The sequence below is a fragment of the Marinigracilibium pacificum genome, assembly GCF_012926615.1.
Taxonomy (GTDB): domain Bacteria; phylum Bacteroidota; class Bacteroidia; order Cytophagales; family Cyclobacteriaceae; genus Mangrovivirga; species Mangrovivirga pacifica.
In genome coordinates this window covers 1-57,671 of sequence record NZ_JABBNU010000001.1, presented here as the reverse complement: position 1 = coordinate 57,671, position 57,671 = coordinate 1, and the positions used below count along the sequence as shown (strand labels likewise).

Annotated in this window: 58 protein-coding genes (1 of these 58 running past the window's edge); 31 read left to right on the top strand and 27 right to left on the bottom strand. The window is 35.4% G+C overall.

Features of this window, described 5'->3' with window-relative positions; all coding sequences use genetic code 11:
- The 5 genes from HH304_RS00290 to HH304_RS00270 all read left to right on the top strand — a co-directional run.
- A protein-coding gene (locus tag HH304_RS00290; RefSeq protein ID WP_169677447.1) for an ATP-binding protein crosses the window boundary here: on the top strand, positions 1–223 show its 3' portion. It extends 197 nt beyond the left edge of the window; the window shows 223 of its 420 coding nt (coding positions 198–420); its start codon lies beyond the left edge, outside the window; its stop codon occupies positions 221–223.
- Between the two features lie 86 nt (positions 224–309).
- Entirely contained in the window at positions 310–2,211 is a 1,902-nt protein-coding gene (locus HH304_RS00285) for a peptidylprolyl isomerase (RefSeq protein ID WP_169677446.1), read from the top strand.
- Positions 2,186–3,070, top strand: coding sequence for a peptidyl-prolyl cis-trans isomerase (locus HH304_RS00280; RefSeq protein WP_169677445.1), 885 nt, complete (start codon positions 2,186–2,188; stop codon positions 3,068–3,070). The genes HH304_RS00285 and HH304_RS00280 overlap by 26 nt, the downstream gene beginning before the upstream one ends.
- Positions 3,024–4,418 (top strand): peptidylprolyl isomerase, encoded by a 1,395-nt coding sequence (locus HH304_RS00275; protein ID WP_271711447.1) that lies wholly within the window; start codon positions 3,024–3,026, stop codon positions 4,416–4,418. Before HH304_RS00280 ends, HH304_RS00275 begins: the two co-directional genes overlap by 47 nt.
- 2 nt (positions 4,419–4,420) lie before the next feature.
- Positions 4,421–5,386 (top strand): AAA family ATPase, encoded by a 966-nt coding sequence (locus HH304_RS00270; RefSeq protein WP_169677443.1) that lies wholly within the window; start codon positions 4,421–4,423, stop codon positions 5,384–5,386.
- Positions 5,387–5,419: 33 nt separating this feature from the next.
- On the opposite strand, the gene pheS is transcribed toward HH304_RS00270, so the two are convergent.
- Genes pheS through cysC form a run of 4 tightly spaced genes read right to left on the bottom strand, consistent with a single transcriptional unit; the run spans position 5,420 to position 9,321 of the window.
- Positions 5,420–6,445 carry a phenylalanine--tRNA ligase subunit alpha gene (gene pheS / locus HH304_RS00265; RefSeq protein ID WP_169677442.1) on the bottom strand — a complete coding sequence of 342 codons (1,026 nt, stop codon included), beginning with the start codon at positions 6,443–6,445 and terminating at the stop codon, positions 5,420–5,422.
- 13 nt (positions 6,446–6,458) lie between these two features.
- Positions 6,459–7,739 carry a sulfate adenylyltransferase subunit CysN gene (gene cysN / locus HH304_RS00260; RefSeq protein WP_169677441.1) on the bottom strand — a complete coding sequence of 427 codons (1,281 nt, stop codon included), beginning with the start codon at positions 7,737–7,739 and terminating at the stop codon, positions 6,459–6,461.
- 20 nt (positions 7,740–7,759) lie between these two features.
- Positions 7,760–8,665, bottom strand: a complete 906-nt coding sequence (gene cysD, locus HH304_RS00255) for a sulfate adenylyltransferase subunit CysD (RefSeq protein ID WP_169677440.1) — start codon at positions 8,663–8,665, stop codon at positions 7,760–7,762.
- Between the two features lie 53 nt (positions 8,666–8,718).
- Positions 8,719–9,321 carry an adenylyl-sulfate kinase gene (gene cysC, locus HH304_RS00250; protein WP_169677439.1) on the bottom strand — a complete coding sequence of 201 codons (603 nt, stop codon included), beginning with the start codon at positions 9,319–9,321 and terminating at the stop codon, positions 8,719–8,721.
- A 95-nt stretch (positions 9,322–9,416) separates the two neighbouring features.
- Between cysC and cysQ the strand changes: the two genes are divergently transcribed.
- Positions 9,417–10,187, top strand: coding sequence for a 3'(2'),5'-bisphosphate nucleotidase CysQ (gene cysQ, locus HH304_RS00245; RefSeq protein ID WP_271711446.1), 771 nt, complete (start codon positions 9,417–9,419; stop codon positions 10,185–10,187).
- A gap of 38 nt (positions 10,188–10,225) precedes the next feature.
- Here the strand turns inward: cysQ and HH304_RS00240 are convergent, their stop codons facing one another.
- The 7 genes from HH304_RS00240 to rfbA are packed head-to-tail and all read right to left on the bottom strand — an operon-like array spanning position 10,226 to position 16,596.
- Complete coding sequence (locus tag HH304_RS00240) at positions 10,226–11,188, bottom strand: Gfo/Idh/MocA family protein (protein ID WP_169677438.1); 963 nt, start codon at positions 11,186–11,188, stop codon at positions 10,226–10,228.
- Between the two features lie 8 nt (positions 11,189–11,196).
- Positions 11,197–11,781 carry an acyltransferase gene (locus HH304_RS00235; RefSeq protein ID WP_169677437.1) on the bottom strand — a complete coding sequence of 195 codons (585 nt, stop codon included), beginning with the start codon at positions 11,779–11,781 and terminating at the stop codon, positions 11,197–11,199.
- Positions 11,774–12,913 carry a DegT/DnrJ/EryC1/StrS family aminotransferase gene (locus HH304_RS00230; RefSeq protein WP_169677436.1) on the bottom strand — a complete coding sequence of 380 codons (1,140 nt, stop codon included), beginning with the start codon at positions 12,911–12,913 and terminating at the stop codon, positions 11,774–11,776. The genes HH304_RS00235 and HH304_RS00230 overlap by 8 nt, the downstream gene beginning before the upstream one ends.
- Positions 12,914–12,916: 3 nt before the next feature.
- A complete protein-coding gene (gene tviB, locus HH304_RS00225) occupies positions 12,917–14,167 on the bottom strand; it encodes a Vi polysaccharide biosynthesis UDP-N-acetylglucosamine C-6 dehydrogenase TviB (RefSeq protein ID WP_169677435.1) in 1,251 nt (416 codons plus the stop codon).
- Complete coding sequence (rfbB, locus tag HH304_RS00220; protein ID WP_169677434.1) at positions 14,167–15,177, bottom strand: dTDP-glucose 4,6-dehydratase; 1,011 nt, start codon at positions 15,175–15,177, stop codon at positions 14,167–14,169. Before rfbB ends, tviB begins: the two co-directional genes overlap by 1 nt.
- Position 15,178: 1 nt before the next feature.
- Complete coding sequence (rfbC, locus tag HH304_RS00215; RefSeq protein ID WP_169677433.1) at positions 15,179–15,736, bottom strand: dTDP-4-dehydrorhamnose 3,5-epimerase; 558 nt, start codon at positions 15,734–15,736, stop codon at positions 15,179–15,181.
- Positions 15,733–16,596 carry a glucose-1-phosphate thymidylyltransferase RfbA gene (gene rfbA, locus HH304_RS00210; RefSeq protein ID WP_169677432.1) on the bottom strand — a complete coding sequence of 288 codons (864 nt, stop codon included), beginning with the start codon at positions 16,594–16,596 and terminating at the stop codon, positions 15,733–15,735. Before rfbA ends, rfbC begins: the two co-directional genes overlap by 4 nt.
- Before the next feature lie 272 nt (positions 16,597–16,868).
- On the opposite strand from rfbA, the gene HH304_RS00205 reads away from it, so the two are divergent.
- The 9 genes from HH304_RS00205 (at position 16,869) to HH304_RS00165 (ending at position 26,546) form a co-directional block, all read left to right on the top strand.
- Positions 16,869–17,525 (top strand): heme exporter protein CcmB, encoded by a 657-nt coding sequence (locus HH304_RS00205; protein WP_169677431.1) that lies wholly within the window; start codon positions 16,869–16,871, stop codon positions 17,523–17,525.
- A 1-nt stretch (position 17,526) separates the two neighbouring features.
- Positions 17,527–18,198, top strand: a complete 672-nt coding sequence (gene ccsA / locus HH304_RS00200) for a cytochrome c biogenesis protein CcsA (RefSeq protein ID WP_169677430.1) — start codon at positions 17,527–17,529, stop codon at positions 18,196–18,198.
- Entirely contained in the window at positions 18,198–18,440 is a 243-nt protein-coding gene (locus HH304_RS00195) for a CcmD family protein (RefSeq protein WP_271711445.1), read from the top strand. The genes ccsA (HH304_RS00200) and HH304_RS00195 overlap by 1 nt, the downstream gene beginning before the upstream one ends.
- Positions 18,441–18,447: 7 nt before the next feature.
- A complete protein-coding gene (locus HH304_RS00190) occupies positions 18,448–18,864 on the top strand; it encodes a cytochrome c maturation protein CcmE domain-containing protein (RefSeq protein ID WP_169677429.1) in 417 nt (138 codons plus the stop codon).
- Positions 18,865–18,869: 5 nt separating this feature from the next.
- On the top strand, positions 18,870–21,407 hold the full coding sequence (ccsA, locus tag HH304_RS00185; RefSeq protein ID WP_271711444.1) for a cytochrome c biogenesis protein CcsA: 2,538 nt from the start codon (positions 18,870–18,872) through the stop codon (positions 21,405–21,407).
- Between the two features lie 41 nt (positions 21,408–21,448).
- A complete protein-coding gene (locus HH304_RS00180) occupies positions 21,449–22,669 on the top strand; it encodes an arginine deiminase (RefSeq protein ID WP_271711443.1) in 1,221 nt (406 codons plus the stop codon).
- 1 nt (position 22,670) lies between these two features.
- Positions 22,671–23,954, top strand: a complete 1,284-nt coding sequence (locus HH304_RS00175) for a hemolysin family protein (RefSeq protein ID WP_169677428.1) — start codon at positions 22,671–22,673, stop codon at positions 23,952–23,954.
- A gap of 97 nt (positions 23,955–24,051) precedes the next feature.
- Entirely contained in the window at positions 24,052–26,190 is a 2,139-nt protein-coding gene (locus HH304_RS00170) for a peptidylprolyl isomerase (RefSeq protein WP_169677427.1), read from the top strand.
- An 83-nt stretch (positions 26,191–26,273) separates the two neighbouring features.
- Positions 26,274–26,546, top strand: a complete 273-nt coding sequence (locus tag HH304_RS00165; RefSeq protein WP_169677426.1) for a DUF493 family protein — start codon at positions 26,274–26,276, stop codon at positions 26,544–26,546.
- Between the two features lie 3 nt (positions 26,547–26,549).
- Here HH304_RS00165 and HH304_RS00160 read toward each other — a convergent pair whose 3' ends face one another.
- A complete protein-coding gene (locus tag HH304_RS00160) occupies positions 26,550–26,984 on the bottom strand; it encodes a hypothetical protein (RefSeq protein ID WP_169677425.1) in 435 nt (144 codons plus the stop codon).
- A 117-nt stretch (positions 26,985–27,101) separates the two neighbouring features.
- Between HH304_RS00160 and HH304_RS00155 the strand changes: the two genes are divergently transcribed.
- From HH304_RS00155 to HH304_RS00140, 4 genes are read left to right on the top strand one after another with little or no spacing between them, the layout of a single operon-like run.
- Complete coding sequence (locus HH304_RS00155; RefSeq protein WP_169677424.1) at positions 27,102–27,332, top strand: 4a-hydroxytetrahydrobiopterin dehydratase; 231 nt, start codon at positions 27,102–27,104, stop codon at positions 27,330–27,332.
- A complete protein-coding gene (gene rsmI, locus HH304_RS00150) occupies positions 27,332–28,024 on the top strand; it encodes a 16S rRNA (cytidine(1402)-2'-O)-methyltransferase (protein WP_169677423.1) in 693 nt (230 codons plus the stop codon). Before HH304_RS00155 ends, rsmI begins: the two co-directional genes overlap by 1 nt.
- Positions 28,024–28,812: an inositol monophosphatase family protein gene (locus HH304_RS00145; RefSeq protein WP_169677422.1), complete on the top strand. Its 789-nt coding sequence runs from the start codon at positions 28,024–28,026 to the stop codon at positions 28,810–28,812. The genes rsmI and HH304_RS00145 overlap by 1 nt, the downstream gene beginning before the upstream one ends.
- 1 nt (position 28,813) lies before the next feature.
- A complete protein-coding gene (locus tag HH304_RS00140; RefSeq protein WP_169677421.1) occupies positions 28,814–30,022 on the top strand; it encodes a lipoprotein N-acyltransferase Lnb domain-containing protein in 1,209 nt (402 codons plus the stop codon).
- 2 nt (positions 30,023–30,024) lie between these two features.
- Here HH304_RS00140 and HH304_RS00135 read toward each other — a convergent pair whose 3' ends face one another.
- From HH304_RS00135 to HH304_RS00105, 7 genes are all read right to left on the bottom strand, one after another.
- Positions 30,025–31,053, bottom strand: coding sequence for a radical SAM/SPASM domain-containing protein (locus tag HH304_RS00135; RefSeq protein ID WP_169677420.1), 1,029 nt, complete (start codon positions 31,051–31,053; stop codon positions 30,025–30,027).
- Positions 31,054–31,095: 42 nt separating this feature from the next.
- Positions 31,096–31,809 (bottom strand): NRDE family protein, encoded by a 714-nt coding sequence (locus HH304_RS00130; protein ID WP_169677419.1) that lies wholly within the window; start codon positions 31,807–31,809, stop codon positions 31,096–31,098.
- Positions 31,810–31,814: 5 nt separating this feature from the next.
- Entirely contained in the window at positions 31,815–32,285 is a 471-nt protein-coding gene (locus HH304_RS00125) for a regulatory protein RecX (protein WP_169677418.1), read from the bottom strand.
- A 5-nt stretch (positions 32,286–32,290) separates the two neighbouring features.
- Positions 32,291–32,479 carry a hypothetical protein gene (locus tag HH304_RS00120; RefSeq protein ID WP_169677417.1) on the bottom strand — a complete coding sequence of 63 codons (189 nt, stop codon included), beginning with the start codon at positions 32,477–32,479 and terminating at the stop codon, positions 32,291–32,293.
- A gap of 27 nt (positions 32,480–32,506) precedes the next feature.
- The gene (locus tag HH304_RS00115; protein WP_169677416.1) at positions 32,507–32,980 is read right to left on the bottom strand and encodes a YcxB family protein; all 474 of its coding nucleotides are present in this window, start codon (positions 32,978–32,980) and stop codon (positions 32,507–32,509) included.
- 193 nt (positions 32,981–33,173) lie between these two features.
- Positions 33,174–34,034 carry a carboxylating nicotinate-nucleotide diphosphorylase gene (gene nadC / locus HH304_RS00110; RefSeq protein ID WP_169677415.1) on the bottom strand — a complete coding sequence of 287 codons (861 nt, stop codon included), beginning with the start codon at positions 34,032–34,034 and terminating at the stop codon, positions 33,174–33,176.
- Positions 34,031–34,432, bottom strand: coding sequence for a DUF4783 domain-containing protein (locus HH304_RS00105; RefSeq protein WP_169677414.1), 402 nt, complete (start codon positions 34,430–34,432; stop codon positions 34,031–34,033). Before HH304_RS00105 ends, nadC begins: the two co-directional genes overlap by 4 nt.
- Before the next feature lie 155 nt (positions 34,433–34,587).
- On the opposite strand from HH304_RS00105, the gene gpmI reads away from it, so the two are divergent.
- The 4 genes from gpmI to HH304_RS00085 all read left to right on the top strand — a co-directional run bounded on the left by gpmI (position 34,588) and on the right by HH304_RS00085 (position 39,719).
- Positions 34,588–36,120, top strand: coding sequence for a 2,3-bisphosphoglycerate-independent phosphoglycerate mutase (gpmI, locus tag HH304_RS00100; protein ID WP_169677413.1), 1,533 nt, complete (start codon positions 34,588–34,590; stop codon positions 36,118–36,120).
- Between the two features lie 116 nt (positions 36,121–36,236).
- Positions 36,237–36,797 (top strand): hypothetical protein, encoded by a 561-nt coding sequence (locus tag HH304_RS00095; RefSeq protein WP_169677412.1) that lies wholly within the window; start codon positions 36,237–36,239, stop codon positions 36,795–36,797.
- 4 nt (positions 36,798–36,801) lie between these two features.
- The gene (locus HH304_RS00090; protein WP_169677411.1) at positions 36,802–38,610 is read left to right on the top strand and encodes an ABC transporter ATP-binding protein; all 1,809 of its coding nucleotides are present in this window, start codon (positions 36,802–36,804) and stop codon (positions 38,608–38,610) included.
- Positions 38,611–38,753: 143 nt separating this feature from the next.
- Positions 38,754–39,719 (top strand): TerC/Alx family metal homeostasis membrane protein, encoded by a 966-nt coding sequence (locus tag HH304_RS00085; RefSeq protein ID WP_169677410.1) that lies wholly within the window; start codon positions 38,754–38,756, stop codon positions 39,717–39,719.
- Here the strand turns inward: HH304_RS00085 and HH304_RS00080 are convergent.
- The 4 genes from HH304_RS00080 to HH304_RS00065 are packed head-to-tail and all read right to left on the bottom strand — an operon-like array spanning position 39,712 to position 45,059.
- Positions 39,712–41,589 (bottom strand): OmpA family protein, encoded by a 1,878-nt coding sequence (locus tag HH304_RS00080; protein ID WP_169677409.1) that lies wholly within the window; start codon positions 41,587–41,589, stop codon positions 39,712–39,714. The two genes, HH304_RS00085 and HH304_RS00080, sit on opposite strands and share 8 nt — an antisense overlap.
- 6 nt (positions 41,590–41,595) lie before the next feature.
- Entirely contained in the window at positions 41,596–42,099 is a 504-nt protein-coding gene (gene purE, locus HH304_RS00075; RefSeq protein ID WP_169677408.1) for a 5-(carboxyamino)imidazole ribonucleotide mutase, read from the bottom strand.
- Positions 42,096–43,238 (bottom strand): 5-(carboxyamino)imidazole ribonucleotide synthase, encoded by a 1,143-nt coding sequence (locus HH304_RS00070; RefSeq protein ID WP_169677407.1) that lies wholly within the window; start codon positions 43,236–43,238, stop codon positions 42,096–42,098. The genes purE and HH304_RS00070 overlap by 4 nt, the downstream gene beginning before the upstream one ends.
- 30 nt (positions 43,239–43,268) lie before the next feature.
- The gene (locus tag HH304_RS00065) at positions 43,269–45,059 is read right to left on the bottom strand and encodes a MutS-related protein (RefSeq protein ID WP_169677406.1); all 1,791 of its coding nucleotides are present in this window, start codon (positions 45,057–45,059) and stop codon (positions 43,269–43,271) included.
- 34 nt (positions 45,060–45,093) lie between these two features.
- Between HH304_RS00065 and HH304_RS00060 the strand changes: the two genes are divergently transcribed.
- On the top strand, positions 45,094–45,249 hold the full coding sequence (locus HH304_RS00060; RefSeq protein ID WP_169677405.1) for a hypothetical protein: 156 nt from the start codon (positions 45,094–45,096) through the stop codon (positions 45,247–45,249).
- Here the strand turns inward: HH304_RS00060 and HH304_RS00055 are convergent, their stop codons facing one another.
- Positions 45,250–47,742 carry a bifunctional UDP-N-acetylmuramoyl-tripeptide:D-alanyl-D-alanine ligase/alanine racemase gene (locus HH304_RS00055; protein WP_169677404.1) on the bottom strand — a complete coding sequence of 831 codons (2,493 nt, stop codon included), beginning with the start codon at positions 47,740–47,742 and terminating at the stop codon, positions 45,250–45,252.
- An 81-nt stretch (positions 47,743–47,823) separates the two neighbouring features.
- Between HH304_RS00055 and HH304_RS00050 the strand changes: the two genes are divergently transcribed.
- A complete protein-coding gene (locus tag HH304_RS00050; protein WP_169677403.1) occupies positions 47,824–48,162 on the top strand; it encodes a hypothetical protein in 339 nt (112 codons plus the stop codon).
- Here HH304_RS00050 and lysA read toward each other — a convergent pair.
- The gene (lysA, locus tag HH304_RS00045) at positions 48,159–49,394 is read right to left on the bottom strand and encodes a diaminopimelate decarboxylase (RefSeq protein WP_169677402.1); all 1,236 of its coding nucleotides are present in this window, start codon (positions 49,392–49,394) and stop codon (positions 48,159–48,161) included. The two genes, HH304_RS00050 and lysA, sit on opposite strands and share 4 nt — an antisense overlap.
- Before the next feature lie 250 nt (positions 49,395–49,644).
- Between lysA and HH304_RS00040 the strand changes: the two genes are divergently transcribed.
- The 3 genes from HH304_RS00040 (at position 49,645) to HH304_RS00030 (ending at position 52,751) form a co-directional block, all read left to right on the top strand.
- The gene (locus HH304_RS00040) at positions 49,645–51,261 is read left to right on the top strand and encodes a sensor histidine kinase (RefSeq protein ID WP_169677401.1); all 1,617 of its coding nucleotides are present in this window, start codon (positions 49,645–49,647) and stop codon (positions 51,259–51,261) included.
- A complete protein-coding gene (locus HH304_RS00035; RefSeq protein ID WP_169677400.1) occupies positions 51,248–51,946 on the top strand; it encodes a response regulator transcription factor in 699 nt (232 codons plus the stop codon). The genes HH304_RS00040 and HH304_RS00035 overlap by 14 nt, the downstream gene beginning before the upstream one ends.
- A 73-nt stretch (positions 51,947–52,019) precedes the next feature.
- Positions 52,020–52,751, top strand: a complete 732-nt coding sequence (locus HH304_RS00030) for a 1-(5-phosphoribosyl)-5-[(5-phosphoribosylamino)methylideneamino]imidazole-4-carboxamide isomerase (RefSeq protein WP_169677399.1) — start codon at positions 52,020–52,022, stop codon at positions 52,749–52,751.
- 51 nt (positions 52,752–52,802) lie between these two features.
- Here the strand turns inward: HH304_RS00030 and HH304_RS00025 are convergent, their stop codons facing one another.
- Entirely contained in the window at positions 52,803–53,963 is a 1,161-nt protein-coding gene (locus HH304_RS00025; protein WP_169677398.1) for a homogentisate 1,2-dioxygenase, read from the bottom strand.
- Positions 53,964–54,005: 42 nt separating this feature from the next.
- Positions 54,006–55,643 (bottom strand): S41 family peptidase, encoded by a 1,638-nt coding sequence (locus HH304_RS00020; RefSeq protein WP_169677397.1) that lies wholly within the window; start codon positions 55,641–55,643, stop codon positions 54,006–54,008.
- 130 nt (positions 55,644–55,773) lie between these two features.
- Here HH304_RS00020 and HH304_RS00015 point away from each other — a divergent pair, with 130 nt between their 5' ends.
- The 3 genes from HH304_RS00015 to def are packed head-to-tail and all read left to right on the top strand — an operon-like array spanning position 55,774 to position 57,557.
- A complete protein-coding gene (locus HH304_RS00015; RefSeq protein WP_169677396.1) occupies positions 55,774–56,535 on the top strand; it encodes an iron-sulfur cluster repair di-iron protein in 762 nt (253 codons plus the stop codon).
- A gap of 4 nt (positions 56,536–56,539) precedes the next feature.
- Positions 56,540–56,953: a Holliday junction resolvase RuvX gene (gene ruvX / locus HH304_RS00010; protein ID WP_169677395.1), complete on the top strand. Its 414-nt coding sequence runs from the start codon at positions 56,540–56,542 to the stop codon at positions 56,951–56,953.
- Between the two features lie 52 nt (positions 56,954–57,005).
- Entirely contained in the window at positions 57,006–57,557 is a 552-nt protein-coding gene (gene def / locus HH304_RS00005; protein ID WP_169677394.1) for a peptide deformylase, read from the top strand.
- The last annotated feature ends 114 nt before the right edge of the window (positions 57,558–57,671 follow it).

Below are 57,671 nucleotides of genomic sequence, written 5' to 3'. Positions count from 1 at the left end.
AAGTAAGCAGGAAGAAGATACGATACGAGTGGATATTGTTGACTCCAAATGTATTTTTGATATTAATAAATATAAAATGCCTGATCTCAATGAGCTGATCAAAAAGAGAAGTAAAGGAGGGATGGGTTTGATGCTCGTAAAACGCCTGATTGACAAGATAGAGCTTGAAAGTGATGACTATGGAAGTCGTTGTGTTTTATATAAAAAGCTATCATTAAGTTAAACTTTGCAAAAAAACACCTTTCTTTTCCATTAAGCTTCTACTTTTTCTTAACATTGCAGGTTACGAATAACCAATTGGAATTTTTAATGTACCGTAGCTTATCAGCAATTCTTCTTTTAATAATTTTTACTTCTGCCTGTAAAGTCAATTCTTTCAAGTCAGAAGCACCAGAGCCACTTCTTATTGTCGCTGGAGATAGTGTCAGCGCAGCCGAATTTTTATATGCTTATAATAAGAATAACAGAGATACAAGCTCTAATGTAGAATCAAGCATAAGAAATTATTTAGACCTTTATACATCGTTTAAACTGAAGGTGGCAGAAGGTCATTATCTGAAGGTAGACTCTTCATTACAGTTCCAAAAGGAATATGATCAATATAAAAGTCAGCTTGTAAAACCATATTTACTATCTTCTCAGGTTTCAGATTCATTAGTAAATAAAATGTATGAGCGTACCACAAAAGAAGTAAAAGCAGCACATATATTATTTACTGTAGCAGAGAACGCAGGCCCTGAAGACACTCTTAAAGCTTATAATAAAGCTATTGAGGTCAAATCCTTTATTGAAAACGGAGCTGATTTCGGGGAGATGGCGGTTAAATATTCAAAAGACCCATCAGTGGTGTCTAATAAGGGACAGTTAGGATATTTTACTGCTTTTCAAATGGTAGAGCCATTCGAAGATCAGGCTTTTGCCACTTCTCCAGGTCAAACTTCTGGTCCGGTACGAACTCGCTTTGGATATCATCTGATACATGTTGATGATATTAGAAATGCTCGAGGAAAAGTTCTTATAGCTCACATCTATAAAAAAGTTGATAATAATAATCCTGATGCTGCGGAAAAGGAGATTTTCAAAGTTTATGATGAACTGCAAAATGGAAAATCCTGGAATGAAATGGCTTCGATTTATTCAGATGATATCAGGTCTAAGGATAATGGAGGTGAATTACAGTGGTTTGGGACTGGTCAATTAGATGAAGAAATATTAAATCCTGCGTTTGATTTAGAAAAGCCGGGAGATTATACAAAACCTGTAAAAAGCAGATACGGCTGGCACATTATTAAACTAATTCAAAAGCAGCCAATACCAAGTTTCAAGGAGTCAAAAAGAGATTTAAAAATTAGGTTGGCAGGATCTTCGAGAATGAAGGCAGTTGAGGAATCTCTAACTGATTCACTAAAAAATAAGTTTGGTTATAAGGAAACTGAGGCATATAAGGATTTTGCACGAGGCAATAATCTGGCAGACACAGCAGTTTTATTCTACATAGGAAATTCTTCTTTCAATAATAAATACGTTAAAGAACAGAAATTGTCAGGCACTAATGCTCAAAAGCTTGAGGCTGCTGTTAAAGAAGCATTAGAAGAAAAAGAAGTTGAATGGTTATATGAAACTAATTCGGATTTCAAGTTTCTTCTTGATGAATATTCTGATGGTATGGTTTTGTTTGAGATAATGGAAACTCAAGTGTGGGATAAAGCCAATTCAGATACATTAGGGTTAAATAAATTCTATGATTCTATAAAGGATGAATACTTAGCAAATGAATCAGCGAAATTATGGTTTACGGTAATTAAAAACCCAGTAGTAGCGGATAGCATTGCTATGTTAATTGATAATGATGAGACATGGGTTACTGATTTATCAAAAAGAGAAATTCTTACAAAGGATCTTAAAAAAATGAATGCTGTTGTTGAAAGCGGAGTTTTTGATAAGTCCGATTATCAATATTTTAGATCTTCACCATGGCAAAAAGGTTTGCAGTATGTTAATGAAAATGGGTATTTTGCAATAATATACATTGACCAAATGCTTACAGCAACTACAAAACCATTGTCTTCAGTTCGAGGTGAAGTAGTCTCAAGATATCAAAAGTATCTTGAAGCAAAATGGGTTGAGGAATTAAGAAATAAGTACGAGGTAATCGTAAATGAAGAATTATTAGAGTCAATTATAAATGAACTTGAAGAACAAAGGATATAGTGGGGTTACCATTTTGATAATGGTTGTAATGCTTTCTTCCTGTGATTGGTTGAAACTCAAAAATGAAGGTCAGGTTATTGATGAAGATCCTATAGCAAGGGTTGGAGATCAATATCTCTATAAATCAGACCTCAAGGGATTAACAGGAAGTGATATGAGTGCTGCTGATAGTGCAAATAGAGTTTATCAGTATATCAATAAGTGGGTTCGTCAGCAGTTGATTATTGCTAAGGCTGAGGATAATATGGTGATGGATGAAGCTGAACTTGAAAGAAGGCTTTTGGAATATAAGTATTCATTGTTGATTTATGAATACAAGAAAAAGCACATCAATGAGCAACTTGATCAGGAAGTGTCAGACGAGGAGATTGATAAGTATTATTCAGAGCATTCGGATAATTTCAAACTTATGCAAAACATTATAAAAGGCAGGTTTGTCAAATTATCAAAAGATGCACCAAATGTTTCTCAATTTAGAACTAAATTCAGGGCAAAAGAAATTAATGAGGAGGAGTTACAGGAGTATTGCTATAACAATGCTCAGGTATATATGTTGGATGACTCCACATGGCAAAATTTTGATGAGTTAATCATAGGTACACCAATTGCTGATATTCCCAATAAAATACAGTTTTTAAAGGGAAATAATTTTTATGAGACAACCGATGATAATTACAGATATTTTTTAAGAGTTAAGGATTATAAAATTACTGATGAAATTTCACCAGTTGATGTGGTGAAAGATCAGATTAGAACCATATTAATTAATAAAAGAAAAGTAGAGCTATCCAATAAACTGGAAGAAGACATATATGAAAGTGCTAAAGAAAATGAAGAGTTTGAATTATTTGGTCAGTAAAACATTAGTTGTAGCGTTTCTGGGTATAATATCTATAAACCTTTCTGCTCAGGATGATAATAGTGATATGATTACTGCTGATGGGATTATTGCCAAGGTAGATGATTATATTGTTTTAAAATCTGAGCTTGAGCGTGCATACCTTGATTTTTTAAGTCGTGGCAACTATGCTAGTGATGAAACTAAATGCCGTATTTTACAGCAGCAGGTGATTGGAAAATTAATGCTTGCAAAAGCAGAAATTGACTCAGTAATAGTATCTGATGAAGATGTGTCTTCTAACCTTGATCGTCGTGTTCAATCGATAATTCAGTCTGTTGGTGGTAATGAAGCTCAATTAGAGCAATTATATGGTCGTTCTTTAGAATCTATCAAAAGTGAGTTACGCGATCAGATCAGAGAGCAGATGACCATTCAAAGAATGCAATCTGAAATTACCAGTGATGTAACTGTGACTCCTCGTGAAGTAAAGAATTTTTATGAAAGTATATCAGATAGTTTACCATTTATCTCAACCCAGGTAACTGTCGGGCAGATTGTAAAATATCCGGAAATAAATAAGGAAGAAAAGCAACGAGTTGTTGATTTTTTAAACGATCTTAAAAGTAAGATTGAATCCGGACAGATGACGTTTGCTGATGCGGCAATGAAATATTCTCAAGATCCGGGTTCTGCAGCTAAAGGGGGTGAGTACGGATGGACAACAAGAGGATCTTTTGTGCCTGAGTATGAAGGAACAGTATATAGCATTGAAAAAGAAGAGATTAGTGAGCCTGTAGAGTCAGATTTTGGTTTTCACCTTATTCAGCTACTTGACAGACGAGGAAATGAATATCGCAGTCGCCATATATTGATAGCTCCGAAAATCACATCTGCTGATGTTGCAGAGTCAAAAAACTTTTTAGATAGCTTAAGAACGCTTATATTGAATGATAGTCTATCATTTGAAGAAGCAGCTAAGGAGTATAGTGATGATAAATATACAGCTGATGCTGGCGGTTATTTTACGGATCAATCAGGTGTGCCAAGAGTTTTAGCTGAAGAAATGGACGCTAACATTTATTTCACTATTGATTCAATGAAAGTTGGTGATGTTTCTACTCCGGTAACATTTGTTGTTTCAAGTCCGGGAACGGTAATGCACCAACAAGAAGCTGCCAGAATTATTTATTATAAAGATCGTTTTCAGCCACATGAGGCTAATTTGACAGACGATTTTGAACGGATCAAAAGAGCTGCCCTGATTAAAAAGCAGGGAGAGAAGGAAGAAGCGTGGTTTTTAGAGGCGAGAGATGAGGTATATATTGCGATTGATCCGGAGTACAAGAACTGTAAGATCATGCAATAAATATGGAGAAATTTAACTCAGACAAGGAAGCAGCTGAAGCCTTACAAAAAGCATTCAGCGATTTAAAATCAGAGATCGGAAAAGTAATAATAGGACAGGAAAAGGTAGTTGACTTACTACTTATTTCTATCTTTTCACAAGGTCATAGTTTACTTGTCGGAGTACCCGGGCTTGCAAAAACACTTCTGATACATACCATAGCAGATGCATTACACCTGAGCTTTAACAGAATTCAGTTTACGCCCGATTTAATGCCTTCAGATATTCTTGGAGCTGAAACCCTTGATAAAGACAGGAACTTCAGGTTTATAAAAGGACCTGTGTTTGCCAATATTGTTTTGGCTGATGAAATCAACCGTACTCCTCCGAAGACTCAGGCTGCATTATTAGAATCAATGCAGGAACACCAAGTAACAGTGGGTGGTCAAAAGTATTCACTTCCTGAACCATTCTTTGTGTTGGCAACTCAAAACCCTATCGAACAGGAAGGGACCTATCCTCTTCCGGAAGCTCAGCTAGATAGGTTTATGTTCAATATAATTTTGGAGTACCCTGATTATGATTCCGAAGTTCAGATTGTAAAATCGACAACTGATGGAAGCGTAAAGAAAGTTAACCCTATTTTGTCTGCCGAAGATATAGCATTATATCAAAGCCTGGTAAAGCGAGTGCCGGTAACTGATCATGTGATAGAGTATGCAGTTAACCTTGTACATAAGACTCGTCCTACTAGTGAAAGAGCAGATGCAGTAACTAAAGAATATATTGAATGGGGTGCTGGACCACGAGCTGGACAGTATTTGATTCTGGGAGCTAAATGTCATGCGTTATTACATGGAAAATTTGCGCCGGATATTGAAGACGTTAAAGCAGTAGCAACTGCAGTTTTAAGACACAGAATAGTCTCTAACTTCAAAGCTGATGCTGAGGAGTTAACCAATGATGCAATTATTGAAAAATTATTATAATTAAAAAGCCGGATCAATTTGATCCGGCTTTTTTTATTCAGCTCCTTTAAACTGCCGTAGAAAACGAATATCATTCTCTGTAAACAGCCTCAAGTCTTTTACATTATATTTTAACATTGCAAGTCGTTCGATTCCCATACCAAATGCAAACCCGGTATATTTTTCTGAATCGATTCCGCAATTTTCAAGTACATTAGGGTCTACCATTCCAGATCCAAGTATTTCAAGCCAACCAGTATATTTACACACGTTACAGCCTTTGCCTTTACAAATGTTACATGATACATCCATTTCAGCACTAGGCTCTGTAAACGGGAAGTATGATGGTCTGAAGCGTACTTTAGTTTCAGGGCCGAAAAGTTCCTTAGCAAAATGGTAAAGAGTCTGCTTTAAGTCAGTTAGGCCAACATTTTCATCAATGTATAATCCTTCAATCTGATGAAAGACACAATGAGCACGAGCAGATATAGCTTCATTTCTAAATACTCTTCCTGGCATTAAGGCTCTGATTGGTGGCTTTTCGCTCTCCATTAACCTAACCTGTACAGAAGATGTATGTGTTCTTAAAGCAATATCAGGATCTCTTTCAATGAAGAAGGTGTCCTGCATTTCCCTTGCCGGATGGTTGGGAGGGAAATTTAATGCTGTAAAGTTATGCCAGTCATCTTCAATTTCGGGTCCGTCAGCAACCTTGAAGCCTATTCTTTCAAAGATTTCAATAATTCTGTTTCGGACTATAGTAAGGGGGTGTAAACCACCGGTTTGATTTGGAGCTACCGGAAGCGTTGGGTCGAAATCAAATGCTTGTTCACCACCTGTTTTATTACCATTTAAATTATCTATGTGTCCCTGGAAAGTATCTTTCGCAAGGTTTTTAAGTTCGTTAACTGCTAGACCAAAAGCTTTCTTTTGATCATTAGGTATGTCTTTAAGCTGAGTAAATAAATCGTTTATTATATTCTTTCTACCAATAAACTTCAACCTGTATTCTTCAAGCTGATTTTCATTCTCAACTTTGAACGACTTTATTTCCTCTTTTAATGCTTCAATATTCTCCATGACACAAAAATAATCAAACAATCATTCCCGCTCCAACTGTTTCGTTGGTTGCTTCATCAATTAAGATTAAACTTCCTGTAATTCTGTTGCGATCGTAACGGTCAAATAGTAATGGTTTGGTAGTTCTGATCTTGATTCTTGCAATATCATTCATACCGACTTCCTTATCATCTTCAACTCTGTGCAAAGTGGTAATATCAACCTTATAAACGATTTCTTTAACCATTGCACGGGCATCATTTGTAGTATGCTTAATTGCATATTTTCCGTTAGGCATTAACTTTTTCTCGTTCATCCAGCAAACCATCATATTGATATCTTGACCAACATTAGGTTGATTGTTTTCACGGACTATCATGTCGCCACGACTAATATCTATTTCATCCTCAAGAGTAATAGTCACTGATTGAGGTGCAAATGCTTCATCTAAAGGACCGTCAAAAGTATCAATGCTTTTGATTTTTGAAGTAAATCCTGAAGGCAACACAGTTACATCATCGCCAGGTTTAAATACGCCACCAGCAATTCGTCCTGCATATCCTCTGTAATCATGCCACTTGTCAGACTGAGGTCTAATTACATTCTGAACCGGGAATCTGCAGTCAATATGGTTATGATCGCTTCCAATATGGATAGTTTCCAAAAGGTATAATAATGTGCTACCCTGGTACCAAGGCATATTTTCCGATTTATTCACAACATTATCACCTTTTAAGGCTGATATCGGAATAAAACGTACGTCTTTAACGTCTAGCTTACTTGAAAATCCTTCAAGTTCCTTTTTGATTTCTTCGAAAGACCCTTCTTCATAATCAACAAGGTCCATTTTATTGATACAATACACTATGTGAGGTATGCCAAGTAATGCAGCAATAAAAGTATGTCGTCTTGTTTGTTCAACAACTCCTTTTCTAGCATCAATAAGAATGATAGCAAGATTTGCTGTTGATGCTCCTGTAACCATGTTTCTTGTATACTGAATGTGGCCTGGAGTATCTGCAATGATGAACTTTCGTTTTGGTGTTGCAAAATATCTGTAAGCAACATCAATAGTTATACCTTGTTCCCTTTCGTCTCTAAGACCATCAGTAAGAAGAGCAAGGTTGACATTTTCATCTCCTTTGCGCCTAGATGATTCTTCTATTGCCTGATATTGATCTTCGAATATTGATTTACTGTCGTATAGAAGTCGTCCGATTAATGTACTTTTTCCATCATCAACACTTCCTGCTGTTGTGAAGCGTAAAAGCTCCATATCTAAATATCCTTCTGTAGAATTATTTGAAGTACTCATAATTTCGCTTTTGGTATTGGTTAAAAGTATCCTTGTTTTTTTCGGTCTTCCATTGCTGCTTCAGATCGTTTGTCATCTGCTCGAGTTCCTCTTTCGGTAACTCGTGTAGCCGCAACTTCTTCAATAATACCTTCAAGAGAATCAGCTTCAGATTCAACTGCTCCGGTACAAGTCATATCACCAATGGTTCTGAATCGAACTACCTTTTTGAAAGGCTCTTCGATATCCCTTCTGTTCATGAACTCACCTGTTGACATAATAACACCGTCTCTAATGAATACTTCTCTTTCGTGAGCAAAATATAGTGAAGGAAGCTCAATGTTTTCCTTTAAAATATACTGCCAAATATCCATTTCAGTCCAGTTACTAATTGGGAATACCCTGAAATGCTCACCAAAATTTTTCTTTCCATTAAATATGTTCCAAAGTTCAGGACGCTGATTTTTAGGTTCCCATTGACCGAAATCATCTCTGTGAGAGAAGAATCTTTCTTTTGCTCTTGCTTTTTCTTCGTCTCTTCGTGCTCCACCCATACATGCATCAAATTTATGTTCTTCAATAGTGTCTAATAAAGTGACAGTCTGAAGACCATTACGTGATGCATTGTAACCTTTTTCTTCAGCTACTTTTCCTTCATCGATACTTTGCTGAACTGATCCAATAACAAGGTCAGCGCCAATTTCTTTTACAAATTTATCCCTGAATTCTATTGTTTCCGGGAAGTTGTGTCCTGTATCAATATGGACTAATGGAAAAGGAAGCTTCGCAGGATAAAAAGCCTTTCTGGCTAAATGAGCCATAACAATTGAGTCTTTTCCTCCTGAAAACAATAATGCTCCTCGTTCAAACTGGGCGGCTACTTCACGAATAACGTATATAGCTTCTGATTCCAGTTCTTCCAGATGTGTTAGGTTGTACGCTTTCATCTGATAGATTTTTGATTTACTTAGCTCTGTGCTAAAAAATTATTTAAAGGTTTTTAATTACCGGATTTGATCTTTGGGTAAACACTATTAGTAAGTTTGTCTAATGACTCTTCTATAGTACTTCCCTCAGTTATAATTTCTAAAAATGGAGATGACGGAGCTTCAAATGGCGAGTCAATACCTGTAAAGGATTTGATCTCTCCTGCTCTTGCTTTAGCATATAGCCCTTTTACATCTCTTTTTTCACATTCTTCAATACTTGCATTTACAAAAACTTCAAGGTAGCTGTCTTCACCAATTATCTCTTTAGCCATTTTGCGTATGGAGTTTGTCGGACTAATTAGAGAACAGATAGTAACGATTCCACATTGGCTAAAAAGTTTTGACACTTCTGCTGCTCGCCTGATATTTTCAGTTCGATCTTCATCAGAAAAACCAAGGTTTTTATTAATTCCTGTTCGAAGGTTATCACCATCAAGCAACATTGTTAAAATACCTTCATTGTGAAGTCTTTTTTCAAGGCCTCGTGCAAGTGTACTTTTACCACTTCCACTAAGTCCTACCATCCAAATTACAACTCCACGTTGTTCAAGAAGATTTTCCTTGTCAACTTTTGATAGTATTGTTTCAAAAATAGGATGTATGTTTTCCGCCATAACAATTTATTAAAGACACAAAACTAATTGATAAATTCATAATGGTTAAGTAAAATCTCTACTAATTTTATAGATTTAGGGTTGAAATAGAAAAAATGATGCAAAATAAAGTGAAAGAGCAACTTACAGAGATTGCCAGACTGGCAGGAGACGCCATTATGGAGGTTTATAAGCTTGACGATTTTTCAAATGTCGTCGATTTTAAATCTGATGATTCTCCGCTTACTCTTGCAGATAAAGCTGCAAACGAAGTCATAACTGAAAAGCTTAAAGAGTACTTTCCTGATATTCCAGTTTTATCTGAAGAAGGAAGAAGTATACCTTTTGAGGAAAGGAAAGACTGGAGTGAATTTTGGCTGGTTGATCCGCTTGATGGAACTAAGGAGTTTATTAAAAGAAACGGGCAGTTTACTGTTAATATCGCTCTGATCCGTGATGGATTTCCTGTAAAAGGTATTGTTTATACTCCAGTTACAGAAGTTACTTATTATGGAGATGAAAACGGTGCTGTAAAAATAGAAGGAGGAAATGAATCTGTTTTAAAAGTTAACAACAAATCAGATGACCGTATAGCTGTAAGAAGTGCTTCGCATGCTAGTGACGAAGAGGAAGGTGTTTTGAATTCATATAAATGTACGGATAGTATATCGGTAGGAAGTTCTTTAAAATTTTGTATGGTAGCCGAAGGTAAGGCGGATTTGTATTATCGCCATGGACCAACAATGGAATGGGATACCGGAGCTGGACAAGCTGTTGTTGAAGCTGCCGGAGGTAAAGTTTTGAGGTTTGAAGAGAAAGTTCGATTTTATTATAATAGGGAAAACTTGTTAAACCCTTCCTTTTTGGTGTTGGGATTTGAAAACTAAAAAAGTAAAAGCCTCAAAATTTTGAGGCTTTTACTTTTTTATTTGAATGGGTGATCAGCCAAAGGTAATTTTGCCATTGGGTGATAATCCCCTTTTAGTCCTATTGGCGATGCATGCCTTATGTCATGAACAAGCTGAATGGCAGTTTTGGTGTCTTCAAGTCCGAAACCTTTTCCTGATAATATGTCATTATACGTTTCAGTATGCAGGTCGGTAAATCCAGTACTAAACTCTATTTCTTTACCATCAACTGTTATTGATCGAAATGTCCTTTTGCCCTCTGCTTTGATGTTTTCAGGAATAACATCGTAGTTTATACTAAGGAACCATCTTACTCGAGCTTTTTCAAGTTCAAGGTATCCTGAAGCACGATCATGAGTGTGAATATGTACAGTATTATTTTTTGGTCCTCCGAAAATCCATGTTAACATATCATAAAAGTGAACACCAATATTTGTCGCAATCCCTCCTGATTTTTCTATGTCTCCTTTCCAACTAGTATAATACCAATTACCACGACTTGTTAGGTAAGTCAGATCTATATCATACATCATGTCTTTTGGTCCATTATCGATTTTTTCTTTTAAAGCGATTATCGATGGGTGGAGTCTTAATTGAAGGACATTGTAAATTTTTCTGCCGGTTTCTTTTTCGATTTCCTGCAGTGCATCAATGTTCCAGGGATTTAGAACAATTGGTTTTTCACAGATTACATCTGCATTGTGTCTTAACCCAAAACGCATATGGCTATCATGTAAATAGTTTGGAGAGCAAATGCTTACATAATCAACCTTGTCTCCAGATCTCTTAAGCTTATCAAGATGCCTGTCAAATCTTTCAAACTCAACAAAAAAATCTGCATTGGGAAAGTAACTATCAATAATTCCTACGCTATCAAATTTATCAAGGGCAGCAACTAAATTATTATTAGTGTCTTTTATGGCCTTCATATGCCTTGGAGCAATGTATCCACTGGCACCTATTAATGCGAAATTTTTCATAGTTAAAATTAGCCAAGTTTAGTTACCTGACCATTTTTTAATAAATATTTATCATTACTTTCCGGACATATTGCGATTCCTTCTTTGTTGAATTCAAGCTTGTGTCCGTACTCACTCATCCACCCAGTTTGCCTAGCTGGGTTACCAATTACCAAAGCGTAAGAAGGAATGTTTTTTGTAACTACAGCTCCTGCTCCAATAAAGGCATATTCACCTATGTCATGTCCACACACAACTGTTGCATTTGCCCCAATTGTAGCTCCTTTACCAACATGGGTTTTGGCATATTGACCTCTTCGGTTTATTGCACTTCTGGGATTAGTAACATTAGTAAAAACCATTGAAGGGCCTAAAAAAACATCATCGTCACAAGTTACACCTGTGTAAATAGATACATTATTCTGAACCTTTACATTTTTGCCTAAAATAACCTCAGGTGAAATCACCACGTTCTGCCCAATATTACAGTTTTCTCCAATTTTTGAATTTGACATGATATGAGAGAAGTGCCAGATTTTTGTTCCTTTTCCGATGGTACTTCCTTTATCAATGACAGCCGTTTCATGGGCGAAGTATTCTCTTTCTTCAGACATTTTTACTTATTTCATTTAGAAATGTATCTATAATAAATTGTTGGTCACCTTCATTCATTTCCGTGTGGATTGGAAGAGATATTACATGATGACAAAGGCTTTCAGAAATAGGGAAGTCACCCTTTTTATAACCGTATTTGAGATATGCTTTTTGAAGGTGAACAGGGATTGGGTAGTACACCATTGTTGGAACACCTTTTTTAGCCAATGAGCTTTTTAGTTTGTCACGATCGATTTCTTTTGAAAGGGTAATCGTGTATTGGTGATATACATGTGTTGAGGATGGAGAAATATTTGGTGTTTTTATGAAACTATTATTTTCAAATGCTGAGTTGTATTTATTTGCAACTTCATTTCTTCTTTTGGCAAAATCGTCTAACTCTTTTAATTTAACATTTAAAATTGCAGCCTGAAGAGTATCAAGTCTGGAATTAACACCAATGGTATCATGATGATATTTTATTTTTTGGCCATGGTTTGCAATCATATTGCAATATTCAGCTAAATCATCATTATTGGTCATCAATGCACCACCATCTCCAAAGCAACCTAGATTTTTTGAAGGGAAAAATGAGGTTGTCCCTACATCACCTATAGTTCCAGCTTTTTTTACTGAAGAGTCCGAGAATTTGTATTCTGCACCTAATGCCTGAGCGGTATCTTCAATAATTTTAAGATTGTTTTCTGAACCAATTTTTAATAGTTCTTCCATGTTGGCACACTGTCCATATAAATGAACCGGAACTATACCTACAGTGCGACTGGTAATCTTATCTTTTAGGTCATTAGTGTCAATATTGAAAGTGTCTTTATTTACTTCAACAAAAACAGGCTTTAGCCCTAACAGCGATATTACTTCAACAGTTGCAACGTATGTAAATGATGGTACGATAATTTCATCTCCTGGCTTAAAGCCCAAAGCCATCATCGCAATTTGAAGAGCATCAGTGCCGTTTCCACATGGAATTACATGCTTACATCCAAGATATTTACTTAAGTTATTAGCAAAATCTTTTACAGCTTGTCCATTAATGAACGCAGATGATAACAATACTTCCTGAATAGCATCGTCAATATCTTTTTTCAGCCGAAGATATTGGCTGGTTAGATCTACCATCTGAATTTGTCTCATAGATTATAATCTGTCAGTTACCTCTTCTTTATCAAGCTTAGCTTTAACGTCGTAAACAACAGTATTGCCATTTTTAATATCAGACCAGTTTAGTCCATCAAATTCATTGTGTGAAACAGCCATCACAATTGCATTATATTTTTTTGATGGTTTAGAAATCAACTCAATGCCATATTCTTCTTTTACTTCTTCCGGATCTGCCAATGGGTCATAAACATCTATGTTAGCGCCAAAGCTTTTTAGTTCACTGATAACATCAATTACCTTACTGTTTCTTATGTCAGGGCAGTTTTCTTTAAATGTGATTCCCAGTATAAGAATGTTTGCATTTTTAACAGGATTGTCCATTTGAGTCATCAGTTTGATAACTTTATTGGCAATGAACATTCCCATATGATCATTAATTCTTCGTCCAGATAAAATAACCTCAGGATGATGTCCTAAGCTTTCTGCTTTATGAGTTAGATAATAAGGGTCAACACCAATACAATGGCCACCTACAAGACCTGGTCTGAAAGGAAGGAAATTCCATTTTGTGCCCGCAGCTTCAAGTACTTCTGTTGTATCTATATTCATTTTGTCAAATACTACCGCTAGTTCATTAACAAAAGCAATATTTATGTCTCTTTGAGCATTTTCTATCACTTTTGCTGCTTCAGCAACTCTAATGGATGATGCTTTATGTGTGCCAGCAATGATAATTGACTTATATAGGTTATCAACTTTTTCAGCAATTTCGGGAGTTGATCCGCTTGTTACTTTTTTGATAGTAGGTAGTCTATGTTGCTTATCACCTGGATTAATTCTCTCAGGAGAATAGCCACAGAAAAAGTCTTCATTAAACTTAAGTCCACTAACTTTTTCTAAAACAGGAACACAATCCTCTTCTGTACACCCTGGGTAAACAGTTGATTCATAGATCACAATGTCGCCTTTTTTAAGCACCTTACCTATAGTAGTACTTGCGCCAATTAATGGGCTTAGGTCTGGTTTTTTGTAGTTGTCAATAGGAGTAGGAACAGTAACTATATATATATTACAGCTTGCCAAATCTTCCAAATTACTTGAATATGCTAATTGCCCGGCTTCTTTTAGCTCTTCTTTGTCAACTTCCAATGTACGGTCAATACCATCTTGTAATTCCTGAATTCGTTTATGGTTAATATCAAATCCAAGAGTAGGTCTTATTTTTCCGAATTCAACTGCAAGTGGTAGCCCAACGTACCCCAATCCTATAATTCCTATTTTTTCCATTAATTATATTTCTTCAAATACCAGTCAATTGTTTTTTCTATGCCGCTTTCGAAGTTTTCGTCAGCTTTCCATCCAAGATCACCTTCTAATTTGGTGGCGTCGATTGCATAACGACGGTCGTGACCCGGTCTGTCTTTTACATAGGTAATTAGCTCTTTATAACTTTTGTTTTCTAAGGGCTTTTTCTGATCCAGGATTTCACAGATTTTGGTTGCAATATAGATGTTTTCACGCTCATTTCGTCCACCAATATTGTAGGTTTCTCCTGATTTTCCATCATGGAATACAAGGTCAATACCTTTACAATGATCCAAAACATACAACCAGTCTCTTACATTTTTCCCATCACCATAAATCGGAATAGCATCTCCCTTTATTGCTTTTCTGATAATGGTAGGTATTAATTTTTCATCATGCTGTTTGGGTCCGTAGTTATTAGAACAATTTGTTGTAACTACATTGAGTCCATAAGTATGAAAATAGCTTCGAACTAAAAAATCACTACTAGCCTTTGAAGCACTGTATGGGCTGTTAGGTGCATATGGAGTCATTTCGGTAAAAAGACCTTCCTTGCCAAGAGTGCCATAAACTTCGTCGGTACTGATGTGATGGAATCTATTATTTTCCATTCCGCTTTTAACTTCAAATGGTGCGTTCATCCAGTATCTTCGAGCAGCATCCAATAAAGTAAAGGTTCCATTAACGTTTGTCTTTACAAATGCCTCAGGACCAGTGATGCTATTGTCAACATGTGATTCAGCAGCAAAATGAATTACGTCAGTGACATTATGAGTTTTAAAAAGCTGGTCAACAATGTTGTAATCACAAATATCCCCTTGAACGAAATGGTAATTAGGGTGATTTTCTATTTCTTTCAGATTCGTTAGATCTCCTGCGTATGTTAATTTGTCCAGGTTGATGATCTTATAATCTTTGTATTTTTCGATGAAATATGGCACAAAATTGGATCCGATAAAACCGGCTCCACCAGTAATAAGTATTGTTTTCATTTTAATCCTTTAGAGAGTCTACATAAGACCTAAATGTAGGTAAAGCTAAGTCTTTTTCTGAAATTATTGGAGTTGTTTCACCAAGTTGCCAATCAATATTTAGCTCTTCATCGGCGAAATGTATGCCTCCTTCTGATTCTTTATTATAATAGTTGTCACATTTGTAAAAAAAGTCAACTGAGTCACTTAAAGTAGCAAACCCATGGGCAAGTCCTCGGGGTACAAATAATTGAACTTGATTTTCACCAGTTAGAATATGAGAGTCCCATTGACCAAAAGTAGGCGACTCAGGTCTAAGGTCGACATAAACATCTAAAACTTTTCCCTGCAATACTCTTACTAATTTAGCCTGGGCATGAGCTCCTGACTGATAGTGTAAACCCCTTAATGTGCCTTTTTTTGATCGAGATTGATTATCCTGTACAAAATCAACATCTAACCCTGTGAGATTTTTAAATGTACTTTTATTATAAGATTCTAAAAAAAATCCTCGGTCATCACCATGAACTGTAGGCTCAAATATGAAAACGCCTTCAATCTTTCCTTTTGTTACTTTCATTCTTTGATTAGGTTCAAAAGATATTTACCATAACCACTTTTTACTAATGGTTCTGCAAGTTTACGCAATTGATCGTCATTTATGAACCCCATTTCATAAGCAATTTCTTCAATACAGCCAATTTTAAGACCTTGTCTGTTCTCGATTACTTCTACAAACTGAGATGCTTCCATTAATGAAGGAAATGTACCCGTATCAAGCCATGCAGTTCCTCTATCAATAATTCCAACATGTAATTTGCCTCGTTGCAAATATTCTTTGTTCACGTCTGTTATTTCATACTCACCTCTTGCACTAGGCTTTAGATTTTTGGCAATATTGATAACTTCATTATCATAGAAATAGAGTCCTGGTACAGCAAAGTTTGATTTTGGATTTGCTGGCTTTTCTTCTATTGAAATAGCTTTTTGATTTTTGTCAAACTCAACAACTCCATATCTTTCAGGGTCTTGTACATGGTAAGCATATACCACGCCTCCTTCCGGATCATTATTAGCCTGCAACAAGTCTTTTAAGCCAGAGCCATAAAAAATATTGTCTCCAAGAATTAAAGCAACCTTTTCCTTTCCAATAAATTCTTCTCCGATTACAAATGCCTGAGCTAGTCCATTTGGCTCTTCCTGAATTGCATATTCGAATCTACAACCTAAAGAAGACCCATCTCCCAATAATTTTTGAAATAAGGAACTGTCATGCGGTGTTGTGATGATTAATATTTCTTTTATTCCAGCTTGCATCAATATTGAAAGCGGGTAGTAAATCATTGGTTTGTCGTAGATTGGCATTAATTGCTTACTAACTGCAATAGTTAATGGGTGTAGCCTTGTGCCTGATCCTCCGGCAAGAATAATTCCTTTCATAGAATTGTTAAATTTTTACGTAGTAAAGTTCAAAATGCTAATCTATGAAATTTTTTGAATACCATTAAAAAAAAATCATTCAATGGATGATGGGTAAAAAAATTTCATTAATAATTGTTAATGACCTAATTTTGCATCGATAATTAATATCAGCGTATTTAAGGGATAAAGTTATAAAAGAATGTTTATATAAAAACATGAGGTTATAATTTTGTTCCCCAGTATGTTAAGGTTGATTTTTTGTTCCTGCTTAACAGGAAAATTTTAAGGTCGTGTTTAAAAAACTAATTACTAAAGAGATTGTAATCGAGTGGAGGCAAAAATATGCCATAAATGGCATTTTGCTTTATTTAGCTACAACGATCTTTATTACTTATTTATCATTAGGAGTTCGCCGGGGGCTGATTCACCCATTAACATGGAACTCTATTTTCTGGATTATCTTTTCGTTTATTGCGATAAATGCAATTGCTAAAAGTTTTGCCGGAGATGAAAAAAGGCAACAATTATATTTATACTCTTTAGTAAATCCTCAAGTGTTATTTGCGGCTAAATCTGCTTATAATATTCTTTTACTTACAGTATTTGGAGTGCTCTCATTTGTATTTTATTCATTTGTGATGGGTAACCCAGTTGCTAATACCGGGTTATTTCTATTAAACCTTGTCTTGACATCAGTCGGATTTGCCGCGATTCTTACAATGGTATCGGGGATTGCATCAAATGCAGAAAATTCAGCAACCTTAATGGCGGTATTATCGTTGCCCATCATGGTACCTTTATTATTATTGTCTATAAAGATTTCAAAATCAGCAATTGACAATTTTGAAATAATGTTGGTATGGAAGCCATTATTAAGCATTTTTGCACTCGATTTAATTATAGTGGTAGTAGGATTAGTGTTATTTCCTTATTTATGGAGAAGTTAGTATGAAAAATAACTGGTGGAAATATCTCACAATTGTACTTTTAGTATATACTGTTGTAGCTGGTTTTTTAGTTGAAGCACCAAGACTTAATATACTTAATGAGTCTATAAGGAATTTATTTTTCCATGTACCGATGTGGTTTGGTATGGTGATAATTTTGACAGGATCTGTGGTTCAGTCTGTCAGATATTTAAATACCAATGATATGGATAAGGATATTAGTGCTGATTCATATGCAAAGGTTGGTATTTGGTATGGAATCCTCGGATTAATAACTGGTGCAGTCTGGGCTACTTATACTTGGGGGAAAATGGGCGGTTGGTTAGCTGACCCAAAAATCACATCTGTATTTATTACTTTGTTAATATATTTTGCCTATTTACTATTAAGGTCAAGTCTCCATGATGAACAAAAAAGAGCAAGGGTAAGTGCCGTTTATAATATTTTTGCTTATCCGTTAATGATCTCTTTATTATTTGTCCTTCCTAGATTGGCAGAGAATTCACTCCATCCAGGAAATGGTGGTAATCCGGGTTTTAATACTTATGATCTGGATAGTAGATTAAGGATGGTTTTTTACCCGGCTGTATTAGGCTGGACCCTTCTGGGCTTCTGGATTGCAACGTTACATTTCAGAATACGTAAAATTGAACACAAACTTGAAGAAAAATAATGCAAAAGCTTTTCTCAATTTTTATACATTTTTTGTCAAAGATCTCATTCACTACCTTAGCGCAAGTAGCTGAAAGTGAAGTTCCTGCAAATAGTGATGTCGCTATGGCAGATGCATTGAGGGCTGATGGTAAGATTTATGTTGTTGTAGCAGTAGTCTTAATTATTCTGGCTGGACTATTTATATATCTGTTCAGAGTTGAAAGAAAGATTAAGAAGTTGGAAAACGAGAAGTTGAATTAATAGAGTTATGAAAAAGCAGTATATTTTTATTTTAGTCATTGTTGCAGCGGTTATTGCCTTTATCGTTTCAACATCTTTTGATGCCGGATCTTATGTGTCTTTTAAAGAGGCTAAAGAATTGGCAGAAAATGGTAGTGAAAAACAATATCATGTTGTAGGAGAGCTAAAAAAGAACAACTCTGGTGAAGTGATTGGCATTCATCCTTCTCCCGATAAGTTAAGCTTTTCATTTACCCTGGTAGATGACAACAAAGAAGAAAAACAGGTTTTTTATAACGAGCCAATGCCTCAGGATTTTATGAAATCTGAGAAGGTGGTAGTTGTTGGTAGCTTTAAACAAGATGTGTTTATCGCTGACCAAATCCTGATGAAGTGTCCTTCAAAATATCAGGAAGAAAATCTAAATCCTAACACTCAACTTTAAGTCATATGATCCTTTCTGTGGTTCATAATTGGATAGGTGACATGGGTCACCTTTTTGTTATTGTATCATTTGTAACCTCAATAGCAGCAGCATGGGGTTATTTCAATGCTTATAAAAAGGCAAATACAGTTGAAGCTAAACCAGCTTTACAATATGCCCGAACCTTATTTGCTATTCATGGTTTGGCTGTATTAGGGATAGTATTAACCCTATTTGCTATTATTTATAATAACTACTTTGAATATCATTATGCCTGGAGCCATTCCAGCAGACATTTGCCTGTTCATTATATGGTTTCTTCATTTTGGGAGGGGCAAGAAGGAAGTTTTCTTCTTTGGATATTCTGGCATGCAGTAACTGCGGTTTTCATTATTGGAAAAGGTGGTGAATGGGAAGCTCCCGTTATGACTGTTTTCTCTGTGGTTCAGGCCTTTCTTACTTCAATGGTCCTTGGTGTAGTATTGCCAGGAATTGAACTTAAGTTGGGAAGTAGTCCGTTTATGTTACTACGCGATGTTCTTGATGACCCTACTTTTATATCTAACCCTGACTTTGTGCCAGAGGATGGTCGCGGGCTTAATCCGCTACTTCAAAATATATGGATGGTAATTCACCCTCCAACTTTGTTCTTTGGATTTGCTTTAACTCTTGTTCCTTTTAGCTTTTTTATATCTGGATTGTGGACAAGAAATTACAGAGAATGGATAAGACCAGCATTACCATGGACATTGCTAGCTGCAGGAGTTTTAGGTGTTGGGATTATTATGGGTGCCTACTGGGCTTATGAAACTTTAAATTTTGGAGGATATTGGAACTGGGACCCTGTTGAAAATGCTGTATATGTACCATGGCTATTTTTAGTAGCATCATATCATGTAATGATAGTCTTTCAACGAAGTAAGTCAGGTTTAATGGGAGCAATGGTACTTGTTCTAACCATGTATACACTTATTTTGTATAGTACCTTCCTTACCCGGTCAGGTGTATTAGGTGAGTCTTCAGTTCATAGTTTTACAGATTTAGGTTTAAGTGGTCAGCTACTTATTTACCTTCTGTTTTTCTTTATTGGAGGTGTAGGAATGCTTATTTATCATAACCGTAGTATTCCTAAATCTCAAAAAGACCTTGAAACATATTCTGGTGAATTCTGGGTGTTTATCGGAGCTCTGGTATTGATATTAATGGGAACCCAGGTATTATTGCCTACTTCTATCCCTGTTTATAATAAAATTGTTGAGTTTTTTGGAGGGATATCAACTGCCGCTGCGCCTTCAGATCCTGCAGAATATTCAAAATATCAGATTTGGTTTGCAATATTGTTAACAATTGTATCTGGAATTGCTCAATATTTTTGGTGGAGAAATGTTAAAAAAGGAACTGTCCTGGCTTCCTTTGCTCCGGCAATCGTACTGACAATGGTGATTGTTCTAATAATCTTAAACATTGGCTTTACTTATTCTGATTTCAGGTTAATTGTAATGCTCGTTGCCGGTGTGTTTTCTCTTATCGTAAATGGTCAGATACTTATAGATCTGGTGAAGAAAAAACCATCACTTAGTGGAGGAGCAATAACCCATATTGGTGTGGCATTTATGGTCCTCGGGATTCTATATTCTACAGGATTTTCTAATGTAGTTTCTGAGAATAAATCAGGGCTAGTCATTAATAAGAATATGACAACCGAAGAAAACAGGGAAAACCTTGTGCTTTGGTTTGATGAAAATGCTGAGATGGCTGAATATGATCTCAATTATTTAGGTAGACATGTAAAACTTGATGATATAAATGAGTACGTCAGACTTTCAGAAATCCTGCCTACTGATGATCCTTATAAAGTTGTAATTGCTCGTGATTTATTAGATGGAGAAGAGTTAGTCGCTGCGAAAGGAGATACTTTTTCTCTTAATCCGGAAAACACATATTATAAAATCAGACATATCAAAGATGACGAAGTTATTGATATGTATCCTAGAGTTCAGGATAATCCTGATATGGGTAAAGTAGTTTCTCCTGATTTATTACATACATTTACACGAGACTTCTATACTTATGCAACTGTAATTCCACCAAGTGATGATGAATTAAAATGGGTGGCAGCTGATACTCTTGTTATTTCTAAAGGTGAGGAATTCTTTATTAATGATTATGTAAGTACACTCAAAGATGTAGTTAAACTCGATGCTGAGGAATTAAGTTTCCGAGGTTTGAACGAGAATGACCTGGCATTAAAAGCAGTGATTGAGATTAAGAGCCAGACAATGAGTCATATTGTTGAGCCTCTAATAGTAATCAGAGAAGATATGGGGGCTTCATTAGAAGATGAACTAATTGAAATTGGAACTAAGGTGAGATTCTTAGGCATTGATCCTGCAACTGAAAAGTTTAAGTTTGTTCCATATACTACTCAAAAGGATTTTGTGGTAATTAAATCTATTGAAAAGCCATGGATCAATTTACTTTGGTTAGGTACAATAATTCTTGCAATAGGATTTGCTATCAGTACTGTCAGAAGGTTCAAAGATTATGAAAAAAAGAATGCTTAATTGATTCTTGTTTCATTAAATTAGCGCAAAATCGTATCACTATGCCTAAAGATAGAATTGCGCTTGATTCCGAATTTGGAACATTAAAGTCGGTAATTATGCACAGGCCGGGAAAAGAAATTGACCGGCTGACTCCTTATAACAAATCAGAACTTCTATTTGAGGATGTTCCTTTTTTGCAGCAGATGCAAAAGGAGCATGACGAATTTACAATTCTGATAAAACAAGCGGCAGGTGCTAAAGTTTATCGACTTCATGAATTATTAATTGATGTACTCATTGACGATAATCTTTTATTAGGCACTATAAAAGATGCGTTGGAGGGAAGTGGAATTGAAGAGCATGCTGAGGAATTTATTGCAAGATACAGTACTTCAGAGTGTGCTGGGATTTTATTACATGGTATAAAGGTAAATGAGTTGAAGAGGAAATATAAATCTTCAGCTCTTAATGAGTTTGATGATTATGAGTATTTAATTAAGCCAAATCCAAACCTTTATTTTATGCGTGATCCTGCTGCAGTTGTTCAGACAGGTATTATCAATAGTAGAATGAAGTTTCCTGGTCGTCAAAGGGAGTCAAAGTTATTGAGAACTATTTTTGAAAATCATGAGGACTTCAAAAGCAAGGCAAAATTCATAGAAACCGGAACAGGAATTAATACTTGTATTGAAGGTGGAGATGTGATAGTCCTTTCTGATAAAGCACTTGCAATTGGTCATTCTGAGCGAACAGATACTAAAGCCATTGAGGCAGTGGCTAAACAAGTATTAGCAGAAGGAGGTGTAGAGCGTGTTTATGAGGTTCATTTACCAAAGGTTCGTAACTGTATGCACTTGGATACAGTATTTACTATTATCGATGAAAACCTGGTAGTTACCTACCCGGATGCAATGCAATCTGTTCTTCAAACAAATGTATACAGATTGGAAAAGATCGATTCTGATGGTGATGTGGTTTTGAGTAAAGAGGAAATTAATGAATCAATATTAAAAGTCTTACAGGATGAAATCGACCATCTTGAGGTGGTTGAAACAGGTAATGGTAATCCTGATTATGCTCGAAGAGAGCAATGGTTTGATGGAGCAAATGTTTTTGCTATTGGACCTCGAAGAGTAATTTCGTATAATAGGAACATTCATACAAACAGAGCTCTACGCGATGCGGGAGTGGAAGTTTTAGAAATTAGCAGTAGTGAACTTAGTCGTGGGCTTGGTGGACCAAGGTGTATGACCATGCCGATAGAGCGACAAAAATTTTAAAATGAACACAGAAATAATAATAATATTTTTAAGCTTACTGTTTTCTGCACTTTTTAGTGGAATAGAAATAGCCTTTATCTCTGCCAATAAACTACATCTGGAGCTTGGCAAAAATGAAACTGGAATTACCGCCAAAGCATTGCGGAATATTACTAGAAGACCATCCCTATTTATAGCAACCTTATTAACCGGAAATACAATAGCGTTATCTGTCTATGGTATTTTTATGGCAAAAATTCTTTTGCCGGTTATTCACGAATGGTTGCCTGGATATGTTGATAATCAGGTGGTTACTCTAGCTATTCAAACTGCAATTTCTACATTACTTGTTCTTGCTACAGCAGAATTTCTTCCTAAAAGTATATTCTTAATCAATCCGAATGCTATGTTGTCGTTTTTTGCGCCAATTATGAGTGTTCTTTATTATTTTTTATTGCTTTTTGTATATCCTATTGAAATTCTCTCAAGGTTTGTTATAAATAAGGTGTTCAGATTAAACTATGCGGATGACAGACCTGCGTTTGGTTTAAATGATCTTGAATATTATGTAAAGGAAACCCTGGAGTCAAAGGACGAAGATGTTAAAGTTGAAGTAAATACAAAGATCCTTACTAATGCATTAGAATTTAAAAGTGTAAAAGTGCGGGAGTGTATGGTTCCACGAACCGAAATAGTGGCAATAGATATGGATGATGTCAATATGGAGGAGGTAAGGAAGTCTTTTATTGAAAGCGGCCATTCAAAAATTTTGGTTTACAATGAGTCTATTGATGATATCAAAGGATATTGCCATTCAATGGAGTTGTTTAAAAAGCCAAAAGAACTTGATCAGATTTTAAATCCGATATTGATTGTGCCAGAAACAATGCAGGCTAATGAACTTTTGATTCAGTTTATCAATGACCATAAAAGTCTTGCTCTTGTAGTGGACGAGTTTGGCGGTACATCAGGTATCGTTACAATTGAGGATATTATAGAAGAAATATTCGGTGATATCCAGGATGAGCATGATGAAGAAGATTGGTTGGAGCGAAAACTTGAAGAGGATAAGTATTTGCTTAGTGCCCGTCATGAGATAGACGATCTTATTGAAAGGCATAATTGGCCGATTCCTGAAGGTGATTATGATACCCTAGGAGGATATATTCTTTCGATAACAGAGGATATTCCAGAGGAAGGACAGATAATTGAGAATGAATTTTTTAAAATAACAATAAAAACTATTGAAGAGGCAAGAATCGACACAGTTGAACTAGAAGTTAAAAATTCTGAAAGGTATAGCTAAATAGAATTTTATTTTTTGTTATAAGACTGCTTTTGGTTAGCTTTGCACGATTTTGGAAGAATCTTATTTATTAAAAAAGACCAAATAACTCATACGAATGGCTGGAATTATTAATACTTTGAGACAGCGGATGGCTACCCTTTTGTTGGTAGTAATTGGACTGGCCCTGTTGGCATTTATTTTAACTGATTTATTTAATCAGCAAACAGGAATTTTTGGGTCGGGTAATGAAAGAATTGTAGGAACTGTTAACGGGAATGAAATCAGCGTTGATGAGTTTACTGCACAAGTCGACCAGTTAGAACAACTTCAATATGGTGGAATGGGCCTTAATGAGGCGCAGCGTTATGCATTAAGAAATACTGCATGGCAAAGCATGATCAATAGGGTTTTATTCAACGAGCAGTTTGAAGATCTTGGAATTTCGGTAACTGAAGCTGAACTGAAAGATGCAGTTCAGGGTCAGAATATCAGTCCTGAGATCAGACAATATTTCACCAACCCTCAAACAGGGGAATTTGATAAAGCATTTATTCAACAATATCTAAGAGAACTAGGTAATGCTGATATCAATTCTGCTCAATATCAACAATGGTTGATGATCGAAAATCAAATCAAAAGCGGTCGTCAAAGAGTAAAATATGATAACTTTTTTGTTGGAGCAGCATATGCATCAACTGCAGAAGCAAAAAACTATTATAAAAATAACAATAGCGTAGTTGAGGCTAATTACCTATATATCCCTTATATCGCTATTGATGATTCACAAATAGATCAGCCTACTGATAGTGAGCTTCAGGCTTACATTGATGAGAATGAAGAGTTATTTCAGGTTGATGCAGCAAGATCACTAAAGTATGTTTCTTTTGATGTTGCTCCTTCAGCTAAAGATTCTGCAGCTGTAAATGAAATTATGAATAAAGCTCTGGCAGAGTTAGAAGCAGGAAATTCTCCTGATTCGGTAATCGCTGCAGCTACTTCAGAATCACCTAATCCTTATGCTACTGTAAGATATCATGAACTCCCTCAGGAACTTCAAGATACCATACCAGGATTAAGAGTTGGTGGTATTATCGGGCCATTCCAAAGAGGAAATACAATGGTCATCTATAAATTCTCTAATATTGCAGAAGATACTGCTTATTCAGTTAAAGCATCTCACATTTTATTTGAGAAAAAGACTGGTGCAGACTCTGTTCAAAATGATGAATTAAAAGCAAAAGCAGAATCAGTTTTAGCGCAAGCTTTAAATGGTGATAATTTCGCATCTTTAGTTGCTGCAAATAGCGATGATGCAAGCTCAAGAAATACAGGCGGTCAGCTAGGATGGATAAAAGAAGGTGCTATTCAAGATCAATTAAAGCCTTTTAGCGATGCTTTATTTACATTCAGTGGAAAAGGAATTGTTCCTAAAGTAATTGAAACTGATCTAGGATATCACATCATTAAAGTAGACGAATCTAAAACTAAGACTTTATATAAGTTTGCGAATATTACAAAGGAATTAGTTCCTAGTAAGCAGACATATAATAATATCTACAGAGATGCTGCAAGATTCCAGGCTGAAGTTACAGACGTTTCTTCTTTTGAAGCTAAAGCTGATGAATTAGGAAAGAGTGTTTTTGATGCAGACGAAGTATTGGCTCAATCAAGAAGCGTTATGGGAATCCCTAACAGCAGAGGACTAGTAACTTGGTTATATAATGAGGCTTCTACAGGTAAAGTTTCAGATGTTTTTGATTTTGAAACAAGATTTGTAATCGCTGTAATGACAGGTGAAAGAGGTGCTGGTGTTGCAAGAGTTAAGGATGTTCAGAACCTAGTTACAGAGAAAGTAAAAAATCAGAAGAAAGCAGCTAAAATTAAAGAGATGTTAGCAGGTAAAAGCGGATCTCTTGAAGAGTTAGCTAAAATATTTGGGTCTGATGCAGAAGTTAATACTACTGCTGACTTAAAATTATCTTCTAATAGTATTGGAACAACTGTAGGATTGTCTCCTAATTCTGTAGGTGTTGCATTTGGATTAGCTCCAGGTAAGAGAAGCAACCCAATTGAAGAGGACAGAGGAATTGTTATTGTTGAAGTGACTAACAAATCTGAAGCTCCGGAAATTGCAGATTACACAGCAGTAAAAAATGAAATCCTTCAGATAAAGAGAAGTCAGCTAGCAAATGACTTAAATGTTGTTCTTGAAGAGTCAGCTGATATAGAAGATTTAAGATATAAGTTTTTCTAATAATATCTTTTAACAGAATTGAAGCCATGGGTTAACACTCATGGCTTTTTTCGTAACTTTAGGTTAAATATATTTTTACAGAGATGGCAACCCAAAAAGAACTAGATATTCAGAAGTTTAAGGATCAATTAGATGCCAGCTATCAATGGCCAGCTTTATATAAGTATAAGTTTATTGTTCCTTCTGATAAAATTGATGAAGTAAAGGCATTGTTTCCTAAAAGTGAAGTGGTAATTAAGCCTTCAAAAAAAGGCAATTATGCTAGTCTGACAGCAGATATTATGTCCCCTTCTAGTGATGATATTATCAAGGTTTACCTTAAGGCTTCAGAAATTGAGGGTATTATTTCCTTATGATGATTATTCAAGAATTTGTTTGAGATAAGACGTCAATTCATTTCGAACTTCTTCTTTAGGTATTCCATCGTATGGAGCAGTAACTATTGCTTTTAAAAGATCACCAACGACATGCTTTTCAAAGCCTAGTTTTTCAGCAAATTTAATTGTTAATGATAGCTCAACATCTTCAATTACACCATCCAGATATATCATATAAACGATGTCATAAATTTCTTCAAGTGACGCCAGCTTGTTTTCCGGAATTTTGAAAGATATACTTTCTCTTTCAGTTAAAGCTTCATCTGGAATGTTTAATTGTTCTCCCCATTTATCAATGCATGCTTTAAAAGCATTATTTCCTTCATAGTCACTTTTAACGAAAGCATAAATATTATAATATGCCTGCTTGACATGGTCAAACTCATTTTTATCAATTTGTGACAGGGGTTGAGACATTCTATTATCCTTTTTATAACTTTATAACGGAAAACCATTAAAAAGTTTAGCTATTATATACAATTATTACTGAATTCTGGCTATAATTTGGAATATCAACCATAAATAAAATAAAATATGTGGAAAGAACAAGATAATAAGCTAGTAAGGACATTTAAATTTGATGATTTTGTTCAAGCTTTTGGTTTTATGACTCGTGTGGCACTCGAAGCGGAGAAGAGAGATCACCACCCTAATTGGAGTAATGTCTATAATACTGTTACAATAGAATTGACAACTCATGATGCCGGTAACACAATAACTGATAAGGACAGAGACCTGGCAAGCGCTATAGATAAATTAGTTTAATGGAAGAACCTCAAAAAACAGGACTATATCTTGTTCCTACTCCAATAGGTAATCTTGAAGATATTACTTTAAGGGGCATACGAGTTCTTAAGGAAGCTGATTTGATTCTTGCAGAAGATACTCGCACAAGTGGAAAGCTTCTTTCTCATTATGAAATTACCACTCCAATGAAAAGCTTTCATGCTCATAACGAACATAAAGCGTTGGATAGTATTATCAGGCAATTGAAGGAAGGAGCAGTTTTTGCATTGGTGACAGATGCAGGAACTCCGGGAATTTCTGACCCTGGATTTTTACTAGCCAGAGAGTGTATGCAAGAAGGAATTAAAGTAGAGTGCTTGCCTGGAGCTACAGCATTCATCCCAGCTTTGGTGAAGTCTGGTATACCTTCAGATAAATTCGTTTTCGAAGGTTTTTTACCGCAAAAAAAGGGGCGGCAAACAAGGCTTAAATATATTGCTGAAGAAGATAAGACGGTTGTTTTATATGAATCTCCTCATAGGTTAATTAAACTATTAAATTCTATTCTCGAAGAATGTGGGGAAGAAAGAGTGATTTCGGTAAGCAGAGAGCTAACTAAGCGCTTTGAGGAAACCATCAACGGGAGTGTTAAAGAGGTTTTAGACTATTTCACCGAATTTCCTGGTAAGGTTAAGGGAGAATTTGTAGTTATTATTCAAGGAAAAGACTAATGAATTTAAATAAGGATTTTTTTCAAGAGTGCAGAAACATTATTCATGATGTTGGTCAGTTTATCTTAAATGAATCAAAGAGTTTTGATTTTGATAATGTAGAAAAGAAAGGCTTTAATGATCTAGTTTCATATGTGGATAAGCAGGCAGAAAAGCAGTTAGTTGATAGATTAATGGCTTTACTACCTGAGGCAGGTATGATCGCAGAAGAAGGAACTCTGGATAAGAAAGGAGAAAAATATAATTGGATCATTGACCCATTAGACGGAACAACAAACTTCACTCATGGTCTTCCTGTCTTTGCTGTTAGCGTTGCTCTCATGGAAGACAATGAGCTTATTGCCGGTTTTATATATGAGCCGAACAGAGATGAATTTTTTCATGCTGTTAAGGGTCAGGGTGCATTTATGAATGAATCACCAATATCAGTATCCAAAATACCAACGCTAAGCGATTCATTAGTTGCAACAGGCTTTCCATATTATGATTTTGGTAAGATAAATGATTATGTTAAAATATTGATGACTTTCATGCAGAAGTCACATGGTGTGAGGCGAATGGGGAGTGCTGCAATAGATCTTGCCTATGTTTCATGTGGGCGATTTGAAGGCTTTTTTGAATATAATTTGCAACCATGGGATGTTGCAGCAGGAGCATTGATTGTAAAAGAGGCAGGAGGAAATGTGACTGATTTTTCCGGAGGAGAAAATTTTGTTTTTGGTAAGGAGATTCTAGCCGGGAATAGTGCCCATCCTGAAATGCTTGATACAATTAGAAATTACTGGTAGTATGAAAAAATACTTTTTAATAATAGCGATAACTTTTTTGTCATTAAATATCGCTTTTTCTCAAGTGAAGGATCTTAGTGATAAAGCTCAGATTAGTCTTATCACAATCGAACCCGGACAAAATGAGTTATATGCAGCTTTTGGGCATTCAGGAATTCGAGTTTATGACCCGATAAGAGGAATAGACTTCATGTATAATTATGGAATCTTTGACTTTAATCAGCCTAATTTTTATTTGAATTTTGCGAGGGGTTATTTGCTTTATAAACTTGGAGGAGCTTCTTTTCCGGCATATGTTAATCACTATAGTTCTAGAGAAAATCGTACTGTTAAAGAACTTCCTCTTAAACTAACTCCTGGACAGGCTGAGGCAATCCACCAGTATTTGAAAAATAATATCAAACCTGAAAACCAAAACTATTATTACGACTATTATTATAATAATTGTGCTACTAAAGTTTATGATGTTTTTGCCGAGGTATTAGGAGAACAGTTACAAACTGACTGGACATTTATAGATACTGATTTAAGCTTTAGAGAAAGCACTAATGATTTATTAGCCTGGCAGCCTTGGGGAAGTGTGGGTATTAATCTTGGACTTGGTATGCCCATTGATAAAAAAATGACTCCTAGAGAGTATACTTATCTACCAGAATATGTTGAAAAAGCGTTTTTGCATTCTCAAGTAAATGGGCAGAAAATGGCTGATTCAGATAATTTAATAATTCATTATACCAGAAATGAAGAGCTTGCAGCAAGTGAAAAACCAGGTTTTTTTACTCCAATGCTTGTTTTTTGGGTAATTTTTGGAATAATATTTTTAATTACTCTTACCGGGTACCGGGATTATAGATGGTTTAAGTTCATTGATGTTATCTGGTTTTTTGTATTGGGTTTAGTAGGCTTACTGTTAACTTTTCTTTGGTTCTTTACAGATCATCATGCAGCAGAAAACAACCTCAATATTTTATGGGCTTGGCCAACGCATTTGATTTTTGCGTTTCTTTTACTCAAAAAGTCCTACCCTACTTATTTAAGAAGATACTTTTTGATTTGTGGTTGGGTTATGATCCTTATTGCTTTGCTTTGGGGGCTTTTACCACAGCAGTATCATCCATCATTTTTACCAATTATCTTGGTGTCAATTGTGAGGTGTTTTTATATATACTTGATTACAACAAAAAGGGAGGGGCTACAAATAAGGGTGTGAGGTTAAACCCAAACTTTGCTTCCTTCCGAACAGTTTTTGCACATTTCAATTTGGTCCCTGGAATTGAAAAGTAGATTTCTGAAATTTTGATATGATTTACTTTTCCAAATGTCCTCAAATGTGTTTTCTCTTATAGATCCCATGGAGTGGTGAGCATCTTTGTCGAAACAGCAAGGGACAATTTTACCATCCCAGGTCATAACACAGCTGTGCCACATTTTCCAGCAACTATCTTCAGGTTCAGATTTTAATTTATATTGTCCATTCGCGGTTTTAATATATCTTGAATACTGTGTGTTTTCAGGGATTAATGGGGATCCATTTTTATAATCATAAATTTGAGCTGATTTAAAAACCACTTTATCCACACCCAGATCCTTTGCTAGTTGTTTTACATCTTCAATCTGATGTTCATTTGGTTTGACTACCAGAAATTGAAAAATAATAAACGGGGTTTTTGATTTCAAGTTTTTTCTGGCTTCGATCAGGTTTTTAGTTCCTTCAATTACTTTGTCAAGTTTGCCTCCCACCCGATATTGCTGATAGGTGTCTTGTGTAGTCCCATCAATACTAATTATCATCCTGTCCAATCCGGATTTAACTGTTTTTTCAGCATTTTCCTTTGTCAGGTAGTGCGCATTAGTACTGGTAGCAGTATATATTCTATTTTTTGAAGCTAGACTAACCAGATCATAAAAATGTTTATTCAAATATGGCTCTCCCTGGAAATATAAAAGAAGATATGTCAGCCTGTTGCTGACTTCATTTATGAGTTTTTTATAAGTGTCTAATTGTAAAGCACCGGTATCTCTTGTGAAAGACCTGAGTCCGCTGGGGCATTCAGGACATCTGAGATTACAAGAGGTTGTGGGTTCGACGCTTATAGAAACAGGAATTCCTGCCTGCCTTACTTTACCAGTCCATTTAGACCAGTAATAGCTTCCTAGTACCTTAAAACCATTGCTAACCTTGGGCAAGGTTAGTTTGCTGATAAAGTTCAGGCTGTCTTTGTATGAAGAAAGAAATTCCATCGATGTGAATTTATCGAATAGATATTTGGTAGCCAACAAAAACTATTTTTCAATATCTAAATGTTCTTCTCCCGAATTATCTCCGATCAAGTCATCATGAAGGATTGAAATTCTGGTTTTATAAAGGCGCATGGATGTTACACTGACAGTTTGAAGAAAAGGCCCTCTTTTCATTATCACATCATTTTCAGGATCTCCATCACCTGCATGGTAGTGAAAATTTCTAATGTTGTATGTTTGAGATAGGTCGTTTTCTTTTTCCCATTTCCGGAACCATTCTTTTCTTTTTTTTACAGTTTCAGGTCCATACAGAGGAGCTGAAGCCCATAAATGGGTTTTATTAGAATCAAGAGTTTTAATGTGTCTGGTTTTTTCGTCCCAACGAAACACAGTCAGCTCACCATTAGAATAAATAATAAGTGTAAAGGGTTCGATGTTGTGAACATTATAATTATTGACAAAAGTTGAAACATCATTAGTGACTAATGCATCAAGCAAGACTATCCCCCGACTTAATCTGTAAGGTGGATTATGTTTATGAGGGACAAACGCTCCATTTAATAAACAGGCAAGGTTGCCATTTTCACTGCCGCCAATCCATGAGCCCCCTCCTTGAGGATCTTTTGGGAAGATTAAGTTTGTGTGCTTATATAAGTGTATTGCTGGAGATAAAGCATTAGATCTAAGAATTGTTTCGTCTCTGTTACTTGTAATTTCAACACCGTTATTTACCCTGGCAAAACTTACTGTGCACATTAAACTTAAAGTTTTTCAATTTCATTAAAGATAAGGTCTGATTCAAAACCTCGTCCGGCAAGGAAGTTAGCACATTTCATCTTTTTAGTATAATAGTCTTCTTCCTTTTCAAGTTTAGACCATTTTTCTTTCATGAGGCTCCTTAATATATCGAGATATTCCTCAGAAGGTATTGATTTGAGAGCATTATCAATATACTGTTCTTTAATACCCTTAGAGTTCAGCATGTATTTTATTTTGATCCTGCCCCATTTATTAAATTTATAGTGATCATTTACAAAAGCTGCAGCAAAACGCTCTTCATTTATGAAGCCTTCATCAATCAAAATGTCAATAATTTTGTTAGTCTGGGCTTTGGAAAGGCCAAGTTTTTTATCGTTCAGTAACTTTTTTCTTATATCTGAAGAGCAGACTTCACGCATAGCGCAGTACCGGGAATATTTTACCAGTGCTTCTTTTATAACCAGTTTATCCATCTTGTTTATGCAAAATATCCAAGGATAGCAATTGTCATTAAGGCAAAACCTGCAAATAGTAAAATTAGTTTCAGATAGCCAGTGAATCCTTCTCTTAAGAAAGTTCTGGGACGATGTCTGACAATATATAGAGTAAGCATGCCTGGGCTGGCAAGTAATACTCCGAGCATGAAAAGGAAAATACGTTCAGCCATAAAAAAACCGGGTGTTACCCGGTCAATTTATTTAATTAAATTCTTTCTTTTAAGTATTGCTTCAATGAATTTTACTTCACCTTCAGTTTTAAACAACTTATATGGCCAGTGAATTATCTGGGCTTTGTTAACAAATAGTACAAAAGCATCTTTTGTTTTATTTGCCTTGGTAATCAAATCCCATTTAATAGGCATACCCTGTTTGGTGTTTATTTTTACCAAGATTTGCTGAGAAGTAATCTCGTAGCTAAGTTTTTCGAAAAGCATTTTGCCTTGCTCGTGTTGTGTTAAGCCGGCAAACTGGATTAACCAGAATAGTAGATAAAGGACTAATGCTATCGTTGAACCAATGAACCACCACCATGAAGGCCAGATCAAAGCTCCGGCATTAATTGCAAGATAGATCAAAAACACCCACCATTGTTCTTTAAGTATATTAGCCATTCCCAACTTAATATAAGTGTTGGTCGGCAACTGATATTTCCTTGTTCTTATTAACATTTTAAATAATACGCTTTAACGGATGGCAAAACTAGCTATAAAATGCCTTTTTTCCATTGCATTGTCTGATAAAATAAAGACTTTAATGATCAATAAAGCAGGTTAACCTACACATTGATAAAAAAAGAAAATTATCATGATTGTGAATAGTAGAGCATTTAATAGCAGTGAAAACAGGTTTCTTCCGGATCTTTTATTCATCTATAGCTTTTAAACTTAGGTCAAGGCTACCAGCAGAATGAGTTAAGGCTCCAACAGAAATGTAATCAACACCGCTTTCTGCAATAGCAGTTATGGTCTCTTCAGTGATACCACCAGATGCTTCAGTTACAGTTCTGCCATTGATTAATTCTACTGCTTCTTTCAATATTTCAGGCCCCATGTTATCTAATAGTATAGAATAAATGCCTTCGTGATCTAGTACCTGCTTAACCTCATCAAGATTACGGGTTTCAACCTCGATTTTAAGATCTAGTCCCTTTTTATGAAGATAATTTTTCGTTGCTGAAATAGCTTCATGTATTCCGCCGGCAAAATCAATATGGTTGTCTTTGAGCATAACCATATCATATAGACCAAAACGATGGTTTTTTCCTCCCCCGATAACTACAGCCCATTTTTCACAAATTCTGAAGTTAGGGGTAGTTTTTCTTGTGTCTAATAATTTTGCATTGGTGTGGGAAATCAGGTCATTCAGATTAGATGTATAAGTTGCAATTCCACTCATTCGTTGCATGCAATTCAATACTAACCTTTCTGATGTCAAAATAGAACGAGCTTTTCCTTCAACAGTAAATGCTATTTCACCTTGCTTGACTCTGGCTCCGTCACCAATTAAAGTTTCAACTTTAAGCTCAGGATCAAAATAGTCAAATATCTGTTTTGCCATTTCAATACCGGCAATAATACCATCATCCTTAACAAGAAGTTTTGCTTTTCCTATGGCATCTTCAGGTACACTTGCCAAAGTACTGTGATCACCATCTCCAATGTCTTCAGCTAAAGCAGCTTTTATAAAAGCCTCAACGGAGGATTCATTCAAATATTCCATCATTCTTTATTGAACGTGAGGTTAATAACAATGTATTCACCTTCTATATTTTTCATCCTTATTAAAACAACGAAACTAGTATCATCACAGATATACTTTCCGATGGCATATCGTAATTGACCTTTACTGGATGATCCCTGGTGGCTGACCTGAAAGTCTTTAGGCGGGTACTTCATGAAAAACTCCTTCAATACAAACTCTGCCTGATTCTGGCTGTATACAGAACTTTCATTATCAAAATTAATCTCAACGTTGTTGCTGAGATATTTTGCCAACTCCCTCGAAGATCCAATTTTAATGGCTTCCTGAATATTATTCAACGCTGCACCGTTCTGACCAAAGACATTCGAAGCTGCAAAGAAAAATATCAGACAGTAAAAAAGATGTTTAATTTTAAACATGAAATCTTAAAAATATTGTCATCTTCATAATTAAGCTAAAACTATGCCAGTTAAATGCAAAAAACAAATTCATTACAGGAATTTGGATATGTTTAACTAAAATAGGTCAAGCCGAATTGCTAAATTTACATTAAAAATAAATATAATCTATTGATATGCGAAAAGTTATCTTGATGATTCTAGATGGATGGGGATTAGCGACAAAACCGGAAGTGTCTGCAATTGCAAAGGCTAATACACCATTTATGGATAGTGCCTTTGAAAAATACCCTCATTCAAAGCTTGAGGCTTCGGGACTTGCTGTAGGATTACCTGATGGACAAATGGGTAATTCAGAGGTTGGGCACATGAATATAGGTGCCGGAAGGGTTGTTTACCAGGACCTTGTGAAAATAAACAGGTCGATTGAAAGTGGAGAAATCAAAGATAATGAGGTGTTGACAAATGCATATGATTATGCTAAAAAGAATAATAAAAATGTTCATCTCATTGGATTGGTTTCTGATGGAGGTGTTCATTCTCATATAAATCACCTTAAAGGATTGATAAGTTATGCGTCAGAATTGGGGCTAGAAGATGTATTTGTTCATGCATTTACCGACGGACGCGATACTGACCCTAAAAGTGGTGAAGGTTATCTTAAAGATTTAAAATCTCATATGGATGGTACTACCGGTAAATTGGCTACCATAATTGGCAGATATTATGCCATGGATAGAGATAAAAGATGGGAACGTGTCAAACTGGCATACGATGCAATGGTTAAAGGTGAAGGTAAAATTACTACCGATCCGATTAAAGCATTAGTAGAGTCATATGAAGAAGGTGTAACTGATGAATTTGTAAAACCGATAATTGGTTCTGAAGATGGAAAGGAACCTTTGGCTGTTATTAAAGAAGGTGATGTAGTAATCTGTTTTAATTTCAGGACTGATAGAGGAAGAGAAATTACAATGGTTCTTACTCAGCAGGATTTTCCTGAGCAGGATATGAAGAAACTGGATCTTCATTATGTTACAATGGCTCGATATGATGATACATTCAAAGGTGTATCGGTAATATTTGAGAAAGACAATCTATCTAATACTCTGGGAGAAACATTGGCTGATCAGAATAAGAAACAAATCAGGATTGCTGAAACTGAAAAATACCCTCATGTTACTTTTTTCTTTTCTGGTGGTCGTGAGACAGAGTTTGATGGTGAAAAAAGACTCCTGGTTCCTTCACCAAAAGTTGCTACCTATGATCTTCAGCCAGAAATGAGCGCACGTGAGATTACTGATGCAATAGTAAAAGAAATTGAAAAGGAAGAAGTTGATTTTGTATGTCTGAATTTTGCAAACCCTGATATGGTGGGACATACTGGTGTATTTGAAGCAGCCGTTAAAGCATGTGAAACAGTAGATCAATGTGCTAAAGAAGTAGCCGAAGCCGGGTTAGAACATGGTTATGATTCAATCATCATTGCTGACCATGGCAACAGTGACTATATGATTAATGAAGATGGGTCGCCTAATACGGCACATACTACTAACCTGGTTCCTATGATTCATGTTAGTAAATCACCTGTTAAAATGAAAGATGGTAAGCTTGGAGATCTGGCGCCAACAATTTTAACGTTGATGGATCTAAAAGTTCCTGAGGAAATGACTGGTGAGGTGTTGATTAAAGAGCCAGTTAGTCAATAATAAAGAATAATGTTAAATCATAAAGCCCGGTACAACGGGCTTTTTTTATTTTTTAGTAAGTTTGCAACTAATTTTTAATAGTATAGGTTATTAATAAGATGGTTAACCGACTTCTATTGTTTTTTCTTATTGGAATATTGTCTGGATGCGCTCAGGATAAGCCCGAGAAATATTCAGCGTATAAGGTACATCCTATTACCTATCAATTACAAATTCTTGACTCGCTAAATATGGCAGTTCTGCCAGAAGAAAATTTAAAAGTGAAGAAGACAGTTACATATAATGGCCAGGAAGAAGTGGTTGAGTTAACTGATGTAAATTGGAATAAGGAGTTAAGTTTTCTATCTGATTTTAAGCCTGAAAAAATTTTTAAAGCAAATGCCTTAGATTCAACAAGCCAGAATCTCACAACTGGTGTAGAAAGAAGGGAGTATGTGGTAACAGATACTTCTTATTTTAATATAAGGAAATTTGCTGTGGAATTAAAAGATGATAAGATCAAGCATATTTCTGCCGAAATCAAAGATGAAAACATACTTTACCATACTAAAAAGGTAATTGAATTAGATTTTGATCCTGAAAGCAGGATGCTGAAGCAATATTTTTATTTTGAGCAAAAAAATATGGCCTTAAGAGGTCTTAACGAGTATAGTATTAAAGCAAGCATTATAGAATAAATAGATGGCGAAGGGAAGAACAAGGGAGCCTCTTAAAGAAGGAGAGAAAAGAAAGCTTAATAAGGAAAATATAGGGAAAATTTATAGAGTGTTCAGATATGTAATGCCCTATAAAAAGACCTTTATATTAGGAATGCTAGCATTATTTGTTTCGTCAGGAGTATTATTGGCAATACCATTTTTAATTGGAAAAATTGTTGATGAGGCTCAGGGAGAGAATGAATGGGTGATAAAGGGAATCAATAATTTGGGGTTATTATTACTCGGAATTTTGTTTGTCCAAAGTATTTTTTCATTTAGCAGGATTTACTTGTTTTCAAAATTTAGTGAAAACGGTATGGCTGACTTAAGAAAGTCTTTGTTTTCAAAGTTTCTTTCTTTGCCTATGGCTTTCTATGATAAACATCGCGTGGGAGAGCTTGTTTCTAGACTGACTTCTGATATTTCGCAATTACATACTACATTCACTACAACACTTGCTGAGTTTTTCAGACAAATTATCACATTACTTATAGGAACGGTGGTAATTTTTGTAATGACACCACAGCTAAGCTTGTTCATGCTTGGTACCCTGCCTTTGATAATTATTGTTGCAATGATCTTTGGTAAGTTCATCAGAAGAATGTCAAGGGAGACTCAGGATAAATTAGCCGCCACCAATATTATTGCTGAAGAAAGTATGCAAAGTATTCAGGCGGTAAAGGCATTTGTAAATGAAAAATTCGAATTCTCAAGATATAGCCGTTCAATAAAAGACCAGGTTGATATCGCCATTAAAACTTCAACTTATCAAGGCCTATTTGTTTCTTTTATTATTTTCTTTTTAATGGGGGGAATAATCGGAGTGATCTGGTATGGAGCCACACTTGTTCAGGATGGAGATATAAGCATGGGCGATTTAACCAGCTTTGTATTTTTTACGGCATTCATGGGTGGTTCTATCGCGGGAATTGGTAATATAATTCCACAAATTCAACGTGCAGTAGGTGCTTCTGAGCGTGTACTAGAGATTATTGAAGAAGATAGTGAACCTTCTAGAAGTAAAGAACCTGGAGCAATCGACTCGGAAAACCCAAAATTATCTGTTGCTTTCCAGAATGTATCATTTGCTTATCCTACCAGAAAGGAAATGCAAGTGTTAAAAGATATTAGCCTGAATATTCAACCGGGACAAAAAGTAGCATTAGTTGGCCCGAGTGGGGCTGGTAAGTCAACCATTACTCAATTGATCATGAGATTCTATCAGCCTGATAGTGGTACAATCAGTGTTGGTGATGTAAATATCGAATCTCTGGATCTTGAAGAATATCGTTCTTTAATTGGAGTTGTGCCTCAGGAAGTGATTCTTTTTGGAGGAACTATTAAAGAGAATATAGCTTATGGTAATCCTGAAGCTTCTGAGGATGATATTATTGAAGCAGCCAGGAAAGCTAATGCCCTTGATTTTATAAATTCATTTCCGGAAGGATTTGAAACCCTTGTTGGAGAACGAGGTGTTAAGCTTTCGGGTGGTCAGAGACAGCGTATTGCAATTGCCAGAGCTATTTTAAAAGATCCAAGACTATTAATTCTTGATGAAGCCACTAGTGCATTGGATGCAGAATCTGAATTTTTGATTCAGGATGCATTAGAGAAATTAATGGCTGACAGAACAACTATAATAATTGCTCATAGATTAGGGACCATCAAAAAGGCAGACAATATTTTCGTTATTGAAGATGGCGTAATAGCCGAAAGTGGTACTCATGAGGAGCTAAAACAAAGGGCAAAAGGAGTTTATAAAAACCTGGTTCAACTTCAGTTACAAGATTAAAAAAATTCATCTTTTTACATTGATAATTCAATTATTCGTGTATCTTGCGAGGATAATTTAATCCCATTCAACGCCAGTGTGGTATATAATTAACAACTTTTAATGGCGAGATTGGCCTAAAGAGAAGTTGTAAATATTTTTTTATGTTTCAGGAAGTTGATTACACTTTAGTAGCAATATTCGCGGTTGTAATTATTGGATTTTTAGTGATTGACCTGGGCATACTTAACAAGTCATCCCATAAGATCAGCACTAAAAGTGCCATGTATCAGACCATATTTTGGATAATAATATCCCTTATTTTTGGGGTACTTATTTTCTTTGAATATAGTACTGAGCAATACACCTCCAAGGAAAATTTTTTCCTGTATTTAACTGCCTATCTTTTAGAGAAAGCATTAAGTCTTGATAATATTTTCGTTATCCTGTTGATCCTTAGATATTTTAAAGTCAAGGAAAAACACTATCACAGGATTTTATTCTGGGGTATTTTGGGTGCGTTGATATTTAGAGGGGTATTTATATTTGTTGGTGCAGCCCTTGTAGAAAGATTCCACTGGATATTATACATTTTCGGATTCTTCCTGATCTATTCAGGAGTGAAACTTCTATTTGAAAGTGAAGATGATGAGATAAATCCTGAAAAGAACCCAATTATCAAGTTTACCCGAAAGTACCTTAAAATCACCAAGGGCAATTACGGCGGAAAATTTTTGATGATAAGAAATGGGGCTTTGTTTTTTACTCCATTATTTCTAGTTCTTATATTAATCGAAACAACAGATTTGATTTTTGCAGTAGACTCAATTCCTGCAGCTTTTGCAATTACTACTGATGAGTTTCTGATTTATACTTCAAATATTTTTGCAGTTTTAGGGTTAAGGGCAATGTTCTTCCTTCTTGCTGGAATATTGGATAAATTCTACCTGTTACAAAAAGGACTATCGTTAATTCTGGTATTTATAGGAGTCAAAATGCTACTAACCTGGTTTGAAGAACCTGGGGAAGAGCCAATGATCGAACCTGTAGTAAGCTTTATTATAATAATCGGAACAATGGCTTTGTCAATTGTTATGTCGGTGATCTTGCCAAAAAAACTGGCTAATTGATTTTCTCCTGATTTTCCGAAGTTTCCGTTACACAAGTTGAGCAATATAAATCTCTAAGATATCTTTCTTCCAGTAACTGGAAGCTGATTCCTCCTGCTTGATAAGAATTAAAAAGTTTACAGTACAATACTTTTTCACGTTGTGAAAATCTTTTTAATAATTCACGATAAGCCGGACTTCTTAGAAAAACATCCTTAGTGATGGTAAAAGCTATATAATCACTTACTAAGCCAGAATAAACACCTTGTTGGTATGCATATTCTGAAAGAATATCAATTGCCATAGAACTAAAGCCGAAATACTCCAGGAAGCGGGCTGTTTGCTGAGTTTCTTTAGGAGTTAGTTCAGTCTTTCTCAAGGTCATATCGAGTACTTGTAGAATCAGGTCTAATTCTTTATAATCTTTTTGTTTTTTAGCCCTTTCAGCCATTAACAAGAATTTATTGAGTCTTATTTTATAGTATGCCTGATCAATTAAACTGTCTGGTACATCTTCAAGCCTGGCGAAGTATTTCTTTTCTTCAATAGTTGAAAAATCATTTTCGTGAAAAAGAAGCTTACAACTCAGATTTAGACTGTTGTATTTTAGCCAATTTGGTAAATCACCATAATTACCTGAACGCTCAATATACCACCAGGCTTCTTTAACTGTCATATTATCATTGAAGTGCTCAGTTAATACGATTTCATTCAACCATTTATAAGGCTCGTTAGCTTCATTGAATACTTTCCCGAGGAGATTCTCTATTGATATTTCTTTCTTCTTGATATATTTTAGTAATCCGTCAATTTTCGATGGGGTTGGCGGATACTTAAAAAAATCTTGAGGAATAGTTGAGTAAGTGTTGATTTCAGATTCTCTCGGACTTAAGTATAAGTCAACCACAGTAGCTCTATGGTTTTTCAGGATTTGTTCTAAAGTGCCACTATTAGCATTAACAAAACTCCGGATTTCGCTTTTAGGCTTGTTAACGAGATATGCCCATGGAGATTTTCCTATGTCACGATAGAACTGGGCCCAGTTTTCCTCTGTCATTATCTCAAGTGGGAAGCGATTTTCCGAATATCCCCTGATATAACCTGCTACTGACTTCGCTCTGTTTTCCTGAAGAATCTTATTTCTCTCTTCACTACCTTCAATTGAAGCAAAACCATAGATTACGACACTATCGATATTATTTTCAAACAGGTTTAGGTTGAAAAGGAGTTTATTGAGAGCAACTTTATTTATCTGCGTTTCTGCCTTATCAAAAGGAACAGTAAACCTGATCGTGTCTTTACCTATCCATTTATACTTTTCGGTTAAAAATACAGTGTCTTCCTGTACCCTGAAAAATGATAGAGGCAACCTCCAACTAGGAGGAGGAAGGTCATAAAAGGTGTTGTAATAACAATGATATCCTTTTTGAAGGATTATCAGATTGTATTCAAGGTTTTGTGATTTTAATTCTATGCCGAGAGTTGATCCAAGAAAGATATAAAAATATCCATTGTCTTTAAAAACAACCCTGTCTTCAAGATCATCTTTAAAAACGGGAGGTAATAAAATGCCACGATGAAGGCTTCGTTGCGAATAGCCTACTTTATCTCCGCATTTATATAATTCCTTACTAACCACATCCACCATCAGCCCATCTTTGGATGATGTTAACAAGGATTCAAAAAGCCATTCAATGTCATTGGTGACGAAAAAAACGCTGTCACCTCTACCTGTCAGGCCATATTCTATCGTAGCAGGGAGATTATCAAGGGTCTGTAGACATTCCTGGCAATATTTAGGATATTTATCACCCGGATCCTCATAGTAATCCTGACCATTGATAATTAATGGAAAGAAAAATAATAGCCAACCATATCTGACCAGACCCATATTTTATTAAATGTTTTTATATCCTGATTGTTTCAGTTCTTCAGCAGTATTTAACACTTTTTCTTTTAATCCTGTTTTGAATTTATCAAGATTATTTGCAACTGTTTCATCAAATGTACTTACAATACTTGCCGCAAGTATTCCAGCATTCTTTGCGCCATCAAGGGCAACTGTTGCTACAGGTATTCCGGCAGGCATTTGTAAAATCGATAAAACAGAGTCCCAACCGTCAATTGAGTTACGTGATTTAACCGGAACACCAATAACAGGAAGTGATGTCATTGATGCAACCATTCCAGGAAGGTGTGCAGCACCACCTGCTCCGGCAATTATCGCTTTTATGCCTCTTTTTCTGGCTGTAGTAGCATATTCAAACATTTTTTCAGGTGTTCTGTGAGCAGAAACAATGTCAATTTCGAAACTAACTCCTAACTCTTCTAAAACCTCAGCGGCTTCTTTCATTACCGGTAGATCAGATTTGCTACCCATTATTATTCCAACCTGTGTCATTTGCTTATGATTTTTACAGTAGATTTTATTTTTAATGCCTTTTTCTTAAGGTTTTCCATGCTCTTATCTGTAATGGAAATATGTCCCATTTTTCTAAAAGGTGTTGTCTCTTTTTTGCCGTACAGGTGAAAATGAACTCCATCTGTAGCAAGAGCATCATCAAGTCCTTCAATTTCAACTTCTCCGGAATGGCCTTCTTCACCTAGTAAGTTTACCATAGCTGATGGAATTCGAATATCAGTATTACCAAGAGGCATACCTAAAATAGCACGCAAATGTTGTTCATATTGGCTAACTGTATTCCCTTCAATAGTCTGGTGACCACTATTATGGGGTCTTGGAGCAATTTCATTAACAAGAACATCTCCTTCCTTGGTTAAGAACATTTCGATGGCGAGTATCCCTGTCATGTTTATCTTTTCAATAACCTTTATAGCAAGGTCATTTGCTTTATTAGTTATCTCAGCGGAAATATCTGCTGGAGAAAATAAGTACTCCACAAGGTTGGCTTCAGGATGGAAAACAAGTTCAACAGGAGGAAATGCTTTTATTTCCCCTTTGGTGTTTTTGGCAACTATTACTGCTAACTCCTTTTCGAAATTAACAAACTGCTCAAGCAGCCCTGGTTTGTCAAATCCTTTATCAATGTCTGCTTTAGTTCTAATTACCTGAACACCACGCCCATCATAACCATCTTTACCAAGCTTGTTTACTGCCGGAAGAAAGTCTTTATGGTTGTGGATTTCTTCCTTATTTTCAACCAGGACAAAAGGTGCCGTAGGAATATTGTTTTCTTTATAGAATGTTTTCTGGATCCTTTTATCCTGAATCATCTCTATCGCTTCAGGTTCAGGATATACTTTTACTCCCTCATCCCTTAGCTTTTTCAGTGCTTCGGTATTAACCTTTTCAATTTCAATTGTTATAACATCACATTCTTTACCAAAGTTATAAACAGCATCAAAATCCTGTAGGTCACCAACAGTAAACGATGTAGCAATATTTTTACATGGTGCGTTAGGTGATGGATCAATGATATGTACATCAATGTTGAAATCTATTGCAGACTGGATCAACATTCGTCCAAGTTGACCTCCCCCCAGGACTCCAAGTTTAAATTGCTGGTAAAATTTTTCCACTACTTTAAATTTTATATCAATTAAAATTGCTTAATCTTCTAAATTAATACCCATATTCTTCATTAAAGCTTTCGCATTGAAACTTTGACATGGGCCATTTTTTAATTTATAATCAAAATTAATATTCTTTCCGTTTACTTCACTACTGAAATGATAATTACCCATTTCCGGAAGTGATTTTTCTAATACACTAAGTTGAAGGTCATGGGTTGCGACCAGCCCCATTGCGTTCAGCTTTATTAGTTGTTTAACTAAAGCCAAGGAACCCGCCACACGATCATCTGAGTTCGTTCCTTTTAAAATTTCATCAAGTAAATAAAATACAGGTCTGCCTTTTTCTATTTCATCAAGCAATGCCTTTATTCGTAACAACTCTGCATAAAATGCTGAAATATGTTCAGTAAGTGAGTCCTGAGTCCTCATTGAAGTGAAAATCTGCATTTTTGATACTGTAAATTCATCAGCAATGACCGGAGCTCCACAGTAAGAAAGAACCATGTTTATACCCAAAGTTCTCAGGAATGTGCTTTTGCCAGACATATTACTACCGGTTATTAAACCAATAGCACCTACTCCATTCATTTTAAAATCATTTTTTACGATTTCGTCAGGTAAAAGTAGAGGGTGCCCACATTGTCTGGCATCTATGAAATATTCTTGTTCAGAGATTATTGGGAATTTATAAGTACATCCACTTTCAAAATATAATCCTGCAAAACTATTCAACATCTCAAACTGAGCCATTACATCAAACCAGCCGGGGATTTGATTCCGATACTTCTTAAACCACTTTTCAAGTCTGATGAAAATGAATATATCTATGTTAAAAAGGGCATTGACTATTTGATACAGCATATTACTTCTGTTTTCTAGCCAATAGCCTATCGAGCCGAGCTGTTCTAAACTTTTACCAGCGGAATTTCCATTTGAAATCAATTTTGACCTGAGTTCAATATTTAATTCAGATTCAAAATTTTCAGACTCTATGTGCTTGAATATTTCTTTATACTTATTCAGGCTGGTAGAAAAAACGATTGTGTCGTTTGCAGGCTTTACTGTCTTAGCAATAAATGAGAAGGTGGCAATGATATTAATTACAATATTCAATAATAGGGCCTGAACAGCCATATAGTCCAAAGAAACCAAAATTATGTTAGTCAATAAAATTGAATTAAGGACTATCTGGATAATCGTCCTGAGGGCAGAAATTTTACCAATGAATAGTGAGTCTGCTTTTGGAACTTTTTTTTCTTCAATTGACCTTCCTAAAACTTCAAATGTTTGTCTCCATTTGATTTTAGGACCTAATTCTTTAATAGCGTCCTGATTTTTGTATATCAGATTATCATCCTTCAGTCCATCTGAAAGCCGGTTTGCCAATAACTCAGCGCCATCCTGTGAGGTTGTTCTATTTATTAATGAATAGAGGCTATTTTTCCCAAAAATATCAAGGTCTTGATGGTATGGGTGCTTAGGATTAAAAAACTGGTCGCCACCATCAATGGCAACAAGCTTTCTTTCAACTCTTGATAATTCCGTACTATTAATATCAATCAGATGTTTTGTGGCAGAAATTTCCTTGCCTATTATCTGGTGAGTTTTAAGTAGGAGTCCAAATATTATCAGTGAGATAAAAAAGAATATGCAAAAGAAAAAGATATGTGAATTCGAAATTAGGTATATGGAAACACCTACTACAAACAAGAAAGTGAAAAGTCTAATAAATGCATATCTTTTGTCTTTCCTGGATAGTATCTGTAGTTTTTCGTTTGATTTTTCAATCTGATCTTCAAAATATTTGTGACTATTATCGAACTTCATTAATCAATTTATTCTTTTATTCGTTTGATAAACCATGAAAGATAGTAAAAAGAAACCCAAAAAAGCTGAATTCGAATCAAAACCAGAAGAGGCTAAAGAAGTCAATTCAAAGGTAAAAGAACCGCCTAAGGGGATTGCTGATTTACCTGAGGATTTTGATTTGAAAAAACTCATGGGTTGCGGTGGATAACTATTCAGATAAAAACACCCTGTTAACACGTTCACTAATATTTGTAAGGATTTCGTATGGAATTGTACGTGCTGATTTTGCAAGGTCCAGAAGGTGTTGAGTAGTTTCAAAAATAACAACTTCATCTCCTTCTTTAACATCTTCAATATCAGTTATATCAATCATTGTCATATCCATACAGACATTACCAAATACCGGAACTTTTTGACCTTTTATATACACAGAGGCATTTCCATTAGAGAAAATTCTACTAAAGCCATCTGCGTAACCAATGGCTATTGTTGCAATTTTTGTGTCGCGAACAGCTTTTCCTACACGCCCGTATCCCACAGTTTCATTTTTCTTGATGGTTCTAATCTGTGAGATAATTGTTTTAAGCTTGCTAATTGGAATCAGGTTTTCCTGATGTATTTCATTTACTTCTATACCATATAATCCTATTCCTAACCTAACCATATCATATTGGAATTCTGGGAATCTGATAATTGCAGCAGAATTACTTAAATGTCTTAAGAAACCTTGGTCGAGTAGGTTCGCCAGGTTTTCAGACATTCTTGAAAATAGCTCATTCTGGTAATTGCTATATTCTACATGCTCAGAGCTGTCGGCTCCAGCCAGATGGCTAAATACTGCTTTAACATGTATAAATTCATTAGAGTTGATAATGCTGGCTGCTTCCTCAAGCTCATCGGCATTAAATCCTAACCGGTGCATTCCTGTATCTAATTTGATATGTACATTAAAATGCTTCTTTTCTTCAATAGTATATGTATTGAGTCGTCTAAGAAAGTTTAAGCTATAAACTTCAGCTTCTAAATCATATCTATGAAGCATGTCAAAGCTTTCAGGAGAAGGGTTCATTACCATGATGGGTAGATAAATCCCATTTCTTCTCAAGTTTACACCTTCGTCAGGGTAGGCAACCGCCAGATAATCCACTCTGTGAAATTGAAGGATTTTCCCTATTTCAATAGCTCCGCTGCCATAGGCCAAAGCTTTAACCATGACCATCATCTTAACACCAGGGTCGAGTTTTTGCCTGTAAAAGTTGAGGTTGTTTGCCAAGGAAGCCAGGTTTATTTCAAGAGTTGTTCCGTGAATCTTCTTTTCAACTCTTCTTACTATTTTTTCTAATTGGAATTTCCGGGCTCCCTTCACTATTATTAACGAAGTGTCCAAATCGTCCCATGGGTAATTTGTTATTGCTTCACTGGTATCTGAAAAAGATATTTTTCTGCCGGATAAATAATTGAGATGGCTGGATATGTCTTCTCCAATTGTGATTACCTCATCAATTTTAAACGATTTTAATAATTCTTCAACCTGAGAATATAGTAATTCCTTCGAAATGGAACTTTGCTGGATGTCTGAAAGTACAACCACTCTTTTATCTACATGCTGAAATTGATTTACTCTGGTGAGTGCAGCTTCCAATCCTGCCATATCATTATTGTATGTATCATCAATAATAAATGAATTGTTGACCCCTCGTTTAATCGTAAGACGCATGTCAACTTCCTTTAATAAAGGGAGTTGGTCCTGAAGGTAAGTTGGAGAATAGCCAATATCTAATAAGCAAACCAGACAATGAGTAAGATTTTCAAGACTTACTGCATCATTTAAGCTAACTGTAAAACTGTTCTTCCTTCCTTTTCTCGTTATTTCTATATCAGTAGTCTCAGACTTATGAATATACTTGACATTAGTTTCAGAATCAGGATTATTGACTGACCATTCGTTTAACTTTTCATCAGTGTAAATGCTAAGTGAATCCTTGACAATTTCATGGTCTCCACAATAAGTGATTCTTTTAGAGCCTATAAATAGCTTTGCCTTTTCTTTAGCTTTTTCTTCAATTGAATTGAAGTTACTTTCATGTGCGGAACCAATATTTGCATAAATTCCATATAGTGGCTTAATGATTTTTTCAAGCAATGGCATTTCATCTTTTTGACTAATTCCTGCCTCAAAAACACCTATAGTATGATATGACTCTATTCCCCAAACTGAAAGTGGTACACCAATCTGGGAATTATAACTTAATGGACTTTGAATTACCTTTTCCGAATCATACAATAACTGTGAAATCCATTCTTTAATTATTGTTTTTCCATTACTACCAGTGACAGCAATAATTTTCGCATTCGAATTATTTCTTTTATATAAACCTAAATTCTGAAGGGCCTTGATTGTGTTTTCAACTAAAAATACATTGACTTCGACCGAATCAAAACATTCAAGTTTATTTTCATCTTCAATAATAAATTGCCTGATGCCTGCATCAATCATTGAATTTATATAATTATGCCCATCATGGTTTATACCCTTAATAGCTAAAAAGACTGAGTCAGCATTTAGAGTCGGTCTCCTGCTATCAGTAACCAGATAACTAACTTTCCTGTCTGGCAGATCATTTTTTATTAATCTTCCTTTTACAATACCCTTAAGATCAGAAAAATAAATGCTGTTTTCGGGCTGTTGTCTGTTAATCATGGGTTAAGAATATTTTCTTTGGTTTTTGCTGAAATAATAAATATAAAGTATATAATTGAATAATCTTTAGTAGATTTGAGTATGTCGACATCAAAACAGCCAAAATATTTGTTGATCACCATTTTGTTTATTTTGCTTACTGTTGGTAGTAGTATAAATACCATTGTTTATGCTATTGAACCAAGTAAGGCAAATGAAAAAAGTGTAGTTATTAAATCTGATAGCTTACATCAGGTAAGTGAAGTTAATCAGGAAAACAGTAATGTTTCTAACTACGCGATTGATAAAAAGTTGTCTGAGGATAAAAAAGAAAGTGAAGAACAGACTTCTCCACTTTCAAATAACTTTTTTCTTAAGGTGATATCAAAGTTCAGTCTTTCTGAATATTTTGATTTCAGCCTGGATTTCAACTTCTTTTAGTCAAGAGCAATTTCAATCTGGTTTCTGGTCAAATCTTCGAAAGTCTCTCTTTTTCGAATAAGATTTGCTTTACCATTATAAACAAACACCTCTGGCGGTTTAAATCTTGAGTTATAGTTTGAAGACATTGAAAAACCGTAAGCCCCCGCATTTTTAATTGCAAGAATATCACCTTCTTTCACTTCATTTAGTGCTCTATCCCATCCGAAAGTATCTGTTTCGCAGATATAGCCTACAACAGAATATACTCTTTTAGTTCCAGAAGGATTAGATATATTAATTATATCATGATAAGCATCGTACATCATTGGTCGTAGCAAGTGATTCATTCCACTATCAACGCCAACAAAAGCAGTAGCAGGAGTAGTTTTAATTACATTTGTTTTTACAAACAGGTATCCTGATTCACTAACAAGGTATTTGCCCGGTTCAAACCAGATTTCAGGCTTGCTTCCATATTCGGCTGCAAAATTGTCAATAGCCTCACCAAGTCTTTTGCCTAATAGGAAAACATCAGTTGTTACATCACCATCACGGTATCCTACTTTAAAGCCACTTCCGAAGTCCAGGAATTCAAGATTTTTAAATTCTTTTGCAATATCAAATACAACCTGGGCACCTCTTAAAAATACATCCGCATCAAGTATGTCAGACCCTGTGTGCATATGTACTCCATTTACTCTGATATTATGAGTTTCAACAATGCGATATAGATGGCGTGTCTGTAATATTGAAATCCCAAATTTTGAATCAATGTGTCCCACAGAGATTTTAGCATTTCCACCGGCAAGAATATGTGGGTTAATTCTAACACAAATAGGAACTTTGTCACCGTACTCATGACCAAACTGCTCTAATAGAGGGATGTTGTCAATATTGATTTGCAATCCAAGATCTACAGCCTCTCTGATTTCATCAAATGAAACACAGTTAGGAGTTATCATTATATCATTTGGGCTAAATCCAGCCAGAAGTCCGAGTTGTGCTTCCTGAATAGAAACAACATCAAGGCCGGCGCCAAGTTTTTTTATATATTTTAAAATATTGATGTTCGTTAGTGCTTTAGCTGCATACTTTATCTTAACCGGCTGCCCACTAAAAGCGCTGGTTAATGATTCATACCTTTCTCTAATTTTCTCCGAATCATAAACATATACAGGAGTACCAAATTCTTCGCAAATGTCTAGCACATTGACTCCTTGAATTTGGTAAGTGTTGTTTTTTAATTGCATCTGTTCATCAATTTTTTGCAAAAATACAGTGTAAGGATGTAATTAAACAAATTCATTCTGTTTTAGCCAAATTATTATATTAATTGCTGTATTCTCTTGAAATATTATGATTCTTCATTCTGAGAGGCTTAATGTGGGTTAAAGATTGTTAAATCGATAATTTGAATTTATTTACAATGTAATTTTATAATGATTTGATAATTGTTTTCAACACCAATGTGCTGAAATCCGTTAATCGGAGTATAAGGAAATGAAGAAGAGAAAGACATTAATTGTGATAATATTGCTGATGAGTGTGGCACTTACCGCACTAGTCGCTTTTCAGCTTTATTGGATAAAAAATTCCTTGTCAATTAACCAACAGCGCTTTGATCAGGAAGTACAGGAAGCATTAAATAATGTTGCTGAGAAGCTTGAGCAACAGGAAATGCTTTATAACGCATATACCGGTCTTGATTATTCAATTAAGTTTTTCATGGAGGGAGAAAAGGACTCGTTTACCATAGCTCCACTTCCCAAGGCGGAATTAAAACTCCCTGAAAAAAGAAAAACCTTTGGTAGCATAAAAGGTCAGCCTAGCTTTGAATATACACTTTCTGATGGAACAGGGTCTTTCAATTTAGAAGTTGAAAAAGAAGTCTATCTAAATAAAAATGATACTGAGGCTAATTTGAAAAAAGAGATCATGAATTTTTATGATCAATTTGATAGTCTTAGGGACAGGGTACAGGACTATGACATTAAGCTGGCTAAAGCACTGAATAAATCAGATATGGTTAAGGTGGTTTTAAATGAGCTTTTTTATGGGAAAAGAACAATAACAAATCGAATAAACCCTGAAGAGTTAGATAGTTTGTTGCATGCCGAATTAGGTAACAATGGTATTGACCTTAATTATGAATATGGAGTAACAAATGTTTCAGCTGATACCTTGATGTTTGCTCATACAACTGATAAAAGTAAACTTCTTGAGTCTACATTTAAAACCAAGTTATTTCCAAACGATATCATCGGCAAAGCCAGCTTCTTATATATATATTTTCCTAATGAAACTGGCTATATTGTAAAGCAAAGTGCAATTACTTTGGGGTCATCAGGGATTTTGATTATGATCATTCTTATTTGCTTCGGATATGCTTTGTATATTATAATTAGACAGAAGAAAATAAGTGAGATCAAAAATGACTTTATAAATAATATGACTCATGAGTTTAAAACTCCGATAGCAACAGTTTCTTTGGCATGTGAGGCACTCCAGGATCCTGAAATTCGCAAAATACCGGAGTTTTATGATCGATACCTGAGAATTATCAAGGATGAAAATAACCGACTGGGAACTCAGGTAGAGAAAGTGTTGCAAATGGCCACTCTTGAAAAAGAAGATATAAAATTGAAAAGGGATAAGGTTGATGTTGAAGAGGTAATTTGTAAGGCACTCGAGAATATTAATCTTCAGGTAGAAAAGAAAGAAGGAAAAATAAATCTGGATCTTAAGGCTAGAAATCATCAGGTTTTTGCTGATAAGGTTCACTTGACTAATATCGTGCACAACTTGCTTGATAATGCCAATAAGTATAGTCCGGTAAAACCAAAAATATCTATTCAAACTTACAATCAGAATGGAGATATCCGGATTAAAGTGTCTGATAATGGTATTGGTATGGGTAAAGATGCTGTGGACAAGATATTTGAAAAGTTTTATCGCGTACCTACGGGTAATTTACATGATGTTAAAGGATTTGGTTTGGGGTTAACTTATGTAAAGACTATGGTTAATGCCCATGGAGGTGATATCAATGTAATAAGCGAATTAGGAAAAGGAAGTACATTTGAAATAAGTTTACCATTATATAATGAGCAAATATAAATTATTGATTGTCGAAGACGATCCGAATCTGGGACAAATACTTAAGGAATACTTAGAAGTTAAGGGTTTTGAAACTCATCTGTGTAGAGATGGTGAAGAAGGATTAGAGGCGTATAAAAAGGAAGAATACCATGCATGTTTATTCGATATAATGATGCCTAAAATGGATGGCTTTACTCTTCTTGAGAAGGTGAGAAAAATGGACAAGGAGGTTCCTGTAATATTTTTGACTGCTAAGTCAATGAAAGAGGATACGCTTCATGGTTTAAGAATTGGAGCTGATGATTATATCACCAAGCCTTTTAGTATGGAGGAACTTTTGCTTCGACTTAATAACATATTAAAAAGAAGTGGAGTTGCCGAAAGTGAAGCTGAAAAGTCAGGAGAGCTTAAGTTTGGAGATTTTGAATTTGATTATACTCAACGGATCTTAAATCACCAGGGAAATACTACGAAGCTAACAACTAAAGAAGCTGAACTATTAAAATTATTAGTTCAAAATAAGAATAAGACCCTGGATAGAAGCATGGCTTTAAACCGTATCTGGAAAGATGATTCTTATTTTAATGCAAGAAGTATGGATGTATATATTGCAAAGCTTAGGAAAATGTTAAAGCCGGATGAGACAGTTCAAATTCTTACTGTTCACGGAGAAGGCTTTAAATTAATAGAATTGAAAGAATAACGTAGAAAAAAAGAAAATCTATTAAGACTATATCCGAAATAATGTTAGTTTTGTAAGGCTTAAAACTGACGATATGATAAAAATAATTCCTTCTATATCGGTAATCAATGGTAAGACTATCCGCCTTCAACAAGGAAATTTTGATAAGAAAAGAGAATATGAAGCATCACCTTTAGATGTTGCTAAGCAATTTCAGGATGCCGGATTAGATACAATACATTTGGTTGATCTGGATGGTGCACAAAAAGGTACACCTGTAAATTACAACACACTGGAGCTAATTTCTTCATATACTGATCTTAAAGTTAATTTCAGTGGAGGTCTTCATACAGATGGTGATGTTACCAAGGCATTTGAATATGGTGCTGTCAGTGTTACCGCTGCAACGATTGCTGTGCTTAACCCGGATCTATTTGCTCAATGGATTATTAGTTATGGTAGAGAGAAGGTTATACTAGGTGCAGATGCGTTAAAGGGTAAAATTGCTATCAGAGGATGGCAAACTAATACTCAGACAGATCTGATTGAACATATTGACTTCTTTTATCGTCATAGCCTTAAATATGTAAAGACAACCGATATTGCTAAGGATGGAATTCTTGAAGGGCCTTCAATTAATTTATATGAGAAGATACTTGAGCAGTTTCCTGATTTAAAATTATATGCTTCAGGTGGTGTCAGGTCTGTAGATGATATCCAGAAACTTGAAGAAATAGGTGTCTATGGTGTGTTTTTTGGTAAAGCATTTTACGAAGACAGATTGAAACTAAAGGATTTAGAAAGATTTATAACCCGAAAGGTTTAAAAATAAAAAAAGGCTCCACATGGAGCCTTTTTCATTTATTAATCTTGTTTGTTATTCTTTCCAACTCATTGGATAGTTCTTATCCGAGAATTCTAATCCTTTCTCAGTAACATATAAAGGGCCGAAGGTATCAAGCATCACAGCTAATTCATGAGTGGCCTTGGCTCCAATACTTTTCTCAACTGTTCCAGGGTGCGGACCGTGAGGTAAACCTCCCGGATGAAGAGTAAATGAACCTCTGTCAATTCCTTTTCTACTCATAAATTCTCCTTCAACATAGTAAAGAACTTCGTCAGAATCAATGTTGCTATGATTGTATGGAGCAGGAATAGAATCAGGATGATAATCATACAGTCTTGGTACAAATGAACAAATCACAAATCCTGCAGACTGGAATGTCTGATGTACCGGAGGTGGCTGGTGAATTCTACCTGTGATTGGTTCAAAGTCATGAATGCTCAATGCATAAGGATATAGGCATCCATCCCAACCAACGACATCTAACGGGCTGAATTCATAAAAATAATTATGCAGGTAGCCTCCTTTTTTTATTTTGATAAGATATTCACCTTTTTTGTCATCGATGACAAGCTCTTCAGGTGGTCTGATATCGCGCTCACAATATGGAGAATGCTCAAGTAGTTGCCCCATTTCATTTCTGTACCTGCTTACAGTTTCAATTGGGTTATTTGATTCGATAACTAATAACCTCAAAGGGCCCTTATCCCACTCGAACTTATAAATTGTTGTTCTTGGAATAACGATATAATCGCCAGCTTTAACTTTTATGCTTCCGAATTGGGATATTAAAGTTCCTGAACCATCATGGATGAATACGATTTCGTCTGCTTCTCCATTTTTGTAGAAGTAGTCCATGCTTCTTTCTTCAGGAATACAAATAGCCATCGAACAGTCTTTGTTCTTTAAAAGTGTCCATCTTGACTCAAGATAGTCTTTACCTGTAGTTTTTAGCCCTGAAGTATTTAAATGTGTTTGAAGCAAAGGAGCTTTTTCTGGCATTTTAACTTCATACGGTTCAGGTTCTCCAACTCTGGATACTTTAGTCGGAGGGTTTTTGTGATAAAGCAAAGAGTAGATTCCTGAAAACCCAATGCTACTAACCAGCTCTTCTTCATATAAAGAACCATCTGGTTGTCTGAATTGAGTATGTCTTTTATGAGGTATCTCTCCCAGTTTATAATAATAAGACATAATTATGGGTTAATTGTTGTTGTTTAATTATTGGTGTTAAAGTTACAATTTATCGGTTAGCTTTTCAGCTTCAGGCAATAGTTTTAAAGCTGATTGCAACGATTCGTTCATATTGTTTATAATTGGATAGTACCCATCTCCACGCCAGATGTTCCTTCCAATTTGAGCCTTAACATGTAGTTTAATTAAATCAGCTGATTTTTCAACTTCACTTTGATTAATTTCCAATCCTGAAGAAATGGCTTTATTAGTAAGGTCAGTAATCATTTGATCTGAAACTTCAAATTCTTGAATAAATGTCTTTAATCCAAGAGACTTAACTTTAGTCCTGTTACTTTCAAGATATGAAATCACATATGATGAAAGAATATTTTTATAGATCAGTGTTGTTAACACTTTACTGTTCATACTAGTATCAAGCGGCACAAAAACATCGGGCATAATACCCCCGCCACCATAAACAGTTCTACCGTGAACAGTTTTATACTCTAATGAATCTTTTAGGTTAGTGCTGTCCGGATGAAAGAATTCTCCATTTTCATACCTCTCTTGAATATCCTTGGAATATGCCGAATAATCAGTGTAAGGCTTCTGAATCGAACGACCACTTGGAGTATAATATCTTGAAATTGTCAATCTTATTACACTACCATCTTTTAGCTTAATCGGACTTTGAACAAGTCCTTTACCAAAACTTCTTCTACCGACTATTAAAGCACGGTCATTATCTTGTAAAGCTCCGGCTACAATTTCTGATGCTGAAGCGCTACCTTCATCGATTAAAACAACAACAGGAAGGTCCTTAAAAATTCCTTTATCAGTAGATTTATACTCATCGTCATAGGCATCTATTCTTCCATCTGTATAAACTATCATCTTGTCTTTTGGCAGGAACTCATCAGCCATATTGACAGCTGAACTCATTATCCCACCAGGGTTACCTTGTAAATCAAGAATCAGATTTTTTAAGCCTTTAAGCTTTAGCTCTCTTAGTTTGGCGTCAAACTCGTTAAAGGTTTCCAGACCAAACCTTGTAACCTTAATATACCCGGTAGAATCATTAATCATATATCCTGATTCAACAGTATATTGAGGGATTTCATCGCGTTCAATTACAAAATCTATTAGCCTGGACTTCCCGTTTCTTTTAATTCCAATATTAACCTCAGAGCCTTTTTCTCCTCTTAAAAGTTCGAATACATCTCTGTTCGTAATTCCTGTTCCGGCAATTGTATCACCATCAACAACAATAATTTTATCTCCGGAAATTATTCCTGCAGATTCAGATGGGCCTCCTATTAATGGAGCAACAACGGTTAATGTGTCATTCAATATTGTGAACTCTATTCCTATACCTTCAAACGCACCTTCAAATTGAGAGTCTGTCAGCTCGGCATCTTGCTTTGGAATATAAACGCTGTGAGGGTCAAGATCTTCAAGAATGGAAACTATAGCTTTTTCAGATAGCTCATCTTCATTTATGTCATCAACATAATGTTTCTGGATGTGAGCCATTACTTCACGAACCTTGTCACCTACTAGCTGCGGCTTAAAACTGATGGGAGTTGAATCACTACTGCTAAGTGATGTTCCCATAAACATACCGGCTACAACTGCAACCGCCAGATAAATGGGTATTCTAACAATTCCCTTATTATTTGATTTATTATCTTTATACATATATATTCAAACTATGGCAATATAACAAAACTACATATTTAGTAAATATTTAACGCATTAAGAAGACAACAGTTTGTTGAAGAGATGACTTAAGTCAGTTATTTGTCTTTTTTATCGATTATCTTTGCAAATGATGGATTACAATATTTATAAACACAAAACATTAAATGAATTGGTTGGGGCAAATCACCTTTTTGCTTCAATTCTTAATGATTTTGGCATCAGGTTTTATGAGTTTCCTGAGACAACATTAGAAGACGTATGTAAGGAAAAAGGCCTGATGATTGAAAAAATAATTGATCAACTTGAAAAGTACAAAAATGATAACAGTATTGAATCATTGAAGCTGTTTACTTTACCAGTTGATCTGATCATTGAATTTCTGAAGCATTCTCATCATATTTTTATCAAAAGAAGGCTTCCATATATTTCAAGTCTTCTAAGAGGAGCGAAATATTATAATGAGGAACACGAACAGGTTATTCAGGATTTAAGGTTTGTTTATCCAATTTTTGTAGAAGATTTTATCCATCACGTTTATCAGGAAGAGGATACTCTATTTATTTACATTTCTAAATTACAGAAAGTTGTTTCCGGAGATTTGTCACCGGCAAAATTATTTTTTGAACTAGAAAAGCATTCTGTACGCAAATATGCCATTGATCATGAGGTTCATGAGGATGAACTTGAAGGATTGAAAAAAATAACCAATGGGTTCATTTTGAAGGATGAAAGTAATGTGCATTTAAATGTGATCATGAAGGAGTTACAATCATTTGAAAAGGAACTTAAAATCCACGCTTCTATCGAAGATGAAATACTTTTTCCTAAAGCGTTAATGCTGGAAAAGGAAGTCAAGAAGATGATGGCTGAAAATAAGGGGTCCAATTAGTAAAATGGGAAGAATTCTAGCTGTTGATTACGGTACTAAAAGAGTAGGACTGGCTGTTACTGATCCATTAAAAATAATTGCAACTGGCTTGGATACTGTTCATTCCAAAGATGTCGTACAGTATTTGAAAGACTATCTTGCAAAAGAAGAAGTTGAAGCTTTTGTAGTGGGAGTTCCATATAAGGATGATGGCTCTCCAACCAATAATACACAACATTGCAAGGGGTTTATTACCACTTTAAAGAAGCAATTCCCCAATCTTCCGGTGCATGAACAAGACGAAGCATATACGTCTGTTCGGGCTATGGAATCAATGATTGCTGCCGGATCTAAAAAGAAGGACAGAAGAAAAAAGGAAAACATTGACAAGGTTAGTGCCGTTTTGATACTTCAGGAATACCTTAATTCTATTTCTTAAACATTTTGAGGTATTTTAAGTACATTTGCACCTTGAAAATTAAAATGCATTTATGATTTACCCTATTGTAGCTTACGGACATCCAATTCTAAAGCAGAAAGCAGTTGATATTGAAAAGGGAACCGATGTAAAGCAGCTTGTAGAAGACATGTATGAAACAATGTATGCAGCAAGTGGAGTAGGACTTGCAGGTCCTCAGATCGGTAAGGGGTTAAGGATTTTTGTAGTTGACGGAGACCCGATGGAAGATGAAACTACAGATGGATTTAAAAAAGTATTTATCAATCCTCAAATAATAGAAGAGGAAGGTGATGAGTGGGCTTTTGAAGAAGGTTGCCTAAGTATTCCGGGAATAAGAGAGGAGGTATTCAGACCTGAATATGTCAAAATCAAATATTTTGATGAAAACTGGAAGGAGCATACTGAAACTTATGAGGGGCTTGCAGCTAGAATCATTCAACATGAATACGATCATATTGAAGGAGTTTTGTTTACAGATTATTTAAGCGGATTAAAGAAAAGACTAATTAAAGGTAAGTTAAATAATATATCTAAAGGAAAAGTAAAAGTTGGATACAGAATGAAATTTCCAATGGCGAAATAACATAAAAAAGGAGCTACTCTGGACTAGCCCCCAAAACTTAGACAAGTTTAACAATTTAATTTTAAATAATGAGCTCGGTATTTCACCGGGCTCATTCCTTTTAGATTCAATTTG

Excerpts from the sequence above, each read along its gene's own strand:
- HH304_RS00165 (WP_169677426.1), top strand. The coding sequence starts at position 26,274 with ATGGCAACCCAAAAAGAACTAGATATTCAGAAGTTTAAGGATCAATTA.
- HH304_RS00085 (WP_169677410.1), top strand. The coding sequence starts at position 38,754 with ATGTTTCAGGAAGTTGATTACACTTTAGTAGCAATATTCGCGGTTGTA.
- HH304_RS00020 (WP_169677397.1), bottom strand. The coding sequence starts at position 55,643 with ATGTATAAAGATAATAAATCAAATAATAAGGGAATTGTTAGAATACCC.
- HH304_RS00195 (WP_271711445.1), top strand. The coding sequence starts at position 18,198 with ATGCAAAAGCTTTTCTCAATTTTTATACATTTTTTGTCAAAGATCTCA.
- HH304_RS00080 (WP_169677409.1), bottom strand. The coding sequence starts at position 41,589 with ATGGGTCTGGTCAGATATGGTTGGCTATTATTTTTCTTTCCATTAATT.
- HH304_RS00035 (WP_169677400.1), top strand. The coding sequence starts at position 51,248 with ATGAGCAAATATAAATTATTGATTGTCGAAGACGATCCGAATCTGGGA.
- cysD (WP_169677440.1), bottom strand. The coding sequence starts at position 8,665 with ATGAAAGCGTACAACCTAACACATCTGGAAGAACTGGAATCAGAAGCT.
- HH304_RS00125 (WP_169677418.1), bottom strand. The coding sequence starts at position 32,285 with ATGGATAAACTGGTTATAAAAGAAGCACTGGTAAAATATTCCCGGTAC.
- HH304_RS00285 (WP_169677446.1), top strand. The coding sequence starts at position 310 with ATGTACCGTAGCTTATCAGCAATTCTTCTTTTAATAATTTTTACTTCT.
- HH304_RS00170 (WP_169677427.1), top strand. The coding sequence starts at position 24,052 with ATGGCTGGAATTATTAATACTTTGAGACAGCGGATGGCTACCCTTTTG.
- ruvX (WP_169677395.1), top strand. The coding sequence starts at position 56,540 with ATGGGAAGAATTCTAGCTGTTGATTACGGTACTAAAAGAGTAGGACTG.
- HH304_RS00270 (WP_169677443.1), top strand. The coding sequence starts at position 4,421 with ATGGAGAAATTTAACTCAGACAAGGAAGCAGCTGAAGCCTTACAAAAA.
- ccsA (WP_271711444.1), top strand. The coding sequence starts at position 18,870 with ATGATCCTTTCTGTGGTTCATAATTGGATAGGTGACATGGGTCACCTT.
- HH304_RS00155 (WP_169677424.1), top strand. The coding sequence starts at position 27,102 with ATGTGGAAAGAACAAGATAATAAGCTAGTAAGGACATTTAAATTTGAT.
- HH304_RS00025 (WP_169677398.1), bottom strand. The coding sequence starts at position 53,963 with ATGTCTTATTATTATAAACTGGGAGAGATACCTCATAAAAGACATACT.
- cysQ (WP_271711446.1), top strand. The coding sequence starts at position 9,417 with ATGATGCAAAATAAAGTGAAAGAGCAACTTACAGAGATTGCCAGACTG.
- HH304_RS00135 (WP_169677420.1), bottom strand. The coding sequence starts at position 31,053 with ATGGAATTTCTTTCTTCATACAAAGACAGCCTGAACTTTATCAGCAAA.
- HH304_RS00040 (WP_169677401.1), top strand. The coding sequence starts at position 49,645 with ATGAAGAAGAGAAAGACATTAATTGTGATAATATTGCTGATGAGTGTG.
- HH304_RS00240 (WP_169677438.1), bottom strand. The coding sequence starts at position 11,188 with ATGAAAAATTTCGCATTAATAGGTGCCAGTGGATACATTGCTCCAAGG.
- HH304_RS00230 (WP_169677436.1), bottom strand. The coding sequence starts at position 12,913 with ATGAGACAAATTCAGATGGTAGATCTAACCAGCCAATATCTTCGGCTG.
- HH304_RS00090 (WP_169677411.1), top strand. The coding sequence starts at position 36,802 with ATGGCGAAGGGAAGAACAAGGGAGCCTCTTAAAGAAGGAGAGAAAAGA.
- HH304_RS00160 (WP_169677425.1), bottom strand. The coding sequence starts at position 26,984 with ATGTCTCAACCCCTGTCACAAATTGATAAAAATGAGTTTGACCATGTC.
- purE (WP_169677408.1), bottom strand. The coding sequence starts at position 42,099 with ATGACACAGGTTGGAATAATAATGGGTAGCAAATCTGATCTACCGGTA.
- HH304_RS00060 (WP_169677405.1), top strand. The coding sequence starts at position 45,094 with ATGAAAGATAGTAAAAAGAAACCCAAAAAAGCTGAATTCGAATCAAAA.
- HH304_RS00115 (WP_169677416.1), bottom strand. The coding sequence starts at position 32,980 with ATGTTAATAAGAACAAGGAAATATCAGTTGCCGACCAACACTTATATT.
- tviB (WP_169677435.1), bottom strand. The coding sequence starts at position 14,167 with ATGGAAAAAATAGGAATTATAGGATTGGGGTACGTTGGGCTACCACTT.
- gpmI (WP_169677413.1), top strand. The coding sequence starts at position 34,588 with ATGCGAAAAGTTATCTTGATGATTCTAGATGGATGGGGATTAGCGACA.
- HH304_RS00050 (WP_169677403.1), top strand. The coding sequence starts at position 47,824 with ATGTCGACATCAAAACAGCCAAAATATTTGTTGATCACCATTTTGTTT.
- HH304_RS00055 (WP_169677404.1), bottom strand. The coding sequence starts at position 47,742 with ATGATTAACAGACAACAGCCCGAAAACAGCATTTATTTTTCTGATCTT.
- HH304_RS00065 (WP_169677406.1), bottom strand. The coding sequence starts at position 45,059 with ATGAAGTTCGATAATAGTCACAAATATTTTGAAGATCAGATTGAAAAA.
- HH304_RS00190 (WP_169677429.1), top strand. The coding sequence starts at position 18,448 with ATGAAAAAGCAGTATATTTTTATTTTAGTCATTGTTGCAGCGGTTATT.
- rfbA (WP_169677432.1), bottom strand. The coding sequence starts at position 16,596 with ATGAAAGGAATTATTCTTGCCGGAGGATCAGGCACAAGGCTACACCCA.
- rfbC (WP_169677433.1), bottom strand. The coding sequence starts at position 15,736 with ATGAAAGTAACAAAAGGAAAGATTGAAGGCGTTTTCATATTTGAGCCT.
- HH304_RS00015 (WP_169677396.1), top strand. The coding sequence starts at position 55,774 with ATGATGGATTACAATATTTATAAACACAAAACATTAAATGAATTGGTT.
- HH304_RS00180 (WP_271711443.1), top strand. The coding sequence starts at position 21,449 with ATGCCTAAAGATAGAATTGCGCTTGATTCCGAATTTGGAACATTAAAG.
- rsmI (WP_169677423.1), top strand. The coding sequence starts at position 27,332 with ATGGAAGAACCTCAAAAAACAGGACTATATCTTGTTCCTACTCCAATA.
- cysC (WP_169677439.1), bottom strand. The coding sequence starts at position 9,321 with ATGGCGGAAAACATACATCCTATTTTTGAAACAATACTATCAAAAGTT.
- pheS (WP_169677442.1), bottom strand. The coding sequence starts at position 6,445 with ATGGAGAATATTGAAGCATTAAAAGAGGAAATAAAGTCGTTCAAAGTT.
- HH304_RS00130 (WP_169677419.1), bottom strand. The coding sequence starts at position 31,809 with ATGTGCACAGTAAGTTTTGCCAGGGTAAATAACGGTGTTGAAATTACA.
- HH304_RS00175 (WP_169677428.1), top strand. The coding sequence starts at position 22,671 with ATGAACACAGAAATAATAATAATATTTTTAAGCTTACTGTTTTCTGCA.
- HH304_RS00140 (WP_169677421.1), top strand. The coding sequence starts at position 28,814 with ATGAAAAAATACTTTTTAATAATAGCGATAACTTTTTTGTCATTAAAT.
- nadC (WP_169677415.1), bottom strand. The coding sequence starts at position 34,034 with ATGATGGAATATTTGAATGAATCCTCCGTTGAGGCTTTTATAAAAGCT.
- cysN (WP_169677441.1), bottom strand. The coding sequence starts at position 7,739 with ATGAGTACTTCAAATAATTCTACAGAAGGATATTTAGATATGGAGCTT.
- rfbB (WP_169677434.1), bottom strand. The coding sequence starts at position 15,177 with ATGAAAACAATACTTATTACTGGTGGAGCCGGTTTTATCGGATCCAAT.
- lysA (WP_169677402.1), bottom strand. The coding sequence starts at position 49,394 with ATGCAATTAAAAAACAACACTTACCAAATTCAAGGAGTCAATGTGCTA.
- ccsA (WP_169677430.1), top strand. The coding sequence starts at position 17,527 with ATGAAAAATAACTGGTGGAAATATCTCACAATTGTACTTTTAGTATAT.
- def (WP_169677394.1), top strand. The coding sequence starts at position 57,006 with ATGATTTACCCTATTGTAGCTTACGGACATCCAATTCTAAAGCAGAAA.
- HH304_RS00235 (WP_169677437.1), bottom strand. The coding sequence starts at position 11,781 with ATGTCTGAAGAAAGAGAATACTTCGCCCATGAAACGGCTGTCATTGAT.
- HH304_RS00275 (WP_271711447.1), top strand. The coding sequence starts at position 3,024 with ATGAAAGTGCTAAAGAAAATGAAGAGTTTGAATTATTTGGTCAGTAAA.
- HH304_RS00280 (WP_169677445.1), top strand. The coding sequence starts at position 2,186 with ATGAACTTGAAGAACAAAGGATATAGTGGGGTTACCATTTTGATAATG.
- HH304_RS00105 (WP_169677414.1), bottom strand. The coding sequence starts at position 34,432 with ATGTTTAAAATTAAACATCTTTTTTACTGTCTGATATTTTTCTTTGCA.
- HH304_RS00120 (WP_169677417.1), bottom strand. The coding sequence starts at position 32,479 with ATGGCTGAACGTATTTTCCTTTTCATGCTCGGAGTATTACTTGCCAGC.
- HH304_RS00030 (WP_169677399.1), top strand. The coding sequence starts at position 52,020 with ATGATAAAAATAATTCCTTCTATATCGGTAATCAATGGTAAGACTATC.
- HH304_RS00145 (WP_169677422.1), top strand. The coding sequence starts at position 28,024 with ATGAATTTAAATAAGGATTTTTTTCAAGAGTGCAGAAACATTATTCAT.